We start from the raw sequence: 46,870 nt of genomic DNA, 5'->3' as shown, positions 1-46,870 counted from the left end.
GGGGGGGGGGGGGGGGGGGTCGGGCGCGCGGGCGGGGGGGGGGCGCGCCCCCCCCCCCACCCCGTCATCCGTCGAGCAGGGCCCTGGCGTCCAACCGACCCTGGCCGGGCCAGGGGTTCCAGACCCGGCCCCGTGCCCTGGATCGTCACGTACTACCCGCCGGGGCAGGCGGGCGGCCGGATGCGACGGCCTGCTCGACCGGATCGACCACGCTGTCGATCACCGCCGGCGGAGCGCCCTTCCCGGTCAGGTTCGGCGGGCGGGTGGGGATCGCTGGTGCGGAGGCAGGCCCTTCGACACGCCACCCGGGATCGATCAGAGCTGGCCGGGTGGTCGGCCGGCCAAGTAGCTTCTGGCTGTGTCGGAACGGGACGAGGTCATCGCCGGGCGGTATCGGCTGGTGGAGTTGGTCGGGCGCGGGGCGGCCGGGGTGGTCTGGCGGGCACGCGACGAGCGCCTGGGGCGGTCCGTCGCGGTCAAGCTCCTCAACGCGGCCGACTCCCCGAGCGCGGTCGAGCGGATCGTGCGGGAGGGTCGGGTCGCAGCACGGCTGCGGCACCCGCACGCCGTCACCGTGCACGACGTCGTGGAACACGGCGGCAAACCCTGCCTGGTGATGGAGTACCTGCCGTCGAAGACGCTGGCCGAGCTGGTCGACGAACGCGGTCCGCTGCCGGAGGAACTGGTCGCCGGCGTCGGCTGGCAGGTCGCGTCCGCGCTGACCGCGGCCCACGCCGACGGCATCGTGCACCGGGACGTCACGACGTTCAACATCCTCCTGGCCGAGGACGGCACCGCGAAGATCGCCGACTTCGGCATCGCGCGGGCGATCGGCGAGCACACCGTGACCGATGCCCGGGTGATCGTCGGCACGCCGGCGTTCCTCGCGCCGGAGGTGGCGGCCGGGCAGGAGGCGGTGTTCGCCTCCGACGTGTACGCCCTGGGCGCGACGCTCTACGCCGCGCTGGAGGGCCACCCGCCGTTCGGCACGACCGACAACCCGTACGCCCTGCTCCGCCGCATCGCCGACGGCGAAGTCGCCCCGATGCGCTTCCAGGGCCGGCTGGGCGACGTCCTGGAACGCGTGCTGCGCCGAGACCCCGCCGAACGGCCGACGATGGCCGAGCTGCACGGCCTCCTCGGCGCGGTGGTGGAAGGACGGCCGCTGCCCGGCGACCCCCAGCCCGGCACCTCGCAGAACGGCGACACCCGCCCGCTACCCGCCCCGCGCCGCGTGCCGTGGCGACGGGTCGCCCTCCTCGCCGGCGCCATCGTGCTGGTCGCGACCGGCATCGTGATCGGCAACTCCCTGGCCCGCACGGACTCGACCGGCAACGCCCAACCGGCCGTGCACGACACCACCACGACCACCACCGCTACGACAACGACGAGCGTCGCCGCCACCGTCACCACCACCAGCGCCTCCACCACCACCAGCGCAACAGCCACCAGCACCCCCACCACCAGCGCAACAGCGACCACCAGCACAACGGGAACCACCCCGCGCACCTGCACCGCCCGCTTCGAGATCACCAACTCCTGGCCGGGCGGCTACCAGGCCCACGTGGCCGTGCGCAACGCCAGTGGCCGCGCCCTCACCGGGTGGACCGTGACCTGGCCCCGCCCGAGGGACCACGCGATCAGCAACCTGTGGAACGGCACCCTCGCCCTCGGCGACACCTCGGTGACCGTCACCAACGCCGCCCACAACGGCAAGCTCGCCGCCGACGGCTCCACCACCTTCGGCTTCACCGCCAACGGCCCGTCCGTCCCGGACCCCGACCTGACCTGCACGTCCGACTGACCCAGGGCGCCGGGCCGACCGCAAAAGGGTGGTCAGACCGGCGCGGAGGCTGGTTTGCTCAACGTTCCGCGCCAGTCTGACCCAGCCGACCGAAGCCGGCCTACCGTGTCGACACGCGTGCACACGGCCCGCCCGGACTACCCCGACGGGACGCTGCGTACACGTACGGGCACACCGACCGCCAGGAAACGAATCCTCACCATGCCGCGCCCCGACGTCATCATCGAGACCCACCCCGTCGCCGACCGCGACAGCGGCCCGTACGCGATCACCACCGGCCCGGACGGCGCGCTCTGGTACACCCTGGTCCGGAGCAGCGGGATCGGGCGCCTGGCACCGGGCGGAACGCCGACCACCCACCTCCTCACCCCCGACAGCCGGCCGACCATCATCGTCACCGGTCCTGACGACGCGCTCTGGTTCACCGAGTACCAGAGCCACCGCATCGGCCGCATCACCACCGACGGCTCGATCACCGAGTTCACCCCACCCACCCCCGACTGCGGCCCTTACGGCATCGCGCCAGGCCACGACGGCGCGCTGTGGTTCACCGAGATCAACGCCGACCGCATCGGCCGCGTCACCACCGGCGGCGAGATCACCGAGTTCCCGCTCCCGCTCACCGGCGCGTTCCCCTCGGCCATCACCGCCGGCCCCGACGGTGCGATGTGGTTCACGCTCAACCAGGCCAACGCCATCGGCCGGATCACCGTCGACGGCGCCGTCACCGTCCACCCGCTCCCCACGGACGCGACCGGACCGGTCGGCCTCTGCGCGGGTCCGGACGACGCCCTCTGGTTCGTCGAGATCGCCGCGGGCCAGGTCGGCCGGATCACCACCGACGGCGAGGTCACCGAGTTCCCGCTGCCCGACCGCGCCTCGCGCCCGCACGCCATCGTCGCCGACGGCCGCGGCGACCTCTGGTTCACCGAGTGGGGCGCCAACCGCGTCGGCGTGATCACCACCGACGGCGCCGTCGAGTCGCACGCGCTCCCCGCGACCCACTCGGAACCCCACGGCCTCACCCCCGGCCCCGACGGCGCGCTGTGGATCGCCCTCGAAACCGGCGCGCTGGCCCGCGTCACCCGGACCTGACGGCTCTCACCCGTCCCGCTGGAGGGCCGCCAACCCGTGCAGCAACGGCACGTAGACGTCGTCCACCAACGACGCCACGGTCTCCTCGGTCACCGGGGCGCCGCAGGTCATCGACTCGTTGCGGATGAGGTCGAGCGGCAGCCGCCGCACCCGGTGCGGCAGCTCGACCGGCGGCAGCTCGGCCCGGCTCACGGCCTTGTCGACGATGGTCCGCACGGCCTCGGTCAGCGGTGCCGGGTTGGCCAGGCGCTCACCCAGCAGCGCCGCCACCTCGGGGTGCCGGAACGCCTCACCCATCACTCCCGCGACCATCTCGTTCATCATCGAGTCGGCCCGGCGGGCGATGCGGTCGAACAGGGTGCGCAGGTCACCGCGCAACGTGCCGGTGTCGGGCGTCTCGGGTTCCACCGGCAGGTTGCGGAACCACGCAGCCAGCACCAGCTCCGCCCGACCGCCCCACCGGCGGTAGATGACCGGCTTGCTCGTGCCGGCCCGGGCGGCCACGGCCTCCATGGTGAGCCGCGCGTAGCCGACTTCGCGCAGCTCGTCCCACGCCGCGTCCAGGATGGCCTGCTCCAGCTGCGCCCCACGTCGACGCGACTTCGTCACCGTCACCCTGCCCCCTCACCGAACCTCGCCGAGCCCGCCGAACCGACGGGCCCCCTACCCACACGTCCGCCACCATGAGTCCATGAACCCTGACCGGACGAAGCCTTTACCGAGCCTTTAGATACTTTGCGTTCCTTATCCCACGGGTCTACCTTTGCACATGCTAGACACGATCCGTTTCTTATGGGGGAACACCGTTGCTGAGCCGCTTGCTGCGTGCCCACCTGCGGCCGTACAGACGTGAACTGACGGTCGTGCTCGTGCTACAGCTGATCGGCACCGTCGCGTCGCTGTACCTGCCGAGCCTCAACGCCGACATCATCGACTTCGGCATCGCCGCCGGTGACACCGGCTACATCCTGTCCACCGGCGGCTGGATGGTCGGCGTGTCGATCATCCAGATCGCCTCCTCGATCGGCGCGGTCTACTACAGCGCCCGCGTGGCGATGAGCTTCGGCCGCGACGTCCGCGCGGCCGTCTTCCACCGCGTCGGCGAGTTCTCCGCGCGCGAGGTCGCCACGCTCGGCCCGTCGTCGCTGATCACCCGCACCACCAACGACGTGCAGCAGGTCCAGCTGCTCGTCGTCATGGGCTGCACGATGCTGGTCAACGCGCCGATCATGTGCGTGGCGGGCATCGTGATGGCGCTGCGCGAGGACGTCGGCCTGTCGTGGCTGCTCGTCGTCTGCGTGCCCGCGCTGGCGATCGCGGTCGGCCTGATCGTGATCCGCATGGTGCCGCAGTTCCGGCTGATGCAGGAGCGCATCGACGAGGTCAACCGCGTGCTGCGCGAGCAGCTGGCCGGCATCCGCGTGGTGCGGGCGTTCGTCCGGGAACGGGCCGAGACCAAGCGCTTCGCCGACGTCAACGGCGCGCTCACGGACACCGCGCTGCGCGTCGGCAGGCTCCAGGCGTTGATCTTCCCCGTGGTGATGCTGCTGCTCAACGCCTCCAGCGTGGCCGTGCTGTGGTTCGGCGCGTTCCGGGTGGACACCGGCGAGATGCAGATCGGCGCGCTGACGGCGTTCCTGAGCTACCTGATGCAGATCCTCATGGCGGTGATGTTCGCGACCTTCATCTCGATGATGATCCCGCGCGCCGCGGTGAGCGCCGAGCGGATCAACGAGGTGCTGGACACCGACTCGTCGGTGCTGCCGCCGACCTCGCCCCTGCTCGAACTGCCGAGCCGGATCTCGGTGGAGTTCCGCGGCGCGGAGTTCCGCTACCCCGGCGCGGACGAGCCGGTGCTGCGCGACATCAGCTTCCGCGCCGAGGCCGGCCACCGCACCGCGATCATCGGCAGCACGGGCACCGGCAAGACGACGCTGCTCAACCTCGTGCCTCGGCTGATCGACGTGACCCACGGCGGTGTGCTCGTCAACGGCGCGGACGTCCGCGAGATCGACACCGACGCGCTGTGCGCGCGCATCGGGCTGGTGCCGCAGCGGCCGTACCTGTTCACCGGCACGGTCGCGTCCAACCTCCGCTACGGCAGGCCCGAGGCCACCGACGACGAGCTGTGGGAGGCGTTGGAGATCGCGCAGGCGCGCGACTTCGTGGAGGCCATGCCCGGCGGGCTCGACGCGGAGATCGCCCAGGGCGGCACGAACGTCTCCGGCGGTCAGCGGCAACGGCTCTCGATCGCCCGCGCGTTGGTGCGCAAACCGGACATCTACCTGTTCGACGACGCGTTCTCGGCGCTGGACCTGTCCACCGACGCACGGCTGCGTGCCGCCCTGCGACCGCACACGCGGCACGCCGTCGTGGTCGTCGTCGCCCAGCGCGTGTCCACGATCCTGGACGCCGACCGGATCGTGGTGCTGGACGCCGGCACCGTCGTCGGCATCGGCACCCACCACGAACTGCTGGACTCCTGCCCCACCTACGTGGAGATCGTCGAGTCGCAGCTGACCTCGGAGCAGGCCGCATGAGCACCACGACCACGCCCCGTCCCGCCACCCCGCCACCGCCGCGGATGGGCGGCGGCATGCCCGGCATGGGCATGCCGATGGGCAAGGCGGAGAACTTCGGCCCGTCGGCGCGCCGACTCGTCCAGCGCATGCGCCGCGAGCGGATCGCGTTGCTGGCGGTCGTCGTGCTGGGCGTCATCAGCGTGGCGTTCGCCGTGGCCGGGCCGAAGATCCTGGGTCACGCCACCGACATCATCTTCGAGGGCGTCCTCGGCCGGATGCGCGGCACGGCGGGCGCGGGCGTCGACTTCGCCGCCCTCGCCACGGTCCTGATGTGGGTGATGGGCCTGTACCTGGTCTCGTCGGCGTTCGGCTGGTGGCAGGGCCGCGTGCTGAACAACGTGGTGCAGCGCTTCGTGTTCCGGCTGCGCTCCGACGTCGAGGACAAGATCCACCGGCTGCCGCTGCGCTACTTCGACGGCCAACCCCGCGGTGAGCTGCTGTCCCGCGTCACCAACGACATCGACAACGTGTCGACGACCTTGCAGCAGACGCTGAGCCAGCTGCTGACGTCGTTGCTGACGGTCATCGGCGTGCTGGTGATGATGCTGACGATCTCGCCGCTGCTGACGCTGATCGCGTTGCTGCTGATCCCGATCTCCGTGGTGGCGACCGGGCGGATCCGCAAGCGGTCGCAGGCGTTGTTCGTGGCGCAGTGGAAGCACACCGGCGCGTTGAACGCGCACATCGAGGAGGCGTTCACCGGCCACCAGCTGGTCAAGGTCTTCGGTCGGCAGCGCGAGTCGGAGGCGGAGTTCAAGCGCCGCAACGACGAGCTGCTCGGCTCGGCGATGGGCGCGCAGTTCGTGTCCGGCCTGATCATGCCGATGATGATGTTCCTGTCGAACGTCAGCTACGTGGCCGTGGCGGTGGTGGGCGGCCTGCGCATCACGTCCGGCTCGATGACCCTCGGCGAGGTGCAGGCGTTCATCCAGTACTCCCGCCAGTTCACCCAGCCGCTGACCCAGGTGGCGTCGATGGCGAACCTGATGCAGTCCGGCGTCGCGTCGGCCGAGCGGGTGTTCGAGCTGCTCGACGCCGAGGAGCAGGACCCGGACCCGGCGGAGGCGTCGTTGCCCGCCGAGCGCCGCGGCCGGGTGGAGTTCGAGCACGTGAGCTTCTCCTACCGGCCCGAGCAGCCGCTGATCGAGGACCTGTCGCTGGTGGCCGAGCCGGGGCAGACGGTCGCGATCGTCGGCCCGACGGGCGCGGGCAAGACCACGCTGGTGAACCTGATCATGCGGTTCTACGAGCTGGACGCGGGCCGCATCACGCTGGACGGGGTGGACATCACCGCGTTGAAGCGGGAGGACCTGCGGGCGCAGACCGGCATGGTGCTGCAGGACACGTGGCTGTTCGGCGGCACGATCCGCGACAACATCGCCTACGGCAACTCCTCGGCCACCGAGGAGGAGATCATCGCCGCGGCCCGCGCCACCTACGTGGACCGGTTCGTGCGCACGCTGCCGGACGGGTACGACACCGTCATCGACGAGGAGGCGACGAACGTCAGCGCCGGCGAGAAGCAGCTGCTGACCATCGCGCGGGCGTTCCTGGCCAACCCGTCGCTGCTCATCCTGGACGAGGCGACCAGTTCGGTGGACACCCGCACGGAGTCGTTGGTGCAGCACGCCATGGCGGCCCTGCGGTCGTCGCGGACGAGCTTCGTCATCGCCCACCGGCTGTCGACGATCCGGGACGCCGACGTGATCCTGGTGATGGAGTCCGGGCAGATCGTGGAGCAGGGCAGCCACGACGAGCTGATGGCCGCCGAGGGCGCCTACCACCGCCTGTACGCGGCCCAGTTCGCCGCGGCCGTGTGAGGCGGCGCCTCGGCAGTGGCCACGTCCGGCCACTGCCGAGGCCCGAGGTCATCGCCCGGTCATCGCTCAGTCGAGGAAGAAGCCCATGTTGCCCTCGGTGATCTGGCCTTCGCAGTTCGGGTCGTAGGACTCCATGTGGTCACCGCTGCCCCGCACCAGGCAGCGGTAGATCGGGTGGCTGCCGGCGACCGCTCCGTCGTGGGCGTAGCCGAGCAGGCCGACGCGGGTCTGGCCCTCGCAGTTCACGTCGTAGGAGGTGAAGTTGTCCCAGCCGATCGCGCAGCGGTACAGCGGGTGCGTGCCCGGGGCCTGGCTGGTCAGCAGCCGGCCCAGGGACGCCTCGGCCACGTAGCCCGACGGGGCGCCGGTGACCGACGTGAGGTGGTCGCGACCGCCGTAGTAGCGGACCGCCGTGACGGTCGACGGGCCACCGGTCGTCGGGCCGGTGAAGAGCAGGCGGTTCGGCGAGCCCGCGCCCGGGTTGGTGATCTTGTTCGGGGTCGAGGCGTTGACGAGCGCGGCGTGCACGGTGGCCGGCGCGTCACCGGCGTGCGTGGCCAGGTACAGCGCCGCGGCGCCCGCGACGTGCGGTGCGGCCATCGAGGTGCCGCTGATGGTGTTGGTGGCGGCGTCGCCGGTGTGCCACGCGGACGTGATGCTCTGACCGGGCGCGAAGACGTCGGTGCAGGTGCCGTAGTTGGAGAACGACGCCCGCGCGTCGGTGTTCGTCGAGGCGTTGACCGTGACCGCCTCGCGCACCAGCGCCGGGCTGAAGCCGCACGCGTCGGCGTTGGAGTTGCCGGACGCGAGGGCGTACGTGACGCCGGAGGCGATGGAGTTGCGCACGGCCGTCTCCAGGGGCGCGGTGGCCGCGGACGCGGTGGCGCCGAGGCTCATGTTCGCGACCGCGGGCTTGACGGCGTTCGCGGTCACCCACTCCACGCCGCTGATCACCTGGGCGAACGTGCCGGAGCCCGCGCAGTTGAGCACGCGGACGGCGACCAGCTGCACGCCCTTGGCGACGCCGTACTGGCTGCCGCCGACGGTGCCCGCCACGTGCGTGCCGTGACCGTTGCAGTCGGTGTTGGAGCCGTCCACGGCGTCGTAGCCCCACGACGCCCGGCCGCCGAACGTCGAGTGGGTGGTGCGGATGCCCGTGTCGAGGATGTACGCGCGCACGTTGGCCGCGGACGTGTCGTAGCTGTAGGAGGAGTTCAGCGGCAGGTCGCGCTGGTCGATGCGGTCGAGCCCCCACGAGGGCGGGTTCGGCTGCGTGTCGACCGCCTGGACCCGGCCGTCCTGGCTGACGGACCGCACCGCGGGGTCCGCGGCCAGTCTTCTCGCTTCCCGTTCGCTCGCGGCGACGGCGAAGCCGCGTAACGCGTGCCGCCACGTGGCCGTCACCGTGCCGCCGTGCTTGGCGGTGAGGTCGGCCGCCTGGACGGCCACCTCGTCCTCCAGCACCACCAGGTAGTGCCCCGGCACGGCGGTGCCGGCGGCGGCGAGCCCGATGTCGCCTTCCGCCGCACCCGCCGGCGGCGCGCCGACCACGAGGCCGGCGGTGAGCGCCACCGCGCCCAGCACCCCGTTCACCAAGACCTTGCGCTTCATCGAAACCTCCGCAGGGTTGAGATCCGACCACCGAGCGTGACACGTCGGTCACGGCTGCGGGGCGGGCCGGTGCGGCAGCCCGAAGGACGGCGGCGTGCGGTCGCGGCCACGGGCGACCGAAGGGCGTCCGCGCCCCTCGTCATCCGCAGTGCACGCCTGGTTCGAACGCCAGGCCCCGCGTGGCACGAATGGTCGTCGCGCGCGACGCCCGGCGTCACGTCCCGCCGTCGAGGTCGAACCTCTCCGCGAACGCCGACAACTGGTCCCGCTGCTCACCGGGGTCCGCGCTGGTCGCGCTCACGACGACGCGCGTCACACCCTGCTCGGCGAACGCCTGCGCCGTGTCCGTGGACATCTCGACGGAGCCCCACCGCGTGTGGTCCAACGCGTCCGGGTCACGACCGGCCTCGATCGCGGTCGACCGCACGAGCTCCCACTGGAGGGCGCGTTCGTCGGGCACGAGCACGCCGCCGGGGAAGTACCCGTCACCGCGGCGCCCGGCCCGGCGTGCGGCGGCCCGGCTCGAACCGCCGACGTGGACGGGCAGGTGCCGCACCCCGAGCGGTTTCGGGAAGCTGCAGAGGTTCTCGAAGGCGAAGAACTCCCCCGCGAAGCTCACGCCTTCCTCACCTCCCTCCCACAACAACCGCAGGACGTCGATCGCCTCGTCGGCCCGACGGCCGCGCGTGCCGAAGTCCACCCCGACCGCCCGGGCCTCGCCGGGCAACGTGCCCAGGCCCACGGTCAGCAACCGCATCCGGCCCTTCGACAGCACGTCGACGGTCGCGAGGCGCTTGGCCAGGACCACGGGGTGGTGGTAAGGCAGCAGGAGCACGCCCGTGCCGAGCAGGATCCGCCGCGTCGCCGCCGCGACGAACGCCAGGCAGTCGAGCGGGTCGGCGTAGGGCAGCGCCGGCGGGATCTCGTGCGTGCCGACCGAGGCGCCGGGGTACACCGCGATGTGCTCCGGCAGGTACAACGCCTCGAAGCCGCACTCCTCGGCGTGCCGGGCGTAGGCGACGAGCCGGTCGGGGTCCACGCCGAAGTACGGCGTGCTGTAGCTGACAGCGAACTTCATCGGGCAGTCCTCATGGACCGCGACGCTAGGCCTTGACCGTGACGTCAACGCAAGCCGACCGCTCAGCCGCGCAGGATCGGCGGGTGCAGGACCGTGGCCGGGCCGCGGCGGTAGATGACGGCGGGGCGTCCGCCGTTGCCGCTGGTGCGCTTGCCGGTGGCCACCAGGAAACCGTCGACACCGGTGACCTTGCGGTGGAAGTTGCGCGCGTCCAGCTCCTCGGACCAGCGCGTCACCGCCCGCGCTGGGCAGCGGCAGGTTCGGCACCATGGCCAGGTAGCACACGGTGACCACCCTCATGCGCGGATCACGGCCCGGCGCGCCGTAGGTCCGCAACTGCTCCAAGTGCAGCCCGGCCGCGTCGAGCCCGGTCTCCTCGGCGAGTTCCCGCGCCGCCGCGACGTCGATGTCCTCGTCCTCGGTGGACGGGAACCCGCCCGGCAGCGCGAGGCGCCCGCGGTACGGCTCGACGCCCCGGTTGACCAGCAGCACGTGCAGGCGCGCTGGTGCTGGTCGAGGTCGAGGTCAAGGAGGTGGGCGTGGAGTTCGCCGGCAAGGAGCGCAAGATCGTCATCCTGCGGGACAACGACGTCAAGACCCTGCCGGACTCGCGCCGCAGCACGGTGCACAGCCGGGCGCTGTGCCTGTCGCTGAAGAACAGCCGCGACATCAGCCTGCTGGTGGAGAACTTCGAGGAGCTCAGCGACAAGGAGGAGGAGAACAAGGAACAGCTGGAGGAGCTGGCCCTCGGAGCCTCCGGGATCACGTCGGCGCTGCGCATCCTGGAAGCCGTGGCGGTCGAGGGGCGCGGGTGGATCACCGAGGAACGCCGCAGGCGCGACCGGGGATTCGAGGACTGGAAGCGGGCGGAGGTGCTGGACCCGTCGATCCTGGACGCCGCGCCGCACGTCGACCCGCTCGCGCTCGGCCTCGACGAGACGCCGATCGTCGAGGACCCCTGGCTGGACGACGACCCGCCGTTCACGTCCCTCGACGACGACCTCTGACCGGGCGGGCCGTGCGCCCTGCCGTGCCGGGGTGGGGCACGGCAGGGCGCGGTCGTCAGCCCACCAGCAGCAGGGGGGATGGGGTCGCCGCCTCCTCGGCCTCAGCGGGGAAGTCGTGCAGGTCGAGCGAGTCGGCCACACCCGCCTCGTGCAGGACCTGGCGGATCAACGGGGTCACGACGACGTGCAGCCGGACCCGGCGGTTCACCGACGCCAGCACCGCCGCGCCGGCCGTCGAGAAGAAGGAGACATCGCTCAGGTCCACCACCACCCCACCCGGACCTCCCGGCGCCGGGTCCAGGTGCTCCCGCAGCACCCGGACCGTTTCGGTGTCGACGCAGCCTCGCACCACCAGCACCGAGGCCGCCCCCCGCCGTTCGAACGACACGACCACGTCATCGTCACCGGCAATATGCAGACTCATTCCGCCCCTCACGGCAGTCCACCAGCGAATCGGATCACCGGCGGCCGCCGGCCCCGTACCGATTCCCTGCTTCGTCGACCGGCAAACCTCGATGGGCGGACTTTTCCCCGGCGCAGGGCGAGGGCCGCGGCGCGGCGGCCTCAGGTCAGCGTGATCGCGTACACCTCCACCCGCGGGTCGTTCGGCAAGGTCACGGAGTGCACCGCCTTGGCCGGGTCGAGCGGCAGGGAGAGGCCGAACAGGCGCACCGGCGGGCCGTCCACGCCCTGACCGGCCTTGATGCGGTGCGGCATCTCCAGCACGACCGTGCTGCCGGCGCCGGCCCAGTCGCCGACCGTCATGGCCGCCTCCGCCGTGCTGCCGTCGGCGTACCGGATGGTCACGGCCGTGGTCACCGGGCCGTTGTGCGACGCCGCCACGAGTCGCAGCGCGGAGTGCTCACCGCCGGGCAGCAGCATCGCCTGCCCGCGTGCCTCCACGAAGTTCGCCGCCGCGCCGGACGCGTCCGGCGCCTGGTAGGTCACGCCGCCCAGCACCACCGGGCCGGGTGCGGGCAGCAGCGCGGCGTCGTAGCTCCAGCCCGAGCCGTCGAAGTTGCCCTGGTCGGGCGCGGCGACGGTGGCGGTGCCGTCGTGGTCGAGCTCACCGGCCAGGTCGACCGCGCACTGCGCGCCCGCCGCCGCGCACGTCGCCGCCTTCCGGACGTCCACCACGGCCTCGCGCACCACGGTGTTCGGGCCCGCGACCGTGACCCGCACCGGGTAGCGGCCGATCGGCGTGCCGGCCGGCACCGTCACCACCACCGGCACCGACCGCTGGGTCGGCAACCGGGCCGACTTGATCAGCAGCTGCCCGGAGGTCGTCACCGACCAGCCGTCCGGCGCGGTCGCCGTGATGCCGACCGGCACCGTGCCGGGCGCCTGCACGAGCACGTCCAGGGTCAGCTCGACGGTCTGCGGCGCGTCCGAGGTCGGCACGACCGCCGACGCCTGCCGCAGCGACGCGTCCACGTGCCGCCGCCCGTCGGCCGGCGCGTGGTTGACCGACGGCGGTTCGGCGCCGGGACCGGTGCCCCAGGACGACGGCACGGTGCCGAGCCGGTGCGCCAACGTGCCGCCGCCGGCCACGGTGTCCCAGTCCAGCCACGTCTTGCGCACGTCCCGGCCGTTGAACGACACCTGCTGGACGTACCGGTTGGCGTCACTGGCGCCCGGCGCGGTGATGGTCAGCGTCCGCTGTCCCGTTCGGACGGTCGCGCCCGGGAACTGCGGGCTGGACAGCGCGAGGAAGTCGCCGCCGCTCATCGTCGGGTACAGGCCGAGCGACGAGAACACGTACCAGGCCGACATCGTGCCCAGGTCGTCGTTGCCGGTCATGCCGTCCGGCCCGGTGGTGAACAACGTCATCGCCGCGCGCACCACGGTCGCCGTCTTCGCGGGCGTGCCGGTGGACAGGTAGAAGTACGGCGCGAGCAGGTCGGGTTCGTTGTTCGGGTTGTAGGTCGGCTTGCCGTAGTAGTCGTACGGCTGGGTGATCCAGTCGTTGCGCACGGTCCCGGCCGGGTCGGCGAGCAGCTTGTCGTAGGCGAAGAACGCGTCCAGCCGCTGCTCGGTCGCCCGCCGTCCACCCATCAGCTGCACCAGGCCGTTCGGGTCCTGCGGCACGAGCCACTGGTACTGGAACGCGCCGCCCTCGTGGAACTGGTGACCGGCGTCGACCGGGTTGTACGGCGTCACCCACGTGCCCTCGGCCGTGCGGGGCCGGAAGTGGCCGGTCGAGGCGTCCCACAGGTTGCGGTACCACTGCCCGCGCTCGGCGAACACCCGCGCGTCGTCGTGCTTGCCCAGGCCGCGGGCCATGACGGCGAGCGACGCGTCGGCCGCCGCGTACTCCAGCGTGGCCGACGCCGGGTGCACGCAGTCGTTGTCGCCGCCCTTGTGCGCGCAGTCGACGCCGAGCTTCAGACCGGACGGGACGTAGCCGCGGTCGAGGTAGAACTCCACACCGGAGCGCCCGTTGTACGGCGAGTCCGCCGGCGGGACGCTGGTGGCGTTGCGCTTGAGCAGCTCGTACGCCTCGTCCTCGTGCCCGGCGAGCAGGCCCTTCGACCACGCCTCGACCAGGAACGGCGTCACCGGGTCACCGGTCATGATGTTGGTCTCGCTGTTGGCCAGCGCCCAGCGCGGCAGCCACCCGCCGTCCCGGCCGCTCGCGACCACCGAGAGCGCCACGTCCCGGGCGACCTGGGGTTCCAGCAGCTCCAACAGCTGGTTCTGCGGCCGGTAGGTGTCCCACAACGACAGGTTCTGGTACGGCGTGAAGCCGTCCGCGACGTGCGGTCGGCCGTCGAAGCCCATGTACCGGCCGTCCACGTCGCCGGCCAGGTTGGGGTGCAGCAACGAGTGGTAGAGCGCGGTGTAGAACGCGGTCCGCCGCTCCGGCGCGCCACCGTCGATCTTGATCGAGTCCAGCCGCTCCACCCACGCCCGGTGCGCCTCGTCCCTGGTCGCGTCGAAGTCGTGGGAGTCGCCGGTCTCGGCGGCGAGGTTCTTCCGCGCGCCGTCCATCCCGGTGTAGGACAGGCCGACCTTGAGCACCACGTCCCGGTCGGCCGTGGCGTCGAAGCTCACCCAGGCGCCGTTGCCGCCCTGGCCGGCCGCGTCCGGCACGCCCGGCGACCGGGTCGTGCCGCGCCACGTGCCGAAGCTCGCGAACGGCCGGTCGAACGTGGCGGTGAAGTACACGGTGTGCTCGTCGTGACCGGCGCAGAACCGCCCGGCCTTGATCCGACCCTCGACGGTCCGGTCGCCGACGACGTGCACCTCGGAGTCCAGCACCTGCTGGTTGGCCTTACCGGTGTTGAACAGGACGTTCGCCTGCGCGCCCGCCGGGAAGGTGTGGCGCTGCCAGCCGGTGCGCGGCGTGGCGGTCAGCTCGGCGTTCACCCCGTAGCGGGACAGTCCGACGCGGTAGTAACCCGGTCGGGCCTCCTCGTCGGCGTGCGAGTACTTCGACCGGTAACCGGCGGTGTCAACGTTGTCCACCGGGCCGGTCGTCGGCATGACCGGCAGCTCGCCCGCGACGCCGCAGCCGACGCCGGACAGGTGCGTCTGGCTGAAGCCGTGGATCTCCTGCTGCTCGTAGTCGTAACCGCCCTGGCCACCGGTGTCCGGGCTGACCTGCACCATGCCGAACGGCATGCTCGCGCCGGGGAACGTGTTGCCGAAGTTCTGCGTGCCGACGAACGGGTTCACCAAGGTGGTCGGGTCCACGTCGGGGGCAGCGGCGGCGGGCGCCGCGAACGCCGGCGCGCCCCCGAGGGCCAGCGCGGCGGCGAGCAGGAGCGTGTTGCCTCGTCTGAGCGGCATCGGCAGGGGGACCTCTCTGGGTGACAACGTTGTCAGGTGACCCGCGTGCCCGATCACCGGCTTCGACTCTCGCGCACCACTCCCCCGGTCGTCCAGCCCTGACCCACAACCCTGACCGGTCAGATTCCAGGCCAAGGACGACAGGCAAGTCCCCACTTGCACGTAAGCCGTCACTTGCCTATGGTGGAGTCGTGGCGGAAGAACTCTTCAAGGCACTGGCCGACCGAACCCGCCGGCGCATCCTCGACGAGCTGGTCGAACGGGACGGCCAGACCCTGTTCGAGATCTGCGCGCGACTGCTGACCAAGTACGACCTGGGGCTGACCAGGCAGGCGGTCAGCCAGCACCTGGCCGTGCTGGAGGCCGCGGGCCTGGTCCGGTCACGGCGCGAGGGCCGCTACAAGTTCCACGAGTTGAACACCGAACCGCTCGAGCTCATCGTGACGCGGTGGCTCAGGCCCGAAGCACCGGAGAACACCCCATGAGGATCCACCTGTCCAGCGTCTTCGTCGACGACCAGGCCAAGGCCCTGAGCTTCTACACCGACGTGCTGGGCTTCGTGAAGAAGAACGACGTGCCGGTCGGCGAGGACCGCTGGCTGACCGTGGTCTCGCCCGACGATCCCGACGGCACCGAACTGCTGCTGGAGCCCAGCGGCCACCCCGCGGTGCAGCCGTACAAGGACGCGCTGGTCGCGGACGGCATCCCGGCCACCGCGTTCGCCGTGGACGACGTGCGCGCCGAGTACGACCGACTGCGCGGGCTCGGCGTGCGGTTCACCCAGGAGCCCTTGGAGATGGGCCCGGTCGTCACCGCGGTGCTGGACGACACCTGCGGCAACCTGATCCAGATCGCCCAGTACAAGTAGCCCGCCGGGGCGGTTGCCGTCCACCTCGGACCACGCGACACCGGCCGGTGCCCCCTTCGACCGGCCGGTGTCGCGGGCAACCACTTCCAGAAGGAGAGCATGACCGAGTACCGCGACCGCGCGGCGAGGCAGAGGTTCCGCGGGCGGGCGACATGACGACGCGCGGACTGCTGCTGCTGGACGTGGACGGACCGCTGAACCCGTACGCCGCGAAACCACACCGCCGCCCCGACGGCTACCGGACGTTCAGGCACACCCGGCGCGGCACGTGGCACACCGGCCGTGAGGCCCGCCGGCACAAGGGGCTGCGGGTGTGGCTGAACCCCGGGCACGGCTCCCTGCTGCGGACGTTGGCCGACGACACCGGCCTGGAGCTGGTGTGGGCGACGACGTGGATGCACTTGGCGAACACGCTCGTCGCGCCCGCCATCGGGCTGCCCGCGTTGCCGGTGATCGAGTTCCCGGACTTCGACCACGACGCAGGGTGGCAGCCCGACGGCAGCTGGAAGTGGCGGGCCGTCTCGGGTTTCGCCGGCGGGCGGCCGTTGGCGTGGCTCGACGACGAGCACGACGTCGGGTACGACGAGGCCCGGGCGTGGTTCGACCGGCAACGGGCGGGCGTGCCGACCAACCTGTGCCACGTCGACCCCCGCCGCGGGCTGCGGCCGGAGCACCTGGACGACGTCCGGGCCTGGGCCGCGACCATCGGGTAAGTCCACAGTGGACGGCAGGTGGACCGCGCCACCGGGCGGTAGCCTGGGTGGTCGGGACATGACGGGCGGGAAGGGGTTGACGTGCCGGGACTCCGGCGAGTCGCACTGGTCGGGGTATTGCTGACGGCGCTCGGAGCGTGCGCCGGAGCGCCCACGACTCCACCCACGGCAGAGCCGACCACCAGCAGCACGCCACCCGGCGACCGCGTGTACGTGTCCCTGGGCGACTCCTACGCCACGGGCTACCGGCCGCCGAACGCGCCCGCCGGCGGTGCCGGCTTCGCCTACCTCGTCGCCGAGCGGTCGGACCTGCGGTTGATCAACCTCGCGTGCAGCGGCGCCACGTCCGCGCAGCTGCGCGCCGAGCCCGGCTGCGCGCCCGGCAACCGGGGCCCCGGCGCGCCTGACCCCGCCGGCCGCACCCAGCTCGACGCGGCCGTGCAGGTGCTGCGCGAGCACCAGGGACGCATCGGCCTGGTGACCGTGGTGATCGGCGGCAACGACCTGGCGCCGTGCGCACGGACGCAGGACGCGCTGGCGTGCGCGTCCCAGGCGGTGGCCGCCGTCCGGACCAACCTCGCCGCCGCGCTGCCCGCCCTGCGCGAAGCCGCCGGCGACACCCCGATCGTGGGCCTGACCTACCCGGACGTGTTCCTCGGCGCGTGGGTCTCCCCCGCGTTCCCGAACGGCCGGGACCTCGCCCGCCTGTCGGTGTCGCTGTTCCGCGACTTCTTCAACGCCGCCCTCAAGTCCGAGTACGAGAAGGTCGGGGCGCGGTTCGTCGACGTCACCGCCACGACCGGCGGCTACGGGCCGTTGACGGAGACCACCCAGGACCCCGTCTACGGCCCGATACCGACCCCGGTGGCGAAGGTCTGCGAGCTGACGTACTTCTGCGAGCAGACCGACGTGCACCCCACGCCCGCCGGCCACGAGGCGATCGCCACCGCCGTGCTCGCCGCCCGTTAGGGCTGACGTCCGCCGAACGCGGCGCGCACCCGCCGACCGGCCAACCGCACCGGCTCGACCACCGACCGGCGCACCCACCGCGCCGGCGCGACCACGACGGCGCGCCAGACGTGTCTGATCGCCCGGCCGACGGGCGCCAACACCACCCGGTAGACCCACCGGACCGGCGGCACCACCACCGCGCGGAACACCCGCGCCAGCAGCCGCCAAGCCCACACCAGGGCGTCCCCGAAGACCCCGACGACCCGCCCCACCAGGCGGAACGCCCAGATCAGCGCCCGCGCGAGGAGCCGCACCAGCCACCAGAGAGCCCGCGCGCCCCGCACGACCACTTCCCGCCACAACCAGCGCGAAGGCCCCACGACGAGCGTCCGCCAACACCACGCCAGCGGCTTCCGCACCACCACCCGCAGCACCCACCCGACCGCGGCGGCCGCCCAGCGCACGAAGTCCTCGACCGCCACGTCCGCCGTCCGCAACCACCGACCGACCGGCGCGAACAGCCGGCCCAGCAGGCGGCCGACCGGCCGCAGCACGAACCGCGCCAGCGCCCGCAACACCCACCGCACCCCGGCGCCCACCACCGCGAGCACCCGGTCCACCACCTCGAAGACGGCCCGCAGCGCCACCCCGAGCGGCCTGACCACGTACCGCACGAGCACCCCGCCGACCCACCGCAGCGCGGAGCCGACCGCACCGGCCACCCACCGCAGCCCGGCGCCGAGCGGCACGAAGACCCACCGGCCCACCGCGCGGACGACCGCCCAGACCCACTTCGCCACCGCCGCCACCGGGCGCAGCACGAACCGCCGCACGACCCGGCCGACGACCTTGAGCCACTCCCACGCCAACCGCACCGGCACCACGATCACCACGGCCACGGCGCGCGCCACCCACACCGCCCAACGCGGCGGCTGAGGCTGCTCGTCGATCTCGTTCCCCCCGTTCACACCCACTTGAACGCGCCGCCGCGGCGCGCGGTGCCATCCCACCCCACCAGAACACGAGCAGTCGTCACGGGTGCGCCGGCCGTCACCGACCTCGACGTGCCGGCGCCCGCCACGGCGACCGGGTTGCCGCCACCGTCGGCACGCACTCACCCGTTCCAGTGAACGACGCCCCGACCTCAGCGACAACCGGCCAACGCGGAGGCGGCGCGGTGGGGGTGTGCCGCCTCGACCACCGGTTCGGCTCCGGCGCCCGCCACCCGCTTCGTGCCATCCACTGTGGACGGCGCCGCGACACGACATCGCCGACACCGCCCCGGTTGCGGGTGATGACGGCCTGTGGTCCTCTGGGCGGCGAGTTCGGCGCGGAGAGAGTGGACGAAGCCGGTGGATGATGTGCCCCAGGTCGTCTGGTGGGTGACGATCGCCGCGATCGCCGGCCTGCTGCTGTTCGACTTCGTGGCGCACGTGCGCAAGGCGCACGCGCCGAGCCTGCGCGAGGCGGGGCTGTGGTCGGCCCTCTACGTCGGGATCGCGATCCTCTTCGGGGTCGGGGTGTTCGTCTTCGGCGGCTCCACGATGGGCACGGAGTACTTCGCCGGGTACGTGACGGAGAAGGCCCTGTCGGTCGACAACCTCTTCGTCTTCCTGATCATCATGTCCAGCTTCAAGGTGCCCCGGGCCGACCAGCAGAAGGTCCTGCTGTTCGGGATCGTCTTCTCGCTGATCGCGCGCGGCGGCTTCATCCTGCTCGGCGCCGCGCTCATCAACCTGTTCGCCTGGGTCTTCTACCTCTTCGGCGTGATCCTGCTGGTCACCGCGGGCAACCTGCTCAAGCCGGAAGGCGAGGACAGCCACTCGGCGGACAACATCGTGATCCGGATCGCCAGGAAGCTGTTCCACACCACCGACACCTACGACGGCGACCGGCTGTTCACCGTCGTGGACGGCCGGCGGGCCATGACGCCGATGCTGCTGGTGATGGTCGCCATCGGCGGCACGGACATCCTGTTCGCGCTGGACTCCATCCCGGCCATCTTCGGGCTGACGCAGAACGTCTACCTCGTGTTCACCGCCACCGCGTTCTCGCTGCTGGGGCTGCGCCAGCTGTACTTCCTCATCGACGGGCTGCTCAACCGGCTGGTCTACCTGGCCTACGGGCTGGCGGTGATCCTGGGGTTCATCGGCGTGAAGCTCATCCTGCACGCCCTGCACGAGAACAACGTGCCGTTCATCAACAACGGGCAGCCGGTGCACGTGGTGGAGATCAGCACCGGGCTGTCCCTGAGCGTGATCATCGGCGTCCTGCTCGTCACCGTCGTCGCGTCCATGACCAGCCAGTGGGGCAGGGCGCAGAACGTGATCGCCTCCGCCCGCCGGCACGCCATCGAGTACCTGGACATCGAGACGGACCCCGCCCGCCGCGCGGAGGTCTTCAGCGCGCTGCTCGCCGAGGAGGCGACGCTCAAGCAGCTCCCCGAGAAGTACCGGGCCCGGATCCGGGAAGAGGAGAAGCTGATGGCCTTGCTCAAGCGCGCTCACGAGGCGCACGCCAGGACCTAGCCGGGGGGACGTTCCCCGTCACCGTCGCCCCCGTCGTCGGTCCCGCGCGCGTTGCGGCTGCCGAGTCGGTGGGCGGCACGGGCGAGCGCGTGGCCCGCCACCGGCGAGGTGAGCGCGACGAACGCGATCGCGAGCACGGCGAAGGTGATGATCGTGGCGTCCTCGGTCGCGATCGACGACGCCAGGATCGCGATCACGCCGGGTCCGGTGGCCAGCCCCTGGGCGTGCAGCTGGACGAAGGTGTCGGGTAGCCGGAGGACACCGGCGAGGCTGACCGTCAGCAGCGCCAGGCCCAGCAGGAGCAGTGCGCCGCCGAGCACGTCGAGCAGGACCGAGATCATCCGAACGGACCCCCGGAGTCGAGGTAGCGGGCCGCCGCCACGGTGGCGATGAACGACAGCAGGGCCAGGGCCACGGCGGCGTCCAGGTAGTACGCCTGCCCCCGCAGGTAGGACAGCAGGGCCAGCAGCGCGATGACGATCGTCGCGAGCAGGTCGAGCGCCACGACGCGTTGCAGCACGTCACGGGCGCGGATCAACGACAGGCCGCCGGCGACCAGCAGCAGCGTCACCCAGAACAGGGCGGGGACGACGATGACGGCGGGCATGGCGGTCAGGGGAAGACGCGGCGCTGGCGCCGCCGGTAGGAGTCGTGCTGGGCGGCGGCCACGGCCTCGGGGTCACGCGTGTCGAGCACGTGCAGCAGCATCCGGCCCCGCTCCTCGTCGACCTCGACGACCACGCTGTCCGGCACGAAGCCGACCCGCACCGCCCAGGCCGCGGCCGGGACGGGTCCCGTGCGGGGTATGGGCACCTCGACGAGCCCGGGCGTGGCCGAACTCGGGCCGACGAGGGTCACGGCGGTCCGCCAGGTGCCGACCGCGAGGTCGACCAACGTCCCGCCGACCAGCGCCGGCACGCCCGCCAGCCGGCGGCCCAGCGCCGCGGGCGGGGTCGGCGGCGGTGCGTTCGGGCGGACCCGCCCGGCCACGACGACGAGCAGCGTGGACAGCAGGAGTCCGATGAGGACGTCACCGGGACGCAGGCTCGTCAACGCCAGCAGGTAGACCGAGGTGAGCGCGACGACGCGGAGCAACACGGGCAACATTGCGACCTCCCTTGTCATTCGGTGTCCGCGGCGAGCAGGGCGTCGACGGCCCGGTCGCTGAGCACGAGCAGCGGCTCGGGCCACAACCCCGCGGCGAGCACCAGCAGCGCCAACGCCGCCGTGAACAGCCGCTGCGGCAGTGGGCTCGTCGCACCGGTCGCCTGCGGGTCCGGACGCCAGAACCGGCGTTGGTACACCTGGAACATGTAGACCAGCGACAGAGCGCTGCCCACCAGGAGCAGCACGACGAGAGCGACGCTGCCGGCCACGATCCCGGTGCGGAACAGCTCCAGCTTGCCGACGAACCCCGCCGCCGGCGGCACGCCCGCCACGCTGAGCGCCCCGACCGCGAACGCCGCCGCGACCGCCGCGCCCCGCACCCCCGAGGCCAGGAACAGCAGCGCCTTGTTCAGCGAGTTGATCACGCTGTAGAGCACCGCGGCCACCAGCCCGACGGGCCCGCCGACGCCCAGCGCGACCAGCACGTACCCGACCTGCCCGATCGCGGAGTAGGCCAGCGTCTCGGCGGCGTCGCCGCGGGCGACCGCCAGCACCCCGCCGTAGACGATCGAGGCGGCCCCCAGGACGACGAGCGCGACGCCGGCGAGCCGCAACTGCTCGGGGAACAGGTCGGCGCCGAAGCGCAGCAGGCCGTAGGCGCCGATGTTCGCCACGGCGCCGCTGAGGATGGCCGCGACCGAGGGCCGTGCCCCGGCGTAGACGGTGGGCAGCCAGAAGTGGAAGGGGAACAGGCCGAGCTTCACGCTGAACGCGATGAAGAACCCGGCCGCGATCAGGCCCGCCGCGTTGGGGTTGACCCCGAGCACGCGAGCGGCCACCTGATCCATCGCCAGCGCGCCGGTCACCCGGTAGGCGCCCGCCACGGACAGCAGGAAGACGAACGAGCCCAGCAGGTTGACCGCGGTGAACACCAGCGCCGCCCGCAGCTGGCGCCGCTTGCCACCGTAGGCGCTGAGCGCGTACGAGGCGGTCATCGCGAGCTCGAAGAAGACGTAGAAGGAGAACACGTCGGCCGTGACGAACAGCCCGGTCAACCCGGCGCCGAGCAGCACGACCAGGCCGGGGAAGGTCCGCGACCGCACCCCGCCCGCCGCCTCGTGAGCGGCGGCGGCCAGCAGCACGAGGACCGAGAGCAACGCGAAGACGACACCCAGGGCGTCCGCTCGCAGCACGATGCCCACGCCGGCGGGCCAGCCACCGGTCACGACCTGCCGATCGCCGCCGTCGAACACGTCCGCGGCGAGCACGCCCAGCGCGGTGAGCGTGACCACGAGGGACGCGACGGCGAGCCACGCGACCACCCGCCGCCGCCCGTCCAACGCCACGAGCACGGCGCCCGACACCCAGGGCACGAGGAGGACGGTCGACAGCAGCATCAGCGGGCCCGCTCGCGCTCGGCCTGCCGCTCGTCCTCCAGGCGGGCCTCGGTCTCCTCGCGGTCGGCCTGCCGCTCCCGTTCCAGGCCCGCCGCGTGCCGGGCCTCGGTCGCGGCCAGCTCGTCCTGCTCGGCGGTCCGGAAGACCACGATCGCCCGGTGCACCAGGGCGAGCAGCAGCGCCACCGTGGCCAGCCCGATGACCAGCGCGGTCAACGCCAGCGCCTGCGGCAACGGGTCGCTGACCTCCTCGCCCGGGGCCACCGCGATCGCCGCCCGACCGCGGCTCAACCCGGCGGCGATGATCGTGACGACGGCGCTCTGCGAGATCAGCATGATGCCCGCGACCATGCGGATCAGGTCGCGCTTGAGCAGCAGGTAGGCGCCGGAGCCGAACAGCACGGCCGCCGCGACGGCGAAGGCGAGGATCACCGCTTCCCCTCCCCCAGCGGCCGTCCGAGCTGGTGCACCAACGTCGTCAGCACACCGACGACCAGCAGGAACACCCCGATGTCGAGCAGCAAGGGGGTGAACAGCTCCAGCGCGCCGATCTTGGTGACGTGCTCGCCCGGACCGGGGCGGTGGGTCACCGGCGGCTCGCCCCGCACGAGGGGGAAGAACCCGCTCCCGAGCGCCAGGAGCAGGCCGCCGACCGCGAGCTTCGGCGCGTGGCGCAGCGCCGGCAGTGCCGACTCGGTGCCCTCCACCCCGAACGCCACGTAGATCAGCGCGATCGCCAACGCGACGATCACCCCGGCCGCGAACCCGTCGCCGACCTCGGCGTACCCCTTCACGATGAGGGCGGCGGCGACCATCAGGCTCGGGCCGGGCAGCAGCCGGGCGACGACCCGGATCACCGAGTCCGGCGGCGCGTCCGTGCTCACCACAGCCTCCCGCGCCGCATCAGCGTGGCCACGCCGATCACCGCGACCAGCAGCACCGTGATCTCGACCAGCGTGTCCAGGCCGCGGAAGTCCGCGACGATCACCGTGACGACGTCACCGCCGTGGGCGGCGGGCGTGAGCCGGACGTGCTCGGCGGAGACGCTGTCGGGCGCGGGCTGGGACAGGAACCCCCACACCGAGGCGAAGACGGCGAGCCCGGCGACAGCACCGGCCGGCACGTCCCACCGGCGCCGGCGCGGGCGGACGCGCACGACCGCGTCCCGCACCGGGCCCTCGTCGGGCATCCGGGCGAGCGCCGCGACGAAGACCAGGGTGAGCATGGTCTCGACCACGACGGCCACCAGCGCCACGTCCGGGGCTCCGACCAGCGCGTACACCGCGGCGAGCGCGAAGCCGACCACCGAGAGGGCGAGCGCCGCGGTCAGGCGTGAGCGGACCTTGGCGACCACCACGGTCGCGATGACGACCAGCGCCAACAGCGGGAGGATCAGCCAGTCGGCGCCCACCACGGTGCCGACCGCGTAGGCGCCCGCCGTCGGGGTGGCGGCGAACGCGAGGCCGACCACCAGCCCGGCCGGGACCAGCACCGCCCCGATGCTGGTGCGCAGGTCCTTCACCTCCCGGTCGTGCACTGCGGCCGACACGCGGTTCAGCGCGTGCAACGTCGCCTCGTAAGCTCGCCGAGGTCCCCACCGCGCCCCAGCTGCGGCCACGACCGGCACCACCCGGTCCGCCACCCGGGGCACCGCCAGCAGCAGCCCGCCCAGCACCCAGGAGGCGACCGCCAGCACGTTCTCCGGCCGGACGTCGAAGTGGTAGCCCGGGGTGATCGCGACCGGTCCGCCGGTCGAGACGCCGGCCGCGTCGGAGGCCAACCGCGCGAACGGTTCCACGACCAGGCCCCCGAACACCGCGACCGCCGCCAGGATCACGACCGGTGCGACGAGCAGACCGGAGGCCGCGCCGACCTGCCCGCGGGGTGGCCCCAGGAACACCCCCATCCAGAACCGCCCGATGTAGGCGAACGTGAGCGTCGCCGCGACGACGGCCAGCGCCGCGGTCAGCGGACCGTGCCGCAACGCCGCCGTGAACAGCAGCTCGTCCTTGAAGAACCCGATCGTCAGCGGCAGCGCGGCCAGCGTCGCCGCCGCCACCCCTGCCGCCGTCGCGAGCACCGGCGTTCGGCGCCCGAGCCCACCCAATCGGGACAGGCGGTCCTCGCCGGTCGTCATCGTCACCGTTCCGGCGGTCATGAACAGCGCGCTCTTGGCCATCGCGTGCGCCAGCACGTAGAACGCCGCCCCGCCGTTGCCCTCGGCGCCGCCCATCCCGTACAACATGACCAGGTAGCCGTACTGCGAGATCGTCGAGTAGGCGAGCAGCTGCTTGAGCACGTCCTGCCGCAGCGCCAGCACCCCGCCGACCACCACCGACACCGCGCCCACGACCACCAGCCCGGTCAGCACCAGCTCGTCGCGGGCCAGCAGCGGGTGCACGCGTCCGATCACCAGCACGCCCGCCGCCACCATCGCCGCGGAGTGCAGGTAGGCCGACACGGGGGTCGGCGCCGCCATCGCCCGCGGCAACCAGAAGTGCAGCGGCACCTGCGCGCTCTTGGCCAACGCCGCCACCGCCAGCAACACCGCCGCCCACGTGGTGGTCGCCGACCGGTCGGCCCGCGCCAGCAGCTCGGGGATCGAGAACGTCCCGTGCACCGAGTAGAGCAGCACGGCGGCGACCAGCATCGCCACCGCGGTGACCACCGTGACCAGCAACGCCATCAACGCCGCGGTCCGCGCCGCCCGCTCGGCCCGGTCGAAGCCGATGAGGAAGTACGAGCACACCGCGGTCAGGTCGAAGAAGACGAACACCAGCACGAGGTCCTGCGCGGTGGCCAGCCCCACCATCGCCACCGCGAACAGCGCCATCCACGGCCAGAACCGCCACCGCTCCACCGCCGAGCGGCGCTGGTGCTCCAGGTGCAGGGTCAGGTAGCGGGTGCCGTAGGCGAAGACGAGGGCGCCGACACCGGTGGCCAGCATCCCGTAGAGCACGGCGAGGCCGTCGAGCGCGAAACTCAGCCGCAGGTCCAGGCCGGCCGCCCAGGGCAACGACACCGCGCCACCACCGGCCAGCAGGCACAGCAGGAACCCGGCGACCGCGATGGCGCACGCCGACCAACCCTGCCAGTCCGCGGTCGGTCCGTGGTGCGGCCCACCCTCACCGCGGGCTTCCGCACCACCGCGAACGACCACCACGGGCAACTCCTCCGACCGGAAGTCGAGTCGTCCGCAACGTACGGGATCCCGACCTGATCCGCAGACGTCGCAAGCCCGCCGGGGCGGTGTGACCAGTCGTCACGCCGCTCGCTGTCCATCGAACCGGTGATGCGGTGCACCGGGTGTCCAACGTGGAGGGTCGAGCCCCACGCCCCCGTCACCGGCAGTGCGTGATCAGCCCGCGATTTCCACCGCACGACCACCCGAACGTGTAGGTGCCACAGGCGATCGTGGGGGGGGGGCCCCCCCGGGGGGGCCGCCCCCCCCCCGCCCGGGGGGGGGCCCCCCCCCCCCTCGCCCCGCGCCCCCCCCCCCCCCCGCGGGGGGGGGGCCCCCCCCGCCCCCCCCCCCCCACGACACCTTCGCGGGAGGAGCTGCCCGCCGGGGTCAGTCCTGGGGAGTGATCACGACGATCGGGAACTCCCGGTCGGTCTTCTGCGAGTACTCGTCGTACAGCGATAACATGCTCGTCATCTGCGCCCAGAGGGCCTCGCGCTCGTCCGGGGACGCGACCCTGGCGCGGGCGGTGAACCGGCGGTCGCCGACCTGCACCCCGACGCTCGGGTCGACCTGGATGTTCTTGAACCACGCCGGGTCCCGGTCGGAACCACCGTCGGAGGCGATGACCACGAAGTCCTCGCCCGCGGTGCCGTAGATCAGGCAGGTGCGACGCGGGATGCCGCTCTTGCGCCCGGTGGTGGCGAGCACGAGCGTGTAGATGCCGTTCGACTCGTGCCCTTCGGCTCCGTTCGACGCCAGGTACTTGCGCGTCTGCTCGGCGATCAAGTCCCTTGGCGAGTCGGTGGCGCGGTCGAGGTCATCGGCGACAGCCATGATTGGGGCGGTCCTCTCTGGAACGGGAGTCTGGTGCGAAGCGGACTGAGCGGGATTCACGTCAGTTGATCCGCCCGGACAGCGTAGCGATCATGAGAGGTCGGCAGCGACGTCCTCCATCCGCCGGACGCAGTTCCTCCGCTTACCCGCTGCTCGTGTCCAGCAGGAACGGAGTTACCGGAGCTCCCGCACCCGCGATCTGAGCACGTCGAACTCGCACCCCGGCGCGTCCGGGTCGAAGCCGTGCTCGATCAGCCAGCGCGACGCCACCAGGCTGCGCAGCGACCACCAGGCGCGGATCACGTCGCGGTCGGCGTCCGGGCCGTAGCCGGCGAGTAGGTCGTCCAGGCGTTCCTCGTGCCCGAGCGTCAAGGTGGCGAGGTCGAACATCGCGTCGCCCGGGGCGGCCTCCGACCAGTCGATGACGCCGGTGACCTCGTCGCCGTCGACGAACACGTGCGTGATCTGCAGGTCGCCGTGGATGAACACCGGTGTCCACGGTCGGAGCGCGGCCTCGGCGATCTCGCGGTTGCGCCGGATCACCTCGGCGGGCAGCACGGCGTTGGCGAGCAGCCACGCGCACTCGCGGTCGAGCTCCGCCGCCACGTCGTCGAGCCTGGGACCCGGCCACGGCGGCAACGGCGCGTCGTGCAGCTTCCGGATGGCGGCACCCGCCGCGGCCCAGGCCGCCGGCGACGCGGCCGACGGTTCGCCGAGGACGCCGAGCGCCTTGCCGGGCACGGCGGCGATCGCGAGCACGGGCGGCTCGCACCAGAGGATCGCCGGCGTCGGTACCGGCACCATGGCCATCGCCCGCACTTCGACGTCGGCGTGCGCCGGGTCGCCGTCGACCTTCAGGAACACGTCGCCGACGCGCAGCGTCGCGCGCTGGCTGTGGGCGACGACGACTTCGACCTCTTCCACACCGGCCATCCTGGCGGGGAAGGCTGCCGATGTCACCGGATTTCCGTGATCAAGGCCGACGGCGGCGCGGGTGCCACGCGTTGATCTTGCCGGGCGGGCGGTGGTATACAGGGTCTTGGTGCGATTCCAAGGTGTGGTGGTGACAGCCCACCAGTTCCGCCCGTCGCGGCGGGACGACTCGGTGCGACTCCGAGGCCACGCGGTGAGACCCCGCTCCCTCTCGGGCCTGTGTCCAGGCCCCTGGTTCCGCGCGCGGAGGATCCACCTCCCGCTGTCGAGAGGCGAGTCGCATGTTCACCGGACACATCCACGAGGTCGGCGCGGTGACGGCCGTCGAGCCTGGCCGCATCGAGGTCAGCGCGCCCAGGACCGCCGCCACCGCGCCCGGTTCGATCTGCCTGAACGGCGTCGGGCTCTCCGTCACCCAGGCCGAACGGGCGCCGGGCGTCCTGGCCGCGGTGCTGTCGCCGGAGACCCGGCGCAGGTCGACGCTCGACGGGATCCGGCCCGGCACGCGGGTCAACGTGGAGGCGCCGCTGGTGCTGGGCGACCGGGTGGGCGGTCACCTGGTGCAGGGCAACGTGGACGCCGTGGGCAAGGTCGTCAGGGTCGACGACGAGACCACCTCCAGGCGGTTGTGGATCAAGCCGCCGGAGCGGTTCATCCCGATGGTCGTCCCGAAAGGGCAGATCGCGGTCGACGGTGTCAGCCTGACCGTCGCCGAGGTGTCGCGCGACCGGTTCTCCGTGGCGCTGCTCCCCGTGACGTTGGGGAGCACCACGCTCGCCGACCTGTCGGCCGGTGATCGCGTGAACCTGGAGCCCGACCTGGTCACCCGCCTGGCACAGCGCCGGCCGTCCGACCCGGGACGTGCGGTGGCCGAGGCGGTCGCGGCGCTGCCGTGGTCGGGCCGCCGCTCGGGCGCACGCGGTGTGCAGGAGGCCCTCGCGCAGCTCGCCGCCGGCGGGGCGGTGGTGGTGTGGGACCCCGATCTGGAGGGTGAGGGGGACGTGGTGTTCGCGGGTGCGCACCTGCGCCCGGAGGCGTTCGTCTTCCTGCTCACCCAGGCCTGCGGTCATTCGACGGTGCCGTGCGCGCCCGAGGTGCTGGAACGGCTGGAGATCGGTCCCATCCCCGGCCCGGGCGACCGGCACGGCACCCGTCAGCACGTCCCGGTGGACCTGGCCGCCGGGACCGGCACCGGGGTGTCCGCGGCCGAACGCGCGGCGACCGTCCGCCGCCTCGCCAGCCCGCGCGCCGTGCCCGGCGACTTCCTCCGGCCGGGCCACGTCTTCCCGCTCGCCGCACGTCCGGGAGGGCTCGCCGAACGCGGCGGCCACACGGAGGCCACCGTCGCCCTGTGCGTGGCGGCCGGACTGCCGCCGGTAGGGGTGTGCTGCGAGGTCATGAACCCCGACGGGACCATGGCGAAGGCCGCCGACCTGGAGATCGCCGCGCTGCGCTGGGGCCTGCCGATGGTCGACGTGGACGACCTCAGGAAGTACCTGTGAGCACGGCCGGACGCGACCTCTACGACGACGACCGGTTCTTCGCGGGGTACCGCCGGCTGCGGGATTCGGCTGCCGCGATCAACGACGTCGTCGAGATCCCCGCCCTGGACCGCATGCTCCCTCCCGTGGCGGGTGCCTCGATCGTCGACCTGGGCTGCGGAACCGGCGCCCTGGCCCGGCGACTGGCCGACGCCGGAGCGGCCGACGTCCTGGCGGTGGACTCGTCCCGGCGGATGCTGGCGCTGGCCACCCCGCACCCGCGGGTCCGCCTCCTGCGCGCCGATCTGGACGAGCTCGCACTGCCCGCCCGTTCGGCCGACCTGGTGGTGAGCAGCCTCGCGCTGCACTACGTCGCCGACTACCCCGGCCTGGTCGAGCGCGTCGCCCACTGGCTGCGGCCGGGCGGGCGGTTCGTCTTCTCGGTCGAACACCCCGTCTGCACGGCCGCGGATCCCATGTCCGGGTGGGTGCGGACCGAGCACGGCACGGTGTGGCCGGTCGACGACTACGCGCGCGAGGGGTCGCGGACCCAGCGCTGGATCATCGAGGGCGTGCAGAAGCACCACCGGCGACTGACGACGCTGATCGGCGCGCTCCTCGCCGCGGGCCTGGAGCTGACGGGCATCGACGAACCGGTCCCGAGCGACGCCGCCCTCGCCGACCGCCCCCAGTTGGCCGAACACCTCCGGCGACCACCGCTGCTCGTGCTGGCCGCCCGCCGCGACGACGCCGCTCGCGCCGGTCCGGGGTCGGCTCCTCCGGGAAGGGGAACGCGATGATCGAGCTCGACGTGGTGGACCGCATCGGGGTCGTGCGGCCGGCGCACGGCAAGGTCAATGCCCTGAACCTGGAGCTGTGCCGGGCGATCACGCGGACCGTGCGCGACCTCGACGACCAGGACGCCTTCCGCGCCGTCTTCGACCTCGGCAAGCCGATGGTCCCGCCGGGCTGCCGGAACTGCGGGTCGCGTGCCGTTCCCCCGGTCGGCCCTGGAGATCATGCGGTTCGCGATCGGGCCGGTGGCCCGCACCGGGCGGTCTTCGACGGCGCCAACCACGGGCCGGAGGAGGCACTGGCGCTGGGACTGGTCACCGAGCTGTGCGACCCCGACGGGCGGATCGTGGCCTTCCTGAACCGGACGGTCGGCAGCGGCCCGTGAGCGGCCACGGCGGTGGCGCGGAGTTCAGCGGCAGAGCTCCTGGTAGGGCACCTCCGGCACGTAGCGCTGCCACTCGTCCCGGGTGAGCGGGCGCCGGGTGGTGTCGCACAGGGTCCTGGCGAGGTCGCCGGTGTAGCCGAGGTCCCACTCCCGCACCGAGTGGTCCTCGCCCGCGCTGGCCAGGGTCCTGCCGTCGGGGCTGAAGGCGACCGCGCGCACCGGACGGGTGTGGCCGAGGTGCGGTTGACTGACCTGGCGCCGGCTGCCGACGTCCCACAACCGCACCGAGTTGTCCCCGCTGCCGGTGGCCAGCAGCCGCCCGTCCGGGCTGAACGCCACCGAGTACACCGGCCCGGTGTGACCGGTCATGGCCTCGCCGACCGGCCGGCGGGTCGTGGTGTCCCACAGCCGGATGACGCCGTCGTCGGATCCGGTGGCCAGCAGGCCGCCGGTCGCGTCGAACGCCACGCCACCGACCGGGCCGGCGCCCGCCGCGGTCAGCGTGGCGTCCCGTGCCGGGTCGGTGAGGTCCCAGAGCTGGACCTTGCCGTCGTCACGGCCCGCGGCGACGCTCCGGCCGTCCGGGCTGAACACGACCTTCACCGCGGGCGGCCCGTCGAGCAGGGTCCTCGTCCGGGTCTTCGTCGCGATGTCCCACAGGAACACCGACGGCTTGACCTCCTCGGTGTCCCCCACGGCCACCGCGAGGCTCCGCCCGTCCGGGCTGAACGCCACCGACCAGGCCACCGCGCCCTCGACCAGGCGATCGAGCTGCTTGCCGGTGCGCACGTCCCACAGCGTCACGCTGCCGCCCGACTCGATCGGTTCGCCACCGTCGCGCCAGACGTCGACGCCGGCCAACGCCACCGTGGCGCCGTCCGGGCTGAACGCGATCGACCGCACGGTCCGGGTCGTCCCGGTCGTCAGGCTGCCCGCAGGCTCGCCCGCGCCGTCCCACAGCCGCACGCTGGGCCCTTCGGTCCCCCAGTCGGTCCCGGGGTTCGTGCCGGGCGTGAGCGTCACGCCGCCGAAGACCTCGCCGTAGAACGGGCCGCTCAGCACACCGCCGACGGTCACGCCGCGCACTCCGCCGAAGGTGGTCAGCCAGTTCGCCCCGGCCAGGCACACGCGCCAGCCGTCCTGCCCGCAGGAGAACTGGTTCCTGGCCTGCTCGGGGTTCCACCCGTAGTCGCCGCCCGTGGCCAGGGTTCGGCCGTCCGGGCTGAACGCGGCGGCGTACACCGGGCCGACGTGCCCGGTCAGCGGCTGGTTCGCCCGCAGTTGGCCGCTGACGTCCCACAGCCGGACCGTGCCGTCCATCGCCCCGCTCGCCAGCGCGTGGCCGTCCGGTCCGAACGCCAGCGAGGCGACCTGCCGGCTGTGCCCGGCCAGCGGGTCGCCGACGGGTTGCCGGGTGCTCACGTCCCACAGCCGGACGGTGCCGTCCTGCCCACCGGTGGCCAGGGTCCCGCCGTCCCGGGAGAAGGCGACCGGCGGTGCGTTGTCGAACCGGTCGACCCGGGTGCGCGCCGGCATCGCCGGTCCGCTCTCCTGCCGCGTGCCCACGTCCCAGAACCGGATCGCACCGTCCGCACCCGCGCTGACCACCGTCTTCCCGGTCGGGGACATGGCCAGGGCGGCCACGACCCGGGAGGCCCCGTCGGGGCGGTACGCCTTCACCGGTGCACCGATCTGCTGCTGGGTGGCGGTGTCCCAGAAGCGCAGGGTGCCGTCCGCCGCCGACGTGACCAGCGTGCGGCTGTCCGGGCTGAGCACCACCGAAGGGCTCACCTCGGCGGCGGTGCCGTAGTCGGCGATCGTCATGTCGCTGCCGATCCGGGCCCGCGTCACCGGGTCCAGCAGCCGCACCTGCCGCTTCCCGTTGCTCACCACCAGGAACCGCCCGTCCGGGGCGTACGTCACGGCGGGAGCGGGGTGGTCGTTGACGGCGCTGGTGGCGGGGCGGCCGTCCAGCCCGGTGGCGATCACCTGACGGGTGGCCACGTCCCACACCGTGCCGCCGCTCTCGTGCGCGGAGACGGCCAGGGTCCGGCCGTCCGGGCTGAACTCGACCGACCGGACCGCGCCGGAGAACGCGGGCAGGTCGCCGATCGGGGCGCGGGTCCGGGTGTCCCACAGCCGGACCAGCGTGTCCGCCGCCGTGGCGAAGGAAGTGCCGTCCGGGCTGAACGCCACCGCACCGACCGCTCGGCCGCCCGCGTCCAGCCGGGCGATCCCTGACCGGCCGGCGGCGATCAGCATGCCGGTGGCCGCCTCGGCGGTCGGGCTGATCCCGTCGGCGGCCAGGCTGAGCAGCCGGGACAGGTCCGGATCGGTGTCGCCGATCGCCTCGCTGCGCGCCGCGAGCGCCCGGGACAGCGCCTGGTCCCGTTGGGTGATCGCCGCTTGCCCCTGCACGAGCGCGACCAGCCCGAGCAGCGCCACCAGCCCCACCGCCGCCCACCGCAGCCAGGTGGCGATCCGGTGCTGCCGGTCGTCCTCGCTGTCCAAGCGGTCCTTGGACTTGCCGTGGACGGGAGCGGCCAGCGTGGCGAGCTCGGAGCGGAAGCTGCTGTTGCGGGTCGACAGGCGTGGCCGGTCGCGGGCCCAGGTGAGGTCGACCCAGAGCGGTTCGGCCGCGAACCAGCCGGCCAGGGCGCGGGGCAGCGCGGTGGTGCGGTCCCAGTCGAAGTCCCCGGCCGCCTCGTCCCACTGGATCACGCCCTCGCTCAGGACGATGAGGAACGTCTCGCGCTCCCGGTTGGCCCGCCAGTACTCGACCTCCCGCCCCACCCAGACCGATCCGGCGGCCCGCGGTGAGGCCATCAGGATGAAGTAGCGGGACGAGTCCAGCGCGATCTCGATGGTCCGCCACAGGTCGGGGTTGGCGCCCAGGCTGGTCTGGTCCCGGAACACCCGCAGGGCCCTGGGCCGGTACCAGCGCTTGGCGAACCGGTGCAGCCCGCGTTGCACGTCGGCGGCAAGCCGCATGTCCGCCGCGTGGCTGTAGGACAGGAACGCGTCATAACCGGGGCGGTCACTCGCCATGAGGGGCCCTCCACTACCGGTTCCACATTCGGCGGCCTGCCCGTTCAGTCCACGATCAGGGACACCGGCGCACTCCCGAGCGATGAGCTTGGCGGCGACGCTATCAGCGCCGATGCCGGTGGCCGGGCCGATTCGTTGAGCCGAACAGGTTGTTCACGGCGCGTGCCACCGGACGCCGCCGCCGAGATCAGCCGCCGAGGAACTCGAGGAGCACGGGGTTCACCGGGACCGGGTCGTCCTCGTGCACGTCGTGTCCGGCACCCGGGGCGAAGGGCAGTTCGGCCTCAGCCTCGACACCGGCTGTGCGCGGCACCGACAGGTCGTCCGAAACGTCCACGGCGGCAATGCCGCCGGTGAACCGGACCCGGTGGCGGAGCAGCCGCTCGGGACGAGCTCGCTCAACCCGGGTGAGCGGCCGGCGGCGCGTCCGGCGTGCCGGGCAGCGCACGCGCCTGGTCGGGGTCGGCGGCCGTGGCGGCCAAGTGGCTTTGCAACGTGCGGTGCAGGAAGGCGTGACCGTCGAGCCTGCGCCGGGTGACGACCCGTTCCTCGGTGTGCGCGAGGAACGCCGCGACGTCGCGCGGCAGCATCCCCGCCCGCACCACCAGGCGCAATGCCGTGCGGTGACTCCACCAGCCGTGCAGGGACACGGCGAACCCGGCCAACCAGATGCCCGTGATGGCGGCGATGGTCGCGTGCAGCAGCGCGGGACGCAGTGGTTCCGCGACCGAGCCGCTGAGGAAGTGCGCCGATCCCAGCACCAGCAGTGCCGCCGCGCCCGCGCTCAGCCGAACGACCAGCGTGCGTCGGGCAGCCGAAACCCGGCGACCGTGCGGCGTGGTGCGGGCGACTGCCTGGTCCGGCAGCGTCAGCACGCCCGCGGTGAGCCCGGCGGTGACGCCGGGGACCAGGCCCAGTAGCAGACCGTGGAAACCGTCGAACCAGTCGAGGTTGCCGCCCACGGTCCCGATGGCCACCCCGATCACCAGACCCGTCAGGAGCACCCGCACGGACGAACCCCGCGCCCCTCGCCAGTCCAGCCGCCAGTGCGCGGACAGGAACTCGGATCGGTCGAGCGGGGACACGCCGGTCTCCGGTGTTCTGAGCGCGGATCGCCAGTACACCAGCGCGGTCGCCGCCAGCACGCCGGCGCTCACCGCACCGGCGACCGGACCTCCGGTGATCGCGGCGTAGCCGGTCACGGCCGCGGCGCACCCCACCGCCAGCGCTCCGTAGGCCCAGATGAGCCGTGCTCCCGCCCGCCGCTCGGCCGGGGGCAGCCAGGACAGGTTCAGCCCGTCGGTCGTGAAGGTGTCGCGGCCGGCCGACTCCATCAGCACCGCCAGCCCGCGCATGTGCCGCAGCGACTGCCCGTGGCTGTACGGGACGGCGCTGGTCAGACCTCGTTGGCGGGGCAGCGCTTCGGTCAGGTAGGCCGACCAGAGGCGGTCGAGGTCGTTGTCGATCAGCTCGCGGACCAGCGCCTCGTCGACGTTCCTGCTCCGGTAGGTCAGCACGGCCACGGTCAGCGTCAGCGGGGTGTCGAGCAGCCGCGCCAGCAGCGGGTTGCGGTCGCACGCCGCGCGCAACGACGCCAGCTCGGGCCCGGCCTCGCTCAGGTAGTCGTCGACGTCGCGCGGCCGGAGCGGCTCGATCTGCACCGCCACGCCGAACTCGAGCCGCCTGCCCGACTCGAAGTACTCGTTGACCCTGCTGCACACGACCATGCCCGCGTTGAGCCGGGAGCGCAGCAACGACAGGACCTCCACGCACCGCCTGCGGTCTCCCAGGTCGCGGATCTCGTCGAGCCCGTCCAGCAGCAGCACGACCGGGCTGCGGTCCGCGCCCAGCCAGCGCCGCACCCGCTTCGGCGGCACCTGGTACAGCCGGCCGATCTCCCAGGCCAGCCACTCCACGGCCGTGTCGACGGCGAGCTCGACCTGCGCCTGCCTGGCTTCGGTCAGGCGTTCCTGCCGCATCGCGACGTCTTCCGCGCTCTCCTCGCCGTCCTCCGCGGACCGGGGCCGCAGGAGGGCCCACTGCAGGCCGACCAGCTTGTACGGGTCCACCTTCCAGCTGCTGCCGGACAGCGACACCACGATCGGCACCGGGCCGTCGGGGTCGGCCAGCAGGTGTTCGGCGAGCCGCAGCAGCTGCGTGGTCTTGCCGGCGCCCGGCGCGCCCAGCACGACGAGCCTGCGCGCGGTCCTCTCGTCGGCGAAGATGTCCACGATGCCGGTGAGGGTCGGGGTCCCGACCACGCGCAACGGGCCGGTGATCGCGTCACGGCGTTCGGCGAAACCGAGCTTCGCGGGCACGATCCGCTCCAGCGACCGCGCCAGGAACTCGTCGATCCAGACCACCTTCATCCGCCGGCGCAGGTCGTCGAGGTACCCGTCGGCGCGCGGGTCGAACGCCTGGTCCGCCACCGCGTCCGGGGCGCGTTCCCGGCGTTGCCACGCGAGGGCGCCGGCCAGCAACGTCACCAGGGCGAAGACGCTCAGCGCCAGGCCGGTGCGCTGCTTCATCCACGCCTGGCCGGGCAACGGGTTCTCGGCCACCCAGTCGCCCAGCGGGGCGAAGTAGGCCGCGGCCACCGCGGTGACGACGAGCGCGGGCACCCAGGCGCGTCTCCCCAATCGACCCCACCTCCGCCGCCGGCGTCGTTCGGCGCGGGCCCGAACGTTCGGTTCGGGGGTCGAGCCGGGCGCTGATCATATCGGCACGAACGCGGCCGGGACGTGTCCGCCGCGAAGCCGCGGTCACGCCGGCGTGTCCAGGAGCACCTGGTGCTGCTCCGACAGCTCGACCGGCTCCATCACCTCGTCCAGCTGCTCGACGCGGCTGACACCGCAGATCGGCGTCATGCCGTGCGCGCGCAGCCAGGCGAGGACGACCTGGTTGCGGGTCGCGCCGAGCTCGTCGGCGACGCGGGCCAGCGCCGCGAGCCGCCGCGTCGTGCCGGGGTGGTCGTAGGCCTCGGGCAGCGGGCGGTCCGGGCGCGTGTAGCCGCCCTCGATGAGCGGCGTGTAGACCCACAGCGCCAGGTCGTCGGTGCGCACGTAGTCCAGCACGTCCGGCGTCACCAGGCGGTGGCCGGGCTGCGGCAGCTTGGCGTCCGGGCGCGGCTGCACGTAGGAATGCCGCAGTTGCAGCGCCGTGTAGCCCGTGACGCCCTGCTCGGCCGCGATGCCCCGCGCCCGTTCCACGGCCCACAACGCGTGGTTGGACGCGCCGAGGCGGCGCACGAGCCCCTGTTCGACCAGCTCCCCGAACGCCGCCACGGTCTCGGCGAGCGGCACGCCGCGGTCCTCCGCGTGCGCCCAGCACAGGTCCACGTGGTCGACGCCGAGCCGTTCCAGGCTGAGCTTGGCGGCGTTGCGGATCGCCGTGGCGGACAGGCCTTCCGCGCTCTCCGGCCAACGCCCCGGCACGGTCGGGTACTGGCGCATCTTGGTGGACAGCAGCACGGGCGCGCCGGGGCGGGCCGCGAGCCAGCGCCCGATGACGGTCTCGCTCTGCCCGCCGACGCCGTTCGGGTCGGCGGGGAACCAGTACACGTTCGCCGTGTCGACCCAGCGCCCGCCGCGTTCGACGAACCGGTCCAGCAGCGCCATGGACGTCCGCTCGTCCACTCTGGTCCCGAAGTCCCGGGTGCCCAGCACGATCATCTGCCTGTCCTTCCCACGAGTGCGAGGATGCGGTCCGCCACGTCGTCCGGCCGGGTGGTCGTGGTGTCGACGGCCAGGTGCGGCGACCGCGGGAACTCGGCGGCGATGTCCACGCCGACGACGTCGGTCCGGCGGTAGACCTCCGAACGGCTGCGCAGCGCCTCTGGCGACGCGTTCAGCCACACCTCCAGGTAGCCGGGCAGGTGCTCGCGGTTCCACTCGTGCACGGAGTGGAACAGCGACACCGTCGCGCACACCACGAGGTGGCCCTGCGAGGCGATCTCGGCGGCCAGCCGCGCGTAGACCATCGCGAGCCGGCGGCGTTCGGCCACCTCGAAACCCGGCCCGTCGGCCAGCACGCGCCGGACGCGGTCGCCGTCGAGCAGCACGGGCGGCTGCCCGGCGCGCGCCAGCCGCTGCCGCACCAGCTCGGCCGTGGTGGTCTTGCCGACCCCGGACAGCCCGGTGATCCACACGACGCCCGCCATCACGTCCCCTCGTCCAGCGCCTTGAGGACGCCGCGCCCGGCGACGACGTCCGATGGGTGGTCGAACTCGAACCAGGGCCCCGCCACCGGCACGGCGGTGACGGTCAGCTCGCGCACGAGCCGGCTCAGCAGGCCGGTCATGTCCAGTCCCGGCACGTGCGTCGCCGACGCGACCGACCACGCGTGCGGCGTGAGGCGGAACAGCCCGGTGTACTGGCCCTGCACCTCGGCGGTGGTCGTCGGGCGCCCGCCGATCTCGACGACCCGGTCCCCGTCGAGCCGGAACGTCTCGGCGTCCGCGAGCGGGTCGGCGAACCTGCCGCGCCACAGCGCTTCCCAGTCCGGGTCGTACACCACGGCCACGTCGCCGCCCGCGGTCGCGAGCCGGCGCACCGACTCGGCCGAGTACACGATGTCGCCGTAGCTCACGATCACCGGCTCGCGGGTCAGCCACCGCGTGGCGGCGGCGAGCGACTCGACCATGGTCGTCGAGGCCCAGCGCGGGTTGTGGAACCGGGTCAGGTCGAGGCCGTCGAAGGCCTCGGCCCGCCACCCGGTGACCACGCCGATCTCGTCCGCGCACGCCCTCAGTGCACGGACCTGCCGGTGCAGCAACGAGGACCCCTCGACCTCGATGAGGCACTTCGGCCGATCGTCGGTGGCGTCGCCGAGCCGGGACCCGCGGCCGGCGGCCAACACGAGCGCCTTCACGACACCTCCAGCAGCCCGCGCACCAGCGCCACGTCCTGCGGCGCGAACTCCGGCTCCCGCTCGGGGTGCCACATCACGCCGACCACTCGCGCGTCCCGGTGCCGCACCGACTCCACTACCGGGCCGCACACCGCTTCCACCACCAGCGGGTCGGCCACCACGTCCGCCCCTAAGCGGTGGTAGCTGTTGACCTCGCGGCGCCCGCCGGAGCGGAACTCCACCTCGTGGCGCACGGCGACGTGCCCGGCCACGGGTCGCAGCGACGTGCCGAAGTGGTTGAGGATCGCCTGCATCCCGCGGCACACGCCGAGCACCGGCACGTCGCCGGTCAACGCCCACCGCAGCAACCGCCGCTCGGTCTCGTCCCGCCGCGGCGTCGTCCCCCCGTACGCGACGAGGTCGCCACCGCCGGACAGCACGAGCCCGGCGAGGCCCAGCTCCCGCGCCGCGCGCACGGCGTGCGGGGCGGAGTTCGGCAGCGGCACCGCGACCACGCCGCACACGGCGAGGAACTCCACCCACCGCACGTCCAGCGCGTCCCGCTCCTCGTCGTGCTCGTCCGACACGGCCCGCTGCGTGATGCCGACCGCCTTCACGACACCACCCCCACGTGCCCCGCACCCGCGTCGACCTCCAGCGCCGCCGCGCCGAGCCACGCCCGGAACTGCGCCTCCCCCACCCCGATGACCGCGGGCACCCCCAGTTCCAGCGCGCGGATCGCCATGTGCGAGTTGACCCCGCCGAACGCGGTCACCAGGCCCGCGATGCCGCGGGAGAACAGCCAGTCGTAGCCGGGATCGGCGCCCGCCACCAGCGCGATGGCGCCCTTCGGCTCGTCACCCGCGTCGATGTCCGCCACCCGCGCCACCACCCGGCCGCGCGTGACGAAGTTCGGCCGGGTGGCCGGCACCCGGAAGCCCCACACGTCGTCCGGGCCGGTGATCAGCGGTGGCAGGACCACACCGCGGCTGACCGCGTGCGCGGCGCGTCCGCGTTCCACGGCGCGTGCCAACGAGGTCGACCCGACCTCCTCCACGTCCACATAGGACATGTCGTCGGCCGACAACCCCTGTCGCGAACCGAACTCGCGCACGCTGACCAGCACGTCGCTGAGCACGGCGGTGAACTCGAACTTGGCCCGCTCCCGACCGCGGATGGCCCCGCCGATGAACGCCAGCAGCCGGTGCGCGTCGAAGGTGAGGCCGGCCTGGCTGATGAGCCGGTCGATGGCGCGCACCTGGCCGGCGCCCGGCCGGAACCCGCCGGGTTCTACGACCGGTGGCCGGGGCGCCGACCAGTCGAAGTACCGGTCGGGTTCCTCGTCGTAACGCGGCGACAGGATGTCGTAGGTCCCCGGCCGCAGGTGCCCGTAGCGCTTGAGGAACGCGGTCTTCTCCATCGAGGCGAAGTCGCTCTTCAACTCGCCCGCGACCATGCCGAGCCCGGCGACGAACGCGGCCCGCTCGTCCTCGGTGAACACGCCCGTCGCGACCAGGTCGCCCAGCAGCTCGGTGGCGACGAACGCCGCCCGCGCCAGCCCGGCGAACGGCAGCGTCCCGTGCGCCACGCAGGTGTCGAGCATCGCCGCGATGCCCGGCGCGCAGCACCCGGGCTCGTGGTGGCCGCACCCCGGTCGGGGGTCGAGCAGCCGCAGCGAGGCGAGGTCGCGTTCCCACAGCGGACCGGACACCATCCGGTCGGTGAGCTGCCGCAGCGCGTCGCGGAACGCCCCGTGCTCGCGCGTGGTCAGCCCGGCCTCGGCCACCGCGTCCACCCGGTCCGGCCGCAGGCCCAGGTTCGACACCACGACCTCCGACTCGACCTTGTCGTGCAGGTGCGGCCGGTCGACGAGCCGGTCGAGCCAGTGGTCCACCAGGCGCGCCGCCAGGTCGTCGGACAACCCCTGCGGCAGCAAGGAGTTCAGGCTCACCCGCACGTCGACGTACGGCAGGCCGGCGAAGTCCACCAGCAGCGGCACGCCGCCCAGGTCGCGGTAGCCGTACCGGCGCCGGGCGCGGGCGTACACGTCGTCGGTGATCAGCCGTCGGTACAGCGACAACGCCAACGGCCGCGGCCGGAGGCCGACGATCTCCGCCGGGTTCCAGTCGGGCATCACGCCGAACACGGCGCGCTCGCCGACCACCGGAGCCCTCGCCGGCTCCCTCCTGCCGATCGCCTCGGACACGCGCTCCAGCACCAGGCGGTGCTCGGCGGCGGGCACGGGCGTGCCGGCCACGACGAGCGGGCGGACCTGGAGCAGCACCAGAGCGCCCGAGGACCGGACGGCGAACTCGATCTCCAGGCCGTCGAGGCCGGTCAGGTCGGTCAGCTCGCGCAGCAGCGCGGTCACGCCCGGCAGCGGCGCGTCCGGCCCCCAGGCCGTGCCGTACCAGGTGTTCACCCCGCCGACCCGGCCCGCGGTCACCGCGTCGGTCCCCGCGCCCTCCACCCAGTTGACCACCAGGTACGGCGCTCCCCCGCTCGGGTCGCGCCCGCAGGCCACCCCGCTGAGCACCGCGTCGCGCACCTGCGGCTGCACGAGCACCTGGTCGTCGGGCCGCTCGTCGTCGTAGGAGGCGAAGACGCGGTCGACGCCGTCGGCGAGCTGCTCACGGGTGTGCAGGCCGGGCAGCGTCCGGAACCGCCCGGCCTGCGAGCCGTGCGCCGAGTCCTCGGACCCGGCGCTGCTGCGCGCCATCAACGGGCCGCGCGCCCACGGCTGCCGCAGCACGTCGTCGAGCACGCGTTCCCGTTCGGACCGCCAGCGGCGCAGCGGGAAGTACGCCAGGGGCGGCACCTCGGCGCGGGTGACCAGCGGCGCCAGGCGCGCGAGCGACTCGGCCTTGGTGCCCAGGCGCACGCGGGTCACGGGCGGTCCTCCCCCCGACGGCGCGCGACCCAGGCGACGGTCTCGTACGGCACGGAGATCCGCGCGCCCGCCGCGGCCCGCACCAGCTCGCGGATCTCCCGCAGCACGGTCTCGAAGCGGTCGCCCGCCTGCTCGCCGAGCGTCGAGTGCGAGCGCCACAGGTCGCACCACACCTCGGCGTCGAGGTCGTAGACGGTCCGGCCGGAGATCCGCACGGGCACCTCGAACAGCTCGCTCTCCTCGATCGCCGTGCCCTGCTCGGACCGCCGCACGCCGTACTGGAAGTCCGGGACGTGCGACTTGATCAGCTCCTCGATCCGCGCCTGGAGCGGGTCGTCCAGCAGGCGGTGGTTCCACAGGCAGACGAAGTAGCCGCCGGCCCGCAGCAGCCGGACCGCCTCGCGCAGCGCGACCTGGCGGTCGGTGTGGTCGAACGAGCCGCCGTAGCTGACCAGCGCGTACCGCCCGCTCGGCCGCCCGGTGTCCTCGCCGACGCCGGTGTGCCAGCTCACCGAGCTGTAGTCGGCCGTGCGGTGTTGGCCCAGGGAGCGCATGGCGTCGTTCGGCTCGACCGCGTCCACCAGCAGCCCGCGGTCCAGCAAGGGCTGGGTCAGGTGCCCGGAGCCCGCGCCGATGTCGCACGCGATGTCCCCGTAGCCGACACCGGCCACCCGGACGACCGCGTCGACCACGGCGGCGACGTACTCCGGCCGATCGCTGTAGGTGGACGCGTACTTGCCGAAGTCGAACTTGATCGGCATGGGAGCTCTCCTATCACGTTGGCGTGCAGAGGCGGGCGTGCGCGGGCCGGGTCAGAGGCGGTAGCCCAACCGGGCGGCCGCGTCGACCAGCGCCGGCTCGCGGAAGCGCGCGGCGAGGTCCTCGTCGTCGATCCACTCGCGCCACTCGCCGACCTTGCCGCGCCGGTTGACCCGCGGGCCGTTCCCGGCGACCCGCACCTCGTGCGCCCGCATGGCCTCGAAGGAGCTGCGCTCCACCGCCCGCTCCAGCTCGGACCGGTCCACCGCGACGCCGAACCCGGCCAGCAGCGCGGCGACGGTCTCGACGGGCCGGGACTTCAGGTCCTCGAACCGGACCACCGCGGACCGCCGGAACCGGGGCAGCGCGTCGAGCCACGACTGGTTGAACGCCGCCCAGTGCGCGATCGGCGGCTCGGAGTTGATGCCGAGGCCGTCGAGGAACTCGGCGAACGTGCCCTGGCCCTTGGGGTTCTCCGGCAGCCACGCGGCGGAGAAGCCCCGGAACCACTGGTACGACGAGTAGACGGCGTCACGGGGGTCGCGGACGAGCAGCACGGCGCCGGCGACCTCCACGCCGTCGTACTCGCTCGGGTACAGGTGGTTCTTGAAGAACCGCAGCTCGTCGCGCTCCGGCCCGCCGGCGGTGGTGCGCAGCCGGTCCCGGTAGGCGGCCCACTCGGGCACCACGGTGGTGCCGCCGCCCGGCTCGATCGCCTCCGCGTACGGGTCGACGTGCGCGAAGCCCAGCTCACCCAGGATGTTGCCGATCAACGACGAGCCGGAGCCCGGGTAGCCCGCGATGGGCACGTCCCGCGCCCCGAGCCGGCGGATGTTGGCCCGGTGCCGTTCGACGGCCTCGCGGTCGGCGGTCGACGTCGTGGACTGCTCGGTCATCGGCTGCTCCCGGTGTGCGGTTGGAGGACGGCCGCCGCGACGTTGCCGCCGAACCCGAGGCCGAGCTGCACGGCCGGTCCGCCGGGGTGCAGGAAGTGGCCTTCGGCGAGCTGCGGGTGGCGCTGGTCGGTGACCGCGCGCGGTGCGGGCACGACGCCCTCCACGACGGCTCGTGCCAGCGCCACCAGCTCCAGCAGCGGCGCGGTGCCCATGGTGTGGCCGAGGAGCGGCTTGAGGCCGTACGCGACGGCCTTGGCGCCCAGGTGCGCCAGCACCCGCTCGTCGGCGTTGTTGCAGCCGACCGTGCCGGTGGCGTGCGCGACGTACAGCCCGATGTCGGCCTTGTCCACGCCCGCGGCGGTCAGGGCCTGGTCGACGGTGCGCACCAGGTGCTCGCCGGACGGCTCGATCGACGTCGGGTGGTAGGCGTCGTTGCCCAGCGCGGTCGACAGCACGCGCAGGTAGCCCGCCGGGTGCGGCGCCGAGGTCAGCACGACCGCCGCCGCGGCCTCGCCGATGACGAACCCGCGCGTGCCCTCCTGGAACGGGCGGCAGACGTCGTCGGGCGGGCTGTCGTGCACCAGCGCGCCGAGGTCGGCGAACAGCCGGATCTCCTCGCCGTCGTAGCCGATGTCGGCGGACGTGACGACCACGTCGGTGGCGTCGCCCCAGCGCAGCAGGCGGTGGGCGAGCGCGACGGCGTGCAGGCCGGACGAGCACGCGGCGCTGAGCACGGCGCTCGGGCCGAGGAACTGGTTCTTGATCATCACCTGGCCCGGTGGCGTCGTCCACACCTGCTCGACGAACCGGCGGCGGTTCGTGGCGCCCAGGTACCGGTCGCGCCACAGCTCGCGGTCCGCGCCGGTGGTGGCGTGCAGCACCGCGACCCGCTCACCCGGCTCCCACCCGTGGGCACGGGCGTCGGCGAGCGCCTCCTCGGCGACTTCGGCGATGGCCCGCGCGTACCGCGTCGTCCCGCCCGACGCCTCCGACCGGTCCGGGACGCGGGCGTACCAGCAGGGGTCGGGGAAGGCGTCACCCAACCCGCGGTGCGGCCTGGCCGAGGAGACGCCGCCGACGAGCCCGTCCCACAGGGCGGCGGCGCCCCAGCCGTAGCCGGTCACCGCGCCGATACCCACGACGTCGATCCCTCCGTCGGACATTGCCGCCCTCTCTGGTCCGGGGCGCATACGCCCCCGTCGGAGTCCGGTTGGGCGAAGCCCCCCGAGTCCGCCCAACCGGAAATCCGATTGCCGCGTCCGCTCGGATCACCGGCGGACGGCACAACCCTCGTCGAACGTGGGCACATACCGCTGTCACAGCGCCTTAGTGCCAGCTCAGAGGGGGTTCCGCAGGGCCTGGCGCGGCCCGCTCCCCATAACGCCCCACGTCGAATTCCCTCAACCGGCCCCTGGTTGACTCGAATTCCGGCACCTAGGCTGGACGCCCTTGGGGGAAAGGTGGGGGACGCAATGCTCTCGGGTATTCGCTATTCCGCACTGGGGCCGCTGTCGGCCTGGCGGGCGACGGAGAAGATCGAGTTGGGCTGGGCCAAGCAGCAGGCCGTGCTGGGCGTGATGCTGCTGGAGATGAACAAGCCGGTGCCGGTGCGCAAGATCGTCGACGGGGTGTGGGGCGACCAGGGGCCGCGCGACGCGCGCAACGCCGTGCAGACCTACATCAGCCGCCTGCGCCGCGTGCTGAGCGGGCCGGGCGAGTCGCTGGTGCACACCGAGGCCGGCTACCTGCTGCACGGCGAGCCGACGAACCTCGACGTCGTGGTGTTCGAGCAGCACCTCGACGCCGCGCACGAGCGCTACCGCGACAGCGACGTGGCGGGCACGGCCGAGCAGGTGGACGCCGCGTTGGCGCTGTGGCGCGGCGAGCCGTTCAGCGGGCTCGACGGCCCGCTGCTGGAGGCGGAGCGGCAGCGGCTGGCGGAACGCCACCTCAGCGCGCAGGAGCTGCGGGCCCGCATCGGGATCGAGCTGGGCCGGGCCGGCGAGAGCGTCGCCGGGCTGACCAGGCTGGTCGCCGAGAACCCGTTGCAGGAACGGCTGCGCGCCCTGCTCATGCTGGCCCTGTACCGGTCGGGCAGGCGGGCCGCCGCGCTGGACGTGTTCCAGGAGACCAGGCGGCTGCTGGCGGAAGAGCTGGGGGTCGACCCCGGCGAGGAGATCCGCGACCTGCACGAGCGGATGCTGCGCGGCGACCCGGACCTGACCGCGCCCGGCGGGCAGCCGGCCACGCGCAACACGCTGCCGCGCGACGTCGTGGACTTCACCGGCCGGGAGGGCGAGCTGGCGCGCCTGCTGACCGACCCGCCGCCGTCCACCGCGGCGGTGGTGGAGGCCGTGGACGGCAGTGCCGGCGTGGGCAAGACGGCGCTGGCCGTGCACGCGGCGCACCGACTGGCCCACCGCTACCCGGACGCGCAGCTGTTCGTCAACCTGCACGGCCACTCGGCGGGCCGCGCCCCGGTCGAGCCGCTGGCCGCGCTGGACACCCTGCTGCGCGCGCTCGGCGTGCCCGGCGAGCGGATCCCGGCGAGGCTGGACGCCCGCGCGGGCCTGTGGCGGGCCGAGCTCGCCGACCGCGCCGCGCTCGTGGTGCTGGACGACGCGACGGACGCCGAGCAGGTCCGCGCGTTGCTACCGGGCACGGCCCGCAGCCTGACCCTCGTGACGAGCAGGCGCAGGCTGGTGGACCTGGAGGCCGCGCACGCGCTGTCGCTGGACGTCCTGCCGCACGACGACGCCGTCGCGCTGTTCGCCCGGATCGTCGGGGACCACCGGCCCGCCGACGAGGCCGACACGGTGGCCGAGGTCGTCGGGCTGTGCGGCCGGCTGCCGCTGGCGATCCGGATCGCCGCGGCCCGGCTGCGCACCCGTCCCGCGTGGACCGTCCGGTACCTGGCCGACCGGCTGCGCCAGGACCGGCCGCTGGCCGAGCTGGAGGCGGGCGACCGGGGCGTCACGGCGGCGTTCTCGCTGTCCTACCGGCACCTGACCGGCGAGCAGCAGCGGGTGTTCCGGCTCCTGGGGCTGCACACCGGCCCGGACGTCGACGCGGACGCCGTCGCCGCGCTGGTCGGTCTGGAGGTCGGCGCGGCAGGCCGGGTGCTGGAGGACCTGGTCGACGTGCACGTGCTGGAGCAGCCGACGGCCGGGCGCTACCGGTTCCACGACCTGGTGCGGCACTTCGCCCGCGACGTGGTGGAGCGCACCGACCCGGAGCCCGTGCGGTGCGCCGCGCTGGACCGGCTCGGGGACTACTACCTGCACACGGCCGCGGCGGCCGTGAACACCATCGCGCCGCACGAGCGCCCACGCCGCCCGGACCTGCCCGCACCGGCCGTGCTCTCCGGGTACGACGAGGCGCTGGCGTGGCTGGACGCCGAGCGCGCGAACCTGCTGGCCGTGGCCGGGCGACCGCGGTACACGACACTGCTGGCCGACGTGCTGCACCGCTACCTGCACCTGCGCAACCACATCGACGACGCCCTGGTGCTCGACTCGCTCGCGTTGGCGGTGGCACCTGACCGCGACGCTTCGGGACGTGCCCTGCACCGCCTGGGCCTGGCCCACTACCGGTCGGGCAACCAGGCCGAGGCGCGGTCGTGCCAGGCGCGGGCGATGGAGGTCTTCCGCGCCTCCGGCGACCGCCAGTGGGAGGCGGACGTGCTGCGGGCGACGGGCGTGCTGGACGGCCTGGCCGGCAGGCACCGCGACGCCATCGACATCAACCTGCGGGCGTTGGAGATCATCCGCGAGGTGGGCGGCGTCGCGTGCGAGACGGCGGCGCTGTCGAACATCGGCGTGGCCTACCAGCGCCTCGGCCGGTACGACGACGCCCTGGAGCACCTGACGGAGGCCGCGTACCTGGCGCGCAGCATCGGCCACGACGTCGCCGAGGGCTACGCCTTGTGCGAGACGGGCGTCGTCCACCGCAGGCGCGGGGAGTACGCCGAGGCGCTCGACCACCACCGCCGGGCGTTGGCGAAGGCCCGCGCCAACGGCCACCGCGTCGGCGAGGGCTACGCGTTGGCCAGGCTGGGCGAGGTGCTCGGCCTGATGGGTGACGAGGCGCGGGCCTTGGACCACCTGGACCGGGCGCTGGCCGCGAGCCGGGCCGCGTGCCACCGGGTCAGCGAGGGCGACATGCGGTGCGTGCTGGGCGACCTGCACCTGCGCGCCGGTCGTCGTGCGGAGGCTTCGGCGGAGTTCGACCGGGCCTTGGCCATCGCCGTCGACACCGGGGACCGCGGCCAGGAGGCGCGGGCGCACGAAGGTCTCGGTGACGCGGCGGAGGACCCCGAGGTGGCGCGGCGGCACTGGCTGCGGGCGTTGGAGGCGCACGCGGTGATGGACGCCCCGGGGGCGGACGTGGTGCGGGACAAGCTGGCGAGGTAGCGGGGACGGGGGGGCCGGCCCCCGAGGGGCCGCCGGGCCCCCCGGGGGCGGCC

General features: G+C 73.2%; 40 protein-coding genes and 1 pseudogene. 14 read left to right on the top strand and 27 right to left on the bottom strand.

The window, feature by feature from the left end:
• The first annotated feature begins 358 nt into the window (after positions 1 to 358).
• Both LNK82_RS02955 and LNK82_RS02950 read left to right on the top strand, forming a co-directional pair.
• On the top strand, positions 359 to 1,804 hold the full coding sequence (locus tag LNK82_RS02955) for a protein kinase domain-containing protein (RefSeq protein WP_230565340.1): 1,446 nt from the start codon (positions 359 to 361) through the stop codon (positions 1,802 to 1,804).
• Positions 1,805 to 2,005: 201 nt separating this feature from the next.
• A complete protein-coding gene (locus LNK82_RS02950; RefSeq protein WP_230565339.1) occupies positions 2,006 to 2,899 on the top strand; it encodes a Vgb family protein in 894 nt (297 codons plus the stop codon).
• A gap of 6 nt (positions 2,900 to 2,905) precedes the next feature.
• On the opposite strand, the gene LNK82_RS02945 is transcribed toward LNK82_RS02950, so the two are convergent.
• Positions 2,906 to 3,514, bottom strand: coding sequence for a TetR/AcrR family transcriptional regulator (locus LNK82_RS02945; RefSeq protein WP_230565338.1), 609 nt, complete (start codon positions 3,512 to 3,514; stop codon positions 2,906 to 2,908).
• 191 nt (positions 3,515 to 3,705) lie between these two features.
• Here LNK82_RS02945 and LNK82_RS02940 point away from each other — a divergent pair, with 191 nt between their 5' ends.
• The gene (locus tag LNK82_RS02940; protein WP_230565337.1) at positions 3,706 to 5,439 is read left to right on the top strand and encodes an ABC transporter ATP-binding protein; all 1,734 of its coding nucleotides are present in this window, start codon (positions 3,706 to 3,708) and stop codon (positions 5,437 to 5,439) included.
• Positions 5,436 to 7,301 (top strand): ABC transporter ATP-binding protein, encoded by a 1,866-nt coding sequence (locus tag LNK82_RS02935; RefSeq protein ID WP_372470390.1) that lies wholly within the window; start codon positions 5,436 to 5,438, stop codon positions 7,299 to 7,301. Before LNK82_RS02940 ends, LNK82_RS02935 begins: the two co-directional genes overlap by 4 nt.
• A gap of 66 nt (positions 7,302 to 7,367) precedes the next feature.
• On the opposite strand, the gene LNK82_RS02930 is transcribed toward LNK82_RS02935, so the two are convergent.
• From LNK82_RS02930 to LNK82_RS02920, 3 genes and pseudogenes are all read right to left on the bottom strand, one after another.
• Positions 7,368 to 8,912 carry a S8 family peptidase gene (locus LNK82_RS02930; RefSeq protein ID WP_230565336.1) on the bottom strand — a complete coding sequence of 515 codons (1,545 nt, stop codon included), beginning with the start codon at positions 8,910 to 8,912 and terminating at the stop codon, positions 7,368 to 7,370.
• 214 nt (positions 8,913 to 9,126) lie between these two features.
• Positions 9,127 to 10,038, bottom strand: a complete 912-nt coding sequence (locus LNK82_RS02925; RefSeq protein ID WP_504946916.1) for a TIGR03619 family F420-dependent LLM class oxidoreductase — start codon at positions 10,036 to 10,038, stop codon at positions 9,127 to 9,129.
• Between the two features lie 14 nt (positions 10,039 to 10,052).
• Positions 10,053 to 10,488: pseudogene (locus LNK82_RS02920) on the bottom strand (NUDIX domain-containing protein).
• 8 nt (positions 10,489 to 10,496) lie between these two features.
• Between LNK82_RS02920 and LNK82_RS02915 the strand changes: the two are divergent.
• Positions 10,497 to 10,997, top strand: coding sequence for a hypothetical protein (locus tag LNK82_RS02915; protein WP_230565334.1), 501 nt, complete (start codon positions 10,497 to 10,499; stop codon positions 10,995 to 10,997).
• Between the two features lie 55 nt (positions 10,998 to 11,052).
• On the opposite strand, the gene LNK82_RS02910 is transcribed toward LNK82_RS02915, so the two are convergent.
• Entirely contained in the window at positions 11,053 to 11,421 is a 369-nt protein-coding gene (locus LNK82_RS02910) for an STAS domain-containing protein (RefSeq protein WP_230565333.1), read from the bottom strand.
• Between the two features lie 140 nt (positions 11,422 to 11,561).
• Positions 11,562 to 14,789 (bottom strand): GH92 family glycosyl hydrolase, encoded by a 3,228-nt coding sequence (locus LNK82_RS02905; RefSeq protein ID WP_230565332.1) that lies wholly within the window; start codon positions 14,787 to 14,789, stop codon positions 11,562 to 11,564.
• 191 nt (positions 14,790 to 14,980) lie between these two features.
• On the opposite strand from LNK82_RS02905, the gene LNK82_RS02900 reads away from it, so the two are divergent.
• The 4 genes from LNK82_RS02900 to LNK82_RS02885 all read left to right on the top strand — a co-directional run bounded on the left by LNK82_RS02900 (position 14,981) and on the right by LNK82_RS02885 (position 17,339).
• A complete protein-coding gene (locus LNK82_RS02900; protein ID WP_230565331.1) occupies positions 14,981 to 15,274 on the top strand; it encodes an ArsR/SmtB family transcription factor in 294 nt (97 codons plus the stop codon).
• The gene (locus tag LNK82_RS02895) at positions 15,271 to 15,657 is read left to right on the top strand and encodes a VOC family protein (protein WP_230565330.1); all 387 of its coding nucleotides are present in this window, start codon (positions 15,271 to 15,273) and stop codon (positions 15,655 to 15,657) included. The genes LNK82_RS02900 and LNK82_RS02895 overlap by 4 nt, the downstream gene beginning before the upstream one ends.
• Before the next feature lie 152 nt (positions 15,658 to 15,809).
• Positions 15,810 to 16,370 (top strand): HAD domain-containing protein, encoded by a 561-nt coding sequence (locus tag LNK82_RS02890; RefSeq protein WP_230565329.1) that lies wholly within the window; start codon positions 15,810 to 15,812, stop codon positions 16,368 to 16,370.
• Between the two features lie 207 nt (positions 16,371 to 16,577).
• Positions 16,578 to 17,339: a GDSL-type esterase/lipase family protein gene (locus tag LNK82_RS02885; protein WP_230565328.1), complete on the top strand. Its 762-nt coding sequence runs from the start codon at positions 16,578 to 16,580 to the stop codon at positions 17,337 to 17,339.
• On the opposite strand, the gene LNK82_RS02880 is transcribed toward LNK82_RS02885, so the two are convergent.
• Positions 17,336 to 18,289, bottom strand: coding sequence for a hypothetical protein (locus LNK82_RS02880; RefSeq protein ID WP_230565327.1), 954 nt, complete (start codon positions 18,287 to 18,289; stop codon positions 17,336 to 17,338). The two genes, LNK82_RS02885 and LNK82_RS02880, sit on opposite strands and share 4 nt — an antisense overlap.
• A 384-nt stretch (positions 18,290 to 18,673) precedes the next feature.
• Here LNK82_RS02880 and LNK82_RS02875 point away from each other — a divergent pair, with 384 nt between their 5' ends.
• Complete coding sequence (locus tag LNK82_RS02875) at positions 18,674 to 19,849, top strand: TerC family protein (RefSeq protein WP_230565326.1); 1,176 nt, start codon at positions 18,674 to 18,676, stop codon at positions 19,847 to 19,849.
• On the opposite strand, the gene LNK82_RS02870 is transcribed toward LNK82_RS02875, so the two are convergent.
• The 9 genes from LNK82_RS02870 to LNK82_RS02830 form a co-directional block, all read right to left on the bottom strand.
• The gene (locus LNK82_RS02870) at positions 19,846 to 20,190 is read right to left on the bottom strand and encodes a cation:proton antiporter (RefSeq protein WP_230565325.1); all 345 of its coding nucleotides are present in this window, start codon (positions 20,188 to 20,190) and stop codon (positions 19,846 to 19,848) included. The two genes, LNK82_RS02875 and LNK82_RS02870, sit on opposite strands and share 4 nt — an antisense overlap.
• A complete protein-coding gene (locus LNK82_RS02865) occupies positions 20,187 to 20,456 on the bottom strand; it encodes an MrpF/PhaF family protein (protein WP_230565324.1) in 270 nt (89 codons plus the stop codon). The genes LNK82_RS02870 and LNK82_RS02865 overlap by 4 nt, the downstream gene beginning before the upstream one ends.
• Positions 20,457 to 20,461: 5 nt before the next feature.
• Positions 20,462 to 20,956, bottom strand: a complete 495-nt coding sequence (locus LNK82_RS02860) for a Na+/H+ antiporter subunit E (protein ID WP_230565323.1) — start codon at positions 20,954 to 20,956, stop codon at positions 20,462 to 20,464.
• 14 nt (positions 20,957 to 20,970) lie between these two features.
• Positions 20,971 to 22,353 carry a complex I subunit 5 family protein gene (locus LNK82_RS02855; protein ID WP_230565322.1) on the bottom strand — a complete coding sequence of 461 codons (1,383 nt, stop codon included), beginning with the start codon at positions 22,351 to 22,353 and terminating at the stop codon, positions 20,971 to 20,973.
• Positions 22,353 to 22,784, bottom strand: a complete 432-nt coding sequence (locus LNK82_RS02850) for a sodium:proton antiporter (RefSeq protein WP_230565321.1) — start codon at positions 22,782 to 22,784, stop codon at positions 22,353 to 22,355. The genes LNK82_RS02855 and LNK82_RS02850 overlap by 1 nt, the downstream gene beginning before the upstream one ends.
• Positions 22,781 to 23,236, bottom strand: coding sequence for an MnhB domain-containing protein (locus LNK82_RS02845; protein WP_230565320.1), 456 nt, complete (start codon positions 23,234 to 23,236; stop codon positions 22,781 to 22,783). The genes LNK82_RS02850 and LNK82_RS02845 overlap by 4 nt, the downstream gene beginning before the upstream one ends.
• Positions 23,233 to 25,515 carry a hydrogen gas-evolving membrane-bound hydrogenase subunit E gene (gene mbhE, locus LNK82_RS02840; RefSeq protein ID WP_230565319.1) on the bottom strand — a complete coding sequence of 761 codons (2,283 nt, stop codon included), beginning with the start codon at positions 25,513 to 25,515 and terminating at the stop codon, positions 23,233 to 23,235. Before mbhE ends, LNK82_RS02845 begins: the two co-directional genes overlap by 4 nt.
• 408 nt (positions 25,516 to 25,923) lie before the next feature.
• On the bottom strand, positions 25,924 to 26,370 hold the full coding sequence (locus tag LNK82_RS02835; RefSeq protein WP_230565318.1) for a nitroreductase family deazaflavin-dependent oxidoreductase: 447 nt from the start codon (positions 26,368 to 26,370) through the stop codon (positions 25,924 to 25,926).
• A 174-nt stretch (positions 26,371 to 26,544) separates the two neighbouring features.
• Positions 26,545 to 27,303: a phosphotransferase family protein gene (locus tag LNK82_RS02830; protein ID WP_372470394.1), complete on the bottom strand. Its 759-nt coding sequence runs from the start codon at positions 27,301 to 27,303 to the stop codon at positions 26,545 to 26,547.
• A 281-nt stretch (positions 27,304 to 27,584) separates the two neighbouring features.
• Between LNK82_RS02830 and LNK82_RS02825 the strand changes: the two genes are divergently transcribed.
• From LNK82_RS02825 to LNK82_RS02815, 3 genes are read left to right on the top strand one after another with little or no spacing between them, the layout of a single operon-like run.
• Positions 27,585 to 28,805 carry a riboflavin synthase gene (locus tag LNK82_RS02825; protein ID WP_230565316.1) on the top strand — a complete coding sequence of 407 codons (1,221 nt, stop codon included), beginning with the start codon at positions 27,585 to 27,587 and terminating at the stop codon, positions 28,803 to 28,805.
• Entirely contained in the window at positions 28,802 to 29,584 is a 783-nt protein-coding gene (locus LNK82_RS02820; protein ID WP_230565315.1) for a class I SAM-dependent methyltransferase, read from the top strand. Before LNK82_RS02825 ends, LNK82_RS02820 begins: the two co-directional genes overlap by 4 nt.
• Positions 29,581 to 29,964 (top strand): hypothetical protein, encoded by a 384-nt coding sequence (locus LNK82_RS02815; protein WP_230565314.1) that lies wholly within the window; start codon positions 29,581 to 29,583, stop codon positions 29,962 to 29,964. The genes LNK82_RS02820 and LNK82_RS02815 overlap by 4 nt, the downstream gene beginning before the upstream one ends.
• Before the next feature lie 24 nt (positions 29,965 to 29,988).
• Here LNK82_RS02815 and LNK82_RS02810 read toward each other — a convergent pair whose 3' ends face one another.
• The 11 genes from LNK82_RS02810 to LNK82_RS02760 all read right to left on the bottom strand — a co-directional run bounded on the left by LNK82_RS02810 (position 29,989) and on the right by LNK82_RS02760 (position 43,568).
• On the bottom strand, positions 29,989 to 33,012 hold the full coding sequence (locus tag LNK82_RS02810; protein ID WP_230565313.1) for a TIR domain-containing protein: 3,024 nt from the start codon (positions 33,010 to 33,012) through the stop codon (positions 29,989 to 29,991).
• 187 nt (positions 33,013 to 33,199) lie between these two features.
• Entirely contained in the window at positions 33,200 to 33,349 is a 150-nt protein-coding gene (locus tag LNK82_RS02805; protein WP_230565312.1) for an alpha/beta fold hydrolase family protein, read from the bottom strand.
• A 61-nt stretch (positions 33,350 to 33,410) separates the two neighbouring features.
• The gene (locus LNK82_RS02800; protein WP_230565311.1) at positions 33,411 to 35,651 is read right to left on the bottom strand and encodes an NACHT domain-containing protein; all 2,241 of its coding nucleotides are present in this window, start codon (positions 35,649 to 35,651) and stop codon (positions 33,411 to 33,413) included.
• 123 nt (positions 35,652 to 35,774) lie between these two features.
• Positions 35,775 to 36,683 carry an aldo/keto reductase gene (locus LNK82_RS02795; RefSeq protein ID WP_230565310.1) on the bottom strand — a complete coding sequence of 303 codons (909 nt, stop codon included), beginning with the start codon at positions 36,681 to 36,683 and terminating at the stop codon, positions 35,775 to 35,777.
• Entirely contained in the window at positions 36,680 to 37,171 is a 492-nt protein-coding gene (locus LNK82_RS02790) for an adenylyl-sulfate kinase (protein WP_230565309.1), read from the bottom strand. Before LNK82_RS02790 ends, LNK82_RS02795 begins: the two co-directional genes overlap by 4 nt.
• A complete protein-coding gene (locus LNK82_RS02785; RefSeq protein WP_230565308.1) occupies positions 37,171 to 37,881 on the bottom strand; it encodes a phosphocholine cytidylyltransferase family protein in 711 nt (236 codons plus the stop codon). Before LNK82_RS02785 ends, LNK82_RS02790 begins: the two co-directional genes overlap by 1 nt.
• A complete protein-coding gene (locus tag LNK82_RS02780; protein ID WP_230565307.1) occupies positions 37,878 to 38,477 on the bottom strand; it encodes a gamma-glutamyl-gamma-aminobutyrate hydrolase family protein in 600 nt (199 codons plus the stop codon). The genes LNK82_RS02785 and LNK82_RS02780 overlap by 4 nt, the downstream gene beginning before the upstream one ends.
• Positions 38,474 to 40,750, bottom strand: coding sequence for a PEP-utilizing enzyme (locus tag LNK82_RS02775; RefSeq protein ID WP_230565306.1), 2,277 nt, complete (start codon positions 40,748 to 40,750; stop codon positions 38,474 to 38,476). The genes LNK82_RS02780 and LNK82_RS02775 overlap by 4 nt, the downstream gene beginning before the upstream one ends.
• Positions 40,747 to 41,511 carry a class I SAM-dependent methyltransferase gene (locus tag LNK82_RS02770; RefSeq protein WP_230565305.1) on the bottom strand — a complete coding sequence of 255 codons (765 nt, stop codon included), beginning with the start codon at positions 41,509 to 41,511 and terminating at the stop codon, positions 40,747 to 40,749. The genes LNK82_RS02775 and LNK82_RS02770 overlap by 4 nt, the downstream gene beginning before the upstream one ends.
• A 51-nt stretch (positions 41,512 to 41,562) precedes the next feature.
• A complete protein-coding gene (locus LNK82_RS02765) occupies positions 41,563 to 42,405 on the bottom strand; it encodes a sulfotransferase domain-containing protein (protein ID WP_230565304.1) in 843 nt (280 codons plus the stop codon).
• Entirely contained in the window at positions 42,402 to 43,568 is a 1,167-nt protein-coding gene (locus LNK82_RS02760) for a beta-ketoacyl synthase N-terminal-like domain-containing protein (protein ID WP_230565303.1), read from the bottom strand. The genes LNK82_RS02765 and LNK82_RS02760 overlap by 4 nt, the downstream gene beginning before the upstream one ends.
• 309 nt (positions 43,569 to 43,877) lie before the next feature.
• On the opposite strand from LNK82_RS02760, the gene LNK82_RS02755 reads away from it, so the two are divergent.
• Positions 43,878 to 46,817 carry an AfsR/SARP family transcriptional regulator gene (locus LNK82_RS02755; protein ID WP_230565302.1) on the top strand — a complete coding sequence of 980 codons (2,940 nt, stop codon included), beginning with the start codon at positions 43,878 to 43,880 and terminating at the stop codon, positions 46,815 to 46,817.
• Positions 46,818 to 46,870: the final 53 nt, after the last annotated feature.

Source organism: Saccharothrix luteola, from assembly GCF_020859565.1.
In the GTDB taxonomy this organism is placed as follows: domain Bacteria; phylum Actinomycetota; class Actinomycetes; order Mycobacteriales; family Pseudonocardiaceae; genus Actinosynnema; species Actinosynnema luteola.
The sequence above is the reverse complement of the archived record's forward strand: the minus strand, read 5'-3'. Positions and strand labels throughout refer to the sequence as shown.

Coding starts and splice junctions, on each gene's coding strand:
- LNK82_RS02765 (WP_230565304.1), bottom strand. CDS start 42,405: ATGACCGAGCAGTCCACGACGTCGACCGCCGACCGCGAGGCCGTCGAA.
- LNK82_RS02935 (WP_372470390.1), top strand. CDS start 5,436: ATGAGCACCACGACCACGCCCCGTCCCGCCACCCCGCCACCGCCGCGG.
- LNK82_RS02910 (WP_230565333.1), bottom strand. CDS start 11,421: ATGAGTCTGCATATTGCCGGTGACGATGACGTGGTCGTGTCGTTCGAA.
- LNK82_RS02760 (WP_230565303.1), bottom strand. CDS start 43,568: ATGTCCGACGGAGGGATCGACGTCGTGGGTATCGGCGCGGTGACCGGC.
- LNK82_RS02755 (WP_230565302.1), top strand. CDS start 43,878: ATGCTCTCGGGTATTCGCTATTCCGCACTGGGGCCGCTGTCGGCCTGG.
- LNK82_RS02830 (WP_372470394.1), bottom strand. CDS start 27,303: ATGGCCGGTGTGGAAGAGGTCGAAGTCGTCGTCGCCCACAGCCAGCGC.
- LNK82_RS02835 (WP_230565318.1), bottom strand. CDS start 26,370: ATGGCTGTCGCCGATGACCTCGACCGCGCCACCGACTCGCCAAGGGAC.
- LNK82_RS02790 (WP_230565309.1), bottom strand. CDS start 37,171: ATGGCGGGCGTCGTGTGGATCACCGGGCTGTCCGGGGTCGGCAAGACC.
- LNK82_RS02930 (WP_230565336.1), bottom strand. CDS start 8,912: ATGAAGCGCAAGGTCTTGGTGAACGGGGTGCTGGGCGCGGTGGCGCTC.
- LNK82_RS02870 (WP_230565325.1), bottom strand. CDS start 20,190: ATGATCTCGGTCCTGCTCGACGTGCTCGGCGGCGCACTGCTCCTGCTG.
- LNK82_RS02895 (WP_230565330.1), top strand. CDS start 15,271: ATGAGGATCCACCTGTCCAGCGTCTTCGTCGACGACCAGGCCAAGGCC.
- LNK82_RS02890 (WP_230565329.1), top strand. CDS start 15,810: ATGACGACGCGCGGACTGCTGCTGCTGGACGTGGACGGACCGCTGAAC.
- LNK82_RS02770 (WP_230565305.1), bottom strand. CDS start 41,511: ATGCCGATCAAGTTCGACTTCGGCAAGTACGCGTCCACCTACAGCGAT.
- LNK82_RS02905 (WP_230565332.1), bottom strand. CDS start 14,789: ATGCCGCTCAGACGAGGCAACACGCTCCTGCTCGCCGCCGCGCTGGCC.
- LNK82_RS02950 (WP_230565339.1), top strand. CDS start 2,006: ATGCCGCGCCCCGACGTCATCATCGAGACCCACCCCGTCGCCGACCGC.
- LNK82_RS02860 (WP_230565323.1), bottom strand. CDS start 20,956: ATGTTGCCCGTGTTGCTCCGCGTCGTCGCGCTCACCTCGGTCTACCTG.
- LNK82_RS02865 (WP_230565324.1), bottom strand. CDS start 20,456: ATGCCCGCCGTCATCGTCGTCCCCGCCCTGTTCTGGGTGACGCTGCTG.
- LNK82_RS02815 (WP_230565314.1), top strand. CDS start 29,581: ATGATCGAGCTCGACGTGGTGGACCGCATCGGGGTCGTGCGGCCGGCG.
- LNK82_RS02825 (WP_230565316.1), top strand. CDS start 27,585: ATGTTCACCGGACACATCCACGAGGTCGGCGCGGTGACGGCCGTCGAG.
- LNK82_RS02795 (WP_230565310.1), bottom strand. CDS start 36,683: ATGATCGTGCTGGGCACCCGGGACTTCGGGACCAGAGTGGACGAGCGG.
- LNK82_RS02810 (WP_230565313.1), bottom strand. CDS start 33,012: ATGGCGAGTGACCGCCCCGGTTATGACGCGTTCCTGTCCTACAGCCAC.
- LNK82_RS02855 (WP_230565322.1), bottom strand. CDS start 22,353: ATGCTGCTGTCGACCGTCCTCCTCGTGCCCTGGGTGTCGGGCGCCGTG.